Source organism: Colwellia sp. D2M02 (assembly GCF_018860755.1).
GTDB lineage: Bacteria > Pseudomonadota > Gammaproteobacteria > Enterobacterales > Alteromonadaceae > Colwellia > Colwellia asteriadis.
In genome coordinates this window covers 92204-149874 of the sequence record NZ_JAHKPW010000070.1, presented here as the reverse complement: position 1 = coordinate 149874, position 57671 = coordinate 92204, and the positions used below count along the sequence as shown (strand labels likewise).

44 protein-coding genes (1 of these 44 cut by a window edge) are annotated in these 57671 nt (G+C 37.3%); 17 read left to right on the top strand and 27 right to left on the bottom strand.

Going from position 1 to position 57671, the window contains the following annotated elements; genetic code table 11:
* Positions 1–61, bottom strand: partial view of a GGDEF domain-containing phosphodiesterase gene (locus KO495_RS13060; RefSeq protein WP_215980850.1) — the 5' end (the start) only. It extends 1730 nt beyond the left edge of the window; only the first 61 of its 1791 coding nucleotides appear in the window; its start codon is at positions 59–61; the stop codon falls past the left edge of the window.
* 254 nt (positions 62–315) lie between these two features.
* Between KO495_RS13060 and prfC the strand changes: the two genes are divergently transcribed.
* The 3 genes from prfC to KO495_RS13045 all read left to right on the top strand — a co-directional run bounded on the left by prfC (position 316) and on the right by KO495_RS13045 (position 4892).
* Positions 316–1896, top strand: a complete 1581-nt coding sequence (gene prfC / locus KO495_RS13055) for a peptide chain release factor 3 (protein WP_215980849.1) — start codon at positions 316–318, stop codon at positions 1894–1896.
* A 353-nt stretch (positions 1897–2249) separates the two neighbouring features.
* Positions 2250–3998, top strand: coding sequence for an arginine--tRNA ligase (gene argS, locus KO495_RS13050; protein ID WP_215980848.1), 1749 nt, complete (start codon positions 2250–2252; stop codon positions 3996–3998).
* Between the two features lie 60 nt (positions 3999–4058).
* Positions 4059–4892: a TatD family hydrolase gene (locus KO495_RS13045; RefSeq protein WP_215980847.1), complete on the top strand. Its 834-nt coding sequence runs from the start codon at positions 4059–4061 to the stop codon at positions 4890–4892.
* Between the two features lie 49 nt (positions 4893–4941).
* Here the strand turns inward: KO495_RS13045 and KO495_RS13040 are convergent, their stop codons facing one another.
* On the bottom strand, positions 4942–5787 hold the full coding sequence (locus tag KO495_RS13040) for a hypothetical protein (RefSeq protein ID WP_215980846.1): 846 nt from the start codon (positions 5785–5787) through the stop codon (positions 4942–4944).
* Between the two features lie 106 nt (positions 5788–5893).
* Between KO495_RS13040 and serB the strand changes: the two genes are divergently transcribed.
* Positions 5894–6892 carry a phosphoserine phosphatase SerB gene (serB, locus tag KO495_RS13035; protein WP_215980845.1) on the top strand — a complete coding sequence of 333 codons (999 nt, stop codon included), beginning with the start codon at positions 5894–5896 and terminating at the stop codon, positions 6890–6892.
* 96 nt (positions 6893–6988) lie between these two features.
* Here serB and KO495_RS13030 read toward each other — a convergent pair whose 3' ends face one another.
* On the bottom strand, positions 6989–9469 hold the full coding sequence (locus KO495_RS13030) for a PilZ domain-containing protein (RefSeq protein ID WP_215980844.1): 2481 nt from the start codon (positions 9467–9469) through the stop codon (positions 6989–6991).
* Between the two features lie 184 nt (positions 9470–9653).
* Here KO495_RS13030 and radA point away from each other — a divergent pair, with 184 nt between their 5' ends.
* Entirely contained in the window at positions 9654–11015 is a 1362-nt protein-coding gene (radA, locus tag KO495_RS13025; RefSeq protein ID WP_215980843.1) for a DNA repair protein RadA, read from the top strand.
* An 85-nt stretch (positions 11016–11100) separates the two neighbouring features.
* The gene (locus KO495_RS13020) at positions 11101–13383 is read left to right on the top strand and encodes a S9 family peptidase (protein ID WP_215980842.1); all 2283 of its coding nucleotides are present in this window, start codon (positions 11101–11103) and stop codon (positions 13381–13383) included.
* A 154-nt stretch (positions 13384–13537) separates the two neighbouring features.
* On the opposite strand, the gene KO495_RS13015 is transcribed toward KO495_RS13020, so the two are convergent.
* Positions 13538–16699 (bottom strand): Ig-like domain-containing protein, encoded by a 3162-nt coding sequence (locus tag KO495_RS13015; RefSeq protein ID WP_215980841.1) that lies wholly within the window; start codon positions 16697–16699, stop codon positions 13538–13540.
* 266 nt (positions 16700–16965) lie between these two features.
* Here KO495_RS13015 and raiA point away from each other — a divergent pair, with 266 nt between their 5' ends.
* Positions 16966–17301 carry a ribosome-associated translation inhibitor RaiA gene (raiA, locus tag KO495_RS13010; protein WP_215980840.1) on the top strand — a complete coding sequence of 112 codons (336 nt, stop codon included), beginning with the start codon at positions 16966–16968 and terminating at the stop codon, positions 17299–17301.
* Positions 17302–17461: 160 nt separating this feature from the next.
* On the opposite strand, the gene metH is transcribed toward raiA, so the two are convergent.
* From metH to KO495_RS12990, 4 genes are all read right to left on the bottom strand, one after another.
* Complete coding sequence (gene metH, locus KO495_RS13005) at positions 17462–21154, bottom strand: methionine synthase (RefSeq protein ID WP_215980839.1); 3693 nt, start codon at positions 21152–21154, stop codon at positions 17462–17464.
* Between the two features lie 93 nt (positions 21155–21247).
* Positions 21248–22198, bottom strand: a complete 951-nt coding sequence (gene metA, locus KO495_RS13000) for a homoserine O-succinyltransferase (protein ID WP_215980838.1) — start codon at positions 22196–22198, stop codon at positions 21248–21250.
* Between the two features lie 641 nt (positions 22199–22839).
* The gene (gene recA, locus KO495_RS12995) at positions 22840–23889 is read right to left on the bottom strand and encodes a recombinase RecA (protein WP_215980837.1); all 1050 of its coding nucleotides are present in this window, start codon (positions 23887–23889) and stop codon (positions 22840–22842) included.
* A 270-nt stretch (positions 23890–24159) separates the two neighbouring features.
* Positions 24160–25056 carry a LysR family transcriptional regulator ArgP gene (locus KO495_RS12990; protein ID WP_215980836.1) on the bottom strand — a complete coding sequence of 299 codons (897 nt, stop codon included), beginning with the start codon at positions 25054–25056 and terminating at the stop codon, positions 24160–24162.
* A gap of 162 nt (positions 25057–25218) precedes the next feature.
* On the opposite strand from KO495_RS12990, the gene KO495_RS12985 reads away from it, so the two are divergent.
* Positions 25219–25848: a LysE/ArgO family amino acid transporter gene (locus KO495_RS12985; RefSeq protein WP_215980835.1), complete on the top strand. Its 630-nt coding sequence runs from the start codon at positions 25219–25221 to the stop codon at positions 25846–25848.
* Between the two features lie 534 nt (positions 25849–26382).
* On the opposite strand, the gene KO495_RS17570 is transcribed toward KO495_RS12985, so the two are convergent.
* The 4 genes from KO495_RS17570 to KO495_RS12965 all read right to left on the bottom strand — a co-directional run bounded on the left by KO495_RS17570 (position 26383) and on the right by KO495_RS12965 (position 31186).
* Positions 26383–26529, bottom strand: a complete 147-nt coding sequence (locus tag KO495_RS17570; protein WP_252738947.1) for a DUF4062 domain-containing protein — start codon at positions 26527–26529, stop codon at positions 26383–26385.
* A 221-nt stretch (positions 26530–26750) separates the two neighbouring features.
* Positions 26751–27923: a hypothetical protein gene (locus KO495_RS12975; RefSeq protein WP_215980834.1), complete on the bottom strand. Its 1173-nt coding sequence runs from the start codon at positions 27921–27923 to the stop codon at positions 26751–26753.
* 4 nt (positions 27924–27927) lie between these two features.
* A complete protein-coding gene (locus KO495_RS12970) occupies positions 27928–29925 on the bottom strand; it encodes an ATP-binding protein (protein WP_215980833.1) in 1998 nt (665 codons plus the stop codon).
* A 4-nt stretch (positions 29926–29929) separates the two neighbouring features.
* Entirely contained in the window at positions 29930–31186 is a 1257-nt protein-coding gene (locus tag KO495_RS12965; RefSeq protein WP_215980832.1) for a DNA cytosine methyltransferase, read from the bottom strand.
* A gap of 358 nt (positions 31187–31544) precedes the next feature.
* On the opposite strand from KO495_RS12965, the gene KO495_RS12960 reads away from it, so the two are divergent.
* A complete protein-coding gene (locus KO495_RS12960) occupies positions 31545–32318 on the top strand; it encodes a hypothetical protein (protein ID WP_215980831.1) in 774 nt (257 codons plus the stop codon).
* 26 nt (positions 32319–32344) lie between these two features.
* Here KO495_RS12960 and KO495_RS12955 read toward each other — a convergent pair whose 3' ends face one another.
* From KO495_RS12955 to KO495_RS12925, 7 genes are all read right to left on the bottom strand, one after another.
* Positions 32345–33874 carry an AAA family ATPase gene (locus KO495_RS12955; protein WP_215980830.1) on the bottom strand — a complete coding sequence of 510 codons (1530 nt, stop codon included), beginning with the start codon at positions 33872–33874 and terminating at the stop codon, positions 32345–32347.
* Complete coding sequence (gene mobF / locus KO495_RS12950; protein ID WP_215980829.1) at positions 33799–34866, bottom strand: MobF family relaxase; 1068 nt, start codon at positions 34864–34866, stop codon at positions 33799–33801. Before mobF ends, KO495_RS12955 begins: the two co-directional genes overlap by 76 nt.
* Positions 34860–36575, bottom strand: a complete 1716-nt coding sequence (locus KO495_RS12945) for a type IV secretion system DNA-binding domain-containing protein (protein ID WP_215980828.1) — start codon at positions 36573–36575, stop codon at positions 34860–34862. Before KO495_RS12945 ends, mobF begins: the two co-directional genes overlap by 7 nt.
* Complete coding sequence (locus KO495_RS12940; RefSeq protein ID WP_215980827.1) at positions 36562–36864, bottom strand: hypothetical protein; 303 nt, start codon at positions 36862–36864, stop codon at positions 36562–36564. The genes KO495_RS12945 and KO495_RS12940 overlap by 14 nt, the downstream gene beginning before the upstream one ends.
* A gap of 173 nt (positions 36865–37037) precedes the next feature.
* Positions 37038–37220, bottom strand: coding sequence for a helix-turn-helix domain-containing protein (locus KO495_RS17755; RefSeq protein ID WP_215980826.1), 183 nt, complete (start codon positions 37218–37220; stop codon positions 37038–37040).
* 320 nt (positions 37221–37540) lie between these two features.
* Positions 37541–37693 carry a hypothetical protein gene (locus KO495_RS12930; RefSeq protein WP_215980825.1) on the bottom strand — a complete coding sequence of 51 codons (153 nt, stop codon included), beginning with the start codon at positions 37691–37693 and terminating at the stop codon, positions 37541–37543.
* 309 nt (positions 37694–38002) lie between these two features.
* A complete protein-coding gene (locus KO495_RS12925; RefSeq protein ID WP_215980824.1) occupies positions 38003–39277 on the bottom strand; it encodes a site-specific integrase in 1275 nt (424 codons plus the stop codon).
* Positions 39278–39514: 237 nt separating this feature from the next.
* Here KO495_RS12925 and mutS point away from each other — a divergent pair, with 237 nt between their 5' ends.
* On the top strand, positions 39515–42103 hold the full coding sequence (gene mutS, locus KO495_RS12920) for a DNA mismatch repair protein MutS (RefSeq protein WP_215980823.1): 2589 nt from the start codon (positions 39515–39517) through the stop codon (positions 42101–42103).
* 77 nt (positions 42104–42180) lie between these two features.
* Here mutS and KO495_RS12915 read toward each other — a convergent pair whose 3' ends face one another.
* The 3 genes from KO495_RS12915 to KO495_RS12905 all read right to left on the bottom strand — a co-directional run bounded on the left by KO495_RS12915 (position 42181) and on the right by KO495_RS12905 (position 44934).
* Positions 42181–42405 (bottom strand): hypothetical protein, encoded by a 225-nt coding sequence (locus tag KO495_RS12915; RefSeq protein WP_215980822.1) that lies wholly within the window; start codon positions 42403–42405, stop codon positions 42181–42183.
* A gap of 9 nt (positions 42406–42414) precedes the next feature.
* Positions 42415–43137: a DUF1775 domain-containing protein gene (locus KO495_RS12910; RefSeq protein ID WP_215980821.1), complete on the bottom strand. Its 723-nt coding sequence runs from the start codon at positions 43135–43137 to the stop codon at positions 42415–42417.
* A 159-nt stretch (positions 43138–43296) separates the two neighbouring features.
* Positions 43297–44934 carry a methyl-accepting chemotaxis protein gene (locus tag KO495_RS12905; RefSeq protein WP_215980820.1) on the bottom strand — a complete coding sequence of 546 codons (1638 nt, stop codon included), beginning with the start codon at positions 44932–44934 and terminating at the stop codon, positions 43297–43299.
* Between the two features lie 396 nt (positions 44935–45330).
* Between KO495_RS12905 and KO495_RS12900 the strand changes: the two genes are divergently transcribed.
* Positions 45331–45594, top strand: coding sequence for a hypothetical protein (locus KO495_RS12900; protein ID WP_215980819.1), 264 nt, complete (start codon positions 45331–45333; stop codon positions 45592–45594).
* A gap of 40 nt (positions 45595–45634) precedes the next feature.
* Here KO495_RS12900 and KO495_RS12895 read toward each other — a convergent pair whose 3' ends face one another.
* The 3 genes from KO495_RS12895 to KO495_RS12885 form a co-directional block, all read right to left on the bottom strand.
* A complete protein-coding gene (locus tag KO495_RS12895; RefSeq protein ID WP_215980818.1) occupies positions 45635–46120 on the bottom strand; it encodes a hypothetical protein in 486 nt (161 codons plus the stop codon).
* A gap of 156 nt (positions 46121–46276) precedes the next feature.
* Positions 46277–46516 carry a hypothetical protein gene (locus KO495_RS12890; protein WP_215980817.1) on the bottom strand — a complete coding sequence of 80 codons (240 nt, stop codon included), beginning with the start codon at positions 46514–46516 and terminating at the stop codon, positions 46277–46279.
* Positions 46517–46655: 139 nt separating this feature from the next.
* A complete protein-coding gene (locus tag KO495_RS12885; RefSeq protein ID WP_215980816.1) occupies positions 46656–47123 on the bottom strand; it encodes a hypothetical protein in 468 nt (155 codons plus the stop codon).
* Positions 47124–47349: 226 nt separating this feature from the next.
* On the opposite strand from KO495_RS12885, the gene KO495_RS12880 reads away from it, so the two are divergent.
* A complete protein-coding gene (locus KO495_RS12880) occupies positions 47350–47961 on the top strand; it encodes a DNA-J related domain-containing protein (RefSeq protein WP_215980815.1) in 612 nt (203 codons plus the stop codon).
* 70 nt (positions 47962–48031) lie between these two features.
* Here the strand turns inward: KO495_RS12880 and KO495_RS12875 are convergent, their stop codons facing one another.
* Positions 48032–48559: a DUF3750 domain-containing protein gene (locus tag KO495_RS12875; RefSeq protein WP_215980814.1), complete on the bottom strand. Its 528-nt coding sequence runs from the start codon at positions 48557–48559 to the stop codon at positions 48032–48034.
* 324 nt (positions 48560–48883) lie between these two features.
* Between KO495_RS12875 and KO495_RS12870 the strand changes: the two genes are divergently transcribed.
* The 3 genes from KO495_RS12870 (at position 48884) to KO495_RS12860 (ending at position 51908) form a co-directional block, all read left to right on the top strand.
* Entirely contained in the window at positions 48884–49798 is a 915-nt protein-coding gene (locus KO495_RS12870) for a LytTR family DNA-binding domain-containing protein (protein ID WP_215980813.1), read from the top strand.
* Positions 49799–50036: 238 nt separating this feature from the next.
* Positions 50037–50585: a cytochrome b gene (locus KO495_RS12865; RefSeq protein WP_215980812.1), complete on the top strand. Its 549-nt coding sequence runs from the start codon at positions 50037–50039 to the stop codon at positions 50583–50585.
* A gap of 9 nt (positions 50586–50594) precedes the next feature.
* The gene (locus tag KO495_RS12860) at positions 50595–51908 is read left to right on the top strand and encodes an erythromycin esterase family protein (protein ID WP_215980811.1); all 1314 of its coding nucleotides are present in this window, start codon (positions 50595–50597) and stop codon (positions 51906–51908) included.
* Between the two features lie 6 nt (positions 51909–51914).
* On the opposite strand, the gene KO495_RS12855 is transcribed toward KO495_RS12860, so the two are convergent.
* A complete protein-coding gene (locus KO495_RS12855) occupies positions 51915–53126 on the bottom strand; it encodes an acyl-CoA dehydrogenase (protein ID WP_215980810.1) in 1212 nt (403 codons plus the stop codon).
* A gap of 171 nt (positions 53127–53297) precedes the next feature.
* Between KO495_RS12855 and KO495_RS12850 the strand changes: the two genes are divergently transcribed.
* The gene (locus tag KO495_RS12850) at positions 53298–55178 is read left to right on the top strand and encodes a hypothetical protein (protein WP_215980809.1); all 1881 of its coding nucleotides are present in this window, start codon (positions 53298–53300) and stop codon (positions 55176–55178) included.
* A 211-nt stretch (positions 55179–55389) separates the two neighbouring features.
* Entirely contained in the window at positions 55390–57588 is a 2199-nt protein-coding gene (locus KO495_RS12845; RefSeq protein ID WP_215980808.1) for a TonB-dependent receptor, read from the top strand.
* The last annotated feature ends 83 nt before the right edge of the window (positions 57589–57671 follow it).

The window sequence follows — 57671 nt, the reverse complement described above, 5'->3', positions numbered from 1 at the left end:
CTAGCAATAATAAAAAAATACCGACTAGAAGAAAATTAAAGCCATCCTGATTTTTATTCATATAAATAGCTCTTTAGAAAACCCACATTAACCTTACGTCAATAACTTGTGAGTTTCTAGGTCTTTTCTGTCCAAAATAACATGTTGTAGCAAATAGTTAGCTATAAATAATTGAATTAGAGAAAGCGGCTTGGTATTAATTTCACTATAAAGCAGATATTTCTCACTCTTTGAATGACTTTAGTGAGCTAAATTCGTTATAATGTCGAGTTTATTATTGCTACTATTTTAACGTCTTCATTTAAGGGTTCCTGCATGTCAGTTCAACAGAAGCAAGTCGATCTTCGTCGCACCTTTGCTATTATTTCTCATCCTGATGCGGGTAAAACCACCATCACTGAAAAAGTTCTTTTGTTCGGTCAAGCGTTACAAAAAGCAGGTACGGTAAAAGGTAAAAAATCTGGTCAGCATGCTAAATCAGACTGGATGGAAATGGAAAAAGATCGTGGTATTTCAATTACCACCTCAGTAATGCAGTTTCCTTATAATGACTGTTTAGTAAACCTGTTAGATACCCCCGGTCATGAAGACTTCTCTGAAGATACCTACCGCACCTTAACAGCGGTTGACTCTTGCCTAATGGTGATTGACGTTGCCAAAGGTGTTGAAGCCCGAACCATTAAATTAATGGAAGTCACGCGTTTACGTGATACGCCAATTATTACCTTCATGAACAAGATGGATCGCGATGTGCGTGACCCAATGGAAGTGATGGATGAAGTTGAAGACGTACTTAAAATTAAATGTGCTCCTATTACTTGGCCAATTGGCATGGGTAAAGAATTTAAAGGCGTTTATAATTTAGTAACTGATGAAACTTTTTTATACCAGTCTGGCCAAGGTCATACTATTCAAGAAGTTCGTATCATCAAAGGCTTGGATAACCCAGAGCTAGATACCGCGGTTGGCAGTTATGCCGATGATTTACGTGAAGAGCTTGAGCTAGTGCAAGGTGCATCACACGAATTTGATTTAGACGAGTTTTTAGCTGGCGAATTAACGCCAGTATTTTTTGGTACGGCATTAGGTAACTTTGGCGTTGATCACATGCTAGATGGCTTAACTAAATGGGCACCTAAACCACTACCTCGCGAAACAGATTTACGTCAAGTTCACGCCGAAGAAGAAAAATTTTCAGGCTTTGTTTTTAAAATTCAAGCCAACATGGATCCAAAACATCGTGACCGTATTGCTTTCATGCGTATTTGTTCAGGCAAGTATGAAAAAGGCATGAAAATGAAGCAAGTACGTTTAGGCAAAGATGTAAAAATTGCCGATGCGGTAACCTTTATGGCTGGCGATCGTTCTAATGTTGAAGAAGCTTTTGCAGGCGACATTATCGGTTTACACAACCACGGTAGTATTCAAATTGGCGATACCTTTACTTCGGGTGAAATGATGAAGTTTAGTGGCATTCCAAACTTTGCTCCAGAAATGTTCCGCCGCATTCGCTTACGCGATCCTTTAAAAGCGAAACAACTACAAAAAGGCTTAATACAGCTATCTGAAGAAGGTGCGGTACAAGTATTCAGACCTTTTATTAACAACGATATGATTGTTGGCGCGGTTGGTGTATTACAGTTTGAAGTAGTCGTGCAGCGCCTTAAAACAGAATATAAAGTTGAAGCGATTTATGAGCCAATTAGTGTTGCAACTGCACGCTGGTGTACTTGTGATGATGAACGCACTTTAGAGCAATTTAAAAAGAAAGCGGGTGATAACTTAGCGTTAGATGGCGGTGATAACTTAACTTATATTGCGCCTACTATGGTTAACTTGTCGTTAGCGCAAGAGCGCCATCCAGATATTAAGTTTCACTCGACACGTGAACACTAATTTTTGCTGCCTAAATAGAATTTTTGCGGCATTGTCGTCTGAATTTTATCAAGTCACTTAGGACACTAAGCTCCCTGATAAAATTCATTGCCCGCTTTGCTAAAATCCAATTTAGTTTGCAAAACCGAGCTTGCCAATATGGAAGCGTTAAGAAATAAATTTGCTCTGTGCTAGCTCTGATAACAATATAGCACCGTAGAGTTTTTCAGCCGAGTTACTGATGGTAGTAACAGCGATTTTCATAAGCATGGATGCTTATGTTAAGCCCCATGGATGAGTTTACGCGTATCGCTTGTTTACCTCAGTTACTAGAGAAACCTACCGAGCTAAGTAGAAAATAAACGAGACATAATATGAATATTAAACAGATCCTCTCTGAAAAAGTTAGTGCAGCAATGACTGAAGCGGGTTTGCCTGCCGATACTAATCCTGCCATTAGTTTATCTAACCGTGTTGAATTTGGTGATTACCAAGCTAATGGCGTCATGGGTGCAGCTAAAAAATTAAAAACCAATCCTCGTGAATTAGCCACTAAAGTAGTTGAACAGTTAGACTTAAACGGTATTGCGAGTAAAGTTGAGCTAGCAGGCCCTGGTTTTATCAATATTCACCTATGCCAAAACTGGTTAGCTGCGCAACTTACTAACGTAGCGCAAGATAAGTTTATTGGGGTAACACAGCGTGCCACTCCACAAACGGTAGTAGTAGATTACTCTGCGCCTAACTTAGCCAAAGAAATGCACGTAGGTCACTTACGCTCAACCATTATTGGTGATGCGGTAGTACGCGCATTAGAGTTTCGCGGTGATAAGGTTATTCGTCAAAACCATATGGGCGATTGGGGCACACAATTTGGTATGCTTATCGCGCATTTAAGCGACAAACTTGCGGGTAATGAAGTGGCTGAAACCGCCCTTGCCGATTTAGAAAATTTTTACCGTGAAGCAAAAATTCGTTTTGATAACGAAGAAGGTTTTGCTGATAGAGCACGCGCTGATGTGGTTAAACTGCAAAGTGGTGACGAGCAATGTGCCAAGCTTTGGCAGCAATTTATTGATATCTCTATCACTCATAGCGAAGAGATTTACGCTAAGCTAAATGTGTCATTAAAACGTGCTGATATTATGGGTGAAAGCGCCTACAACGATGACTTATCAACTGTGATTGATGAATTAATGGCAAAAGAAATTGCCGTTGAAGACCAAGGTGCTAAAGTAGTTTTTATTGAAGAAATGGCTAACAAAGATGGCGAGCCATCAGTCTTTATTGTACAAAAATCAGGTGGCGGTTTCTTATATGCCACCACCGATTTATCTGCCTGTCGTTACCGTAGTGGTAAATTAGCCGCAGATCGCATTATTATTTTCACCGACGCACGCCAATCACTGCATTTTAAGCAGGTAGAAATAGTTGCCCGTAAAGCTGGCTTCTTACCTGAAAGTGTTGGTTACCAGCATTGTCCATTTGGCATGATGATGGGGGATGATGGTAAGCCATTTAAAACTCGTACTGGTGGAACCATTAAGTTAGCTGAATTGCTTGATGAAGCCATTGTTCGTGCCAGCGCCTTAATTAAAGAAAAGAACCCTGAAATTAATGACGATGACTTAAAGGTTATCTCAGAAAAAGTTGGTATTGGCGCAGTTAAGTTTGCCGATTTATCGAAAAACCGTACCAGTGATTATATTTTCAACTGGAAAACAATGTTAAGTTTTGAAGGCGCGACAGCACCTTATTTACAGTACGCTTACTCACGTATTCAAAGCATATTTTCAAAGGCAGAAAATTCAAAAGCTGACGCATTAAGCAGTGACGCAAAAATTAATATTGTTGAGCCACAAGAAAAAGCCCTAGCGTTAAAACTGTTACAACTTGAAGATGTTGTTGATGCGGTGATCAGTGAAGGCACGCCAAACTTGCTATGTAATTATTTATACGAATTAGCGAGTCTTTATATGAGCTTTTATGAAGCCTGTCCTATTCTTAAAGACGGCATTGCAACTGAGGTAAAAGAGTCTCGTTTAGCACTTTGTCAGTTAATCGCTAAAACACTTAAGCAAGGCCTAGATATTTTAGGCATTGAAGTCATGGATCGCATGTAAAAGCGACTAAAAGCTGTTGAGCTTTCAATAAAGCTTAACAGCCCTAAGGGTAGTGAATAGATGAAATTTACTGATAGCCATTGCCACTTAGACGATAAAGTACTTACCGAACAGTTGCCGATGCTGTTAACACAATGTCGGCAACTTGCTATTAACCGCATTATTATTCCCGCAATACTTCCTGCTAATTTTGATAGCGTTTTAGCGCTTCCTAAGCAGTATCCTAAAGAAAAAACACAGGTATCTCTTTACCCTTGTTTAGGCATTCATCCCTGGTTTTTAGATAAGTTAACCGATATCCACCTTGAACAGCTTGCTAATAAAGTAGCGCAAACGCGCAGCGATATTATCGCTATTGGTGAAACCGGCCTTGATGGCGCTATTGCTAAAAAAGCCCCAGAGCATGGTCAATCAATTGAAGATAACTGGGCTAAGCAATATCAGTTTTTTGATTTTCAACTGAATTTAGCCAAAGCAGAGCAATTGCCTGTGATTATTCACCATAGGCAATCACACGATAAAATAGTCCCGAGGCTGAAAAAATATCAGTTATCAAAAGCGGGGATTATTCACGGTTTTTCTGGTAGTTATCAGCAAGCTAAAAGCTATCTTGATTTAGGTTTTAAACTCGGTATTGGGGGCACTATTACTTACCCCAGAGCCAAAAAAACCATCAATGCAATAAAGCGATTACCCCTTGAAAGCTTAGTTTTAGAGACTGACGCACCTTCAATGCCAATCAGTATTGAAGCAGGTGGTGTTATCGGTCAGCCTAATAGTCCAACCTATATTGTTAATGTATTTCAGGTGTTGAGTGAGATCAGAGCTGAAAGTGCTGAAGTAATAGCTATGCAGCTAGAAAAAAACCTAGACGACATGTTTTTTAGCAAATAGCTTGTATTAACTGACATAGAGGCTGCTAATTAACTCTTTGTGCGTATGACTAACCTTCCCTCTTACTCGCGCTAATATTTTCGCTTGAACTGCTAGCAGCGCTTAAAGCAGGCTCATTAACATCAGCACTATTAACATCACTACTTTGTTGGCTCTGGGCAATTATCTTTTTCTCACGTTCAATAGCTTTTTTCAAACGGTAACTACGGCGACTAAAGCGATTAAAGCCGCGTGTTAATAAAAAGCCAACAAAACCAGCTAACAATAGCATTAATCGAAACAGCGCCTGTTGGTCTTCATCCGCCTTGGCAAGAATATCAGTCAAGTAAGACTGCTCAATGGTAAAGCGCAAATAGCCTAGTAATTTATCTGTTCGTATTTCTTGCACAAAAGGGGTATACCGATCACTCGTATTATTTTCCCCTAAGGTAATACCATATAAGTCATTAATACTTTTTGCTTGTTGTGCTGTATTTACCAGTCTTTCATTTTGGTTTTCTGTAGACTCGTTATCTTGCTCAATAAGGGGGTTATTATTGTTAGCGTTAATTACTTGGCTAGACGCTATAAGTAAACCAGTAGGGTCGTACAGGTGCACTTGTTTAATAAAATCTACTTCATTCAAGCCATTAATGTAAGTTTGTAAGGTCTCTTTATTACGTTGATTACCGTCATATTCTTGCGCCATTATGGTGGCGGTCCCTACCGAAGCTTGCTGTAACTGCTGTTTAGCAATGTAGTTAAAATGCTCCGCTAAATTATCTCGATTTTTAATACCAGTTGCCTGCCACATGTTCATCAGCACGACTATAAGCAAAATAGCACTAGCTAATTGCAGAATTTTATTATAAATCGACGATAATTTAGGGTATAAAGGCTGTTCGGCTTGCTTCATAAAAAATCAAAATAACTATATAACAAGTTGATAGTGTCACTATAGTGAGATTGTTAACTGATGTGAAGTTTATTATTTTTACTTATACCTATAAAAGAGAGTTAACGTGTCTTTTTCTGCCAATGTTTTACCCCTTTCACTTGAACAGTATTTATCACAGCGGCCAATTAACCTACCGGTTAGTTTTAGTCTTAATGAGCAAGCTATCGATCTTATTGAAGTAAATGCAACACCAACAACTCAATCTATTGAACTTGTTGTATTTTCGCAAACCAGCTTACAACAATTATTAGCGCTACAAAGCTACGCTGTTCTTTCGATAACAGCCCTTCATCAAGCGAATACCCGTAATAACTTAACCAGTTATCGTTTTTATGTAACCTGCTCAGACTTTGATCAAGCAAGAAAAGCTGTTGCACAATTTGCTTTAGAAAATAAGATTGAGGCCGCATTATTACAAAATGTGCCTTGTTTAGCAGAGCCCGGATTACTGGTAATGGATATGGACTCAACCACCATAGAAATAGAATGTATTGATGAAATAGCTAAATTAGCGGGTGTGGGCGAGCAAGTATCTGAAGTAACCGAGCGTGCCATGTTAGGTGAGCTTGATTTTGCACAAAGCTTACATCAACGGGTGGCAACCTTAGCTAACTCCCCTGAAAGTATTTTAGCCGCTGTTGCCCAAGATATTCCGCTAATGGCTGGCTTAGAAAAGCTTATTACTGAGCTTAAAAAACATCAATGGCGCATTGCGATAGCGTCAGGCGGCTTTACTTATTTTGCCGACCACCTAAAAGATACTTTACACTTAGATGCTGCTTTTGCTAATACTTTAGAGATTGTTGATGGTAAGTTAACGGGTAAAGTACTCGGCTCAGTGGTCGACGCACAAGTTAAAGCTGACTCACTTGCCATTTTAAGTGAGCAATATCAAATTCCGCACCAACAAACCGTTGCTATGGGTGATGGCGCTAATGATTTAGTGATGATGGCTGCAGCGTCGTTTGGTGTTGCATTTCATGCTAAACCCATTGTTTTAGCCCAAGCAGATGCTAGCATAAACCATCAAGGTTTAGATTGTTTGCTACACTGGTTGGCATAACGCTTAGCCATAGGCTGAAATAATCAAAAATATTAATAATGTGCGCTTAGCTTTTATTGTTAAGCACACATTATTCAACCACAATAGCTTTATGCATTAAGCTATCGCCAATAATTGATTTCTTAACAAAGTTTCTTGAGTCATATCACACAGCTGCACTAAGCCTGCCACACTAAATATCTCTTGCTCTAGCTGTTTTCCTCTATGTATAGCGTATGCGCTTATATAGCTAAGCTCAGCATGTAAATGCTCTATTTGTGGCTCCATACTACGAGACAGCCTGACTTCTAAGGCATAAAATTGACCACGCATTAACGCTTTCTTGATGAAAAATCGCTTTAATTCAGGTGTTTCAAACTCACTAGCTAACCTAACAGATACCGCTTTATCAACCTGCTCCACGTTAGGGTTAATAGTAATATAAGCCAACTCATTAACTGACTTATCTCCCGGCAGTATCTTCTTTAGCTTTTGATCTAACAAGTTCATTATTTGCAAGTTACTAAGCAAGGGATAAAGGTTATAACGATTAGCTTGGTCACTTAGCTCCAGCATGCTACTTAATAAGTTTTGTTCACTTTTCGGGGCATTTTGATGTGCATATTTACCTAAAACGAGTGCTTCTACTTTATAGCGGCTACCGCTGGTTTGTACCATAGCGCATGGTATCGATAAATTAACTGCATACAGGGTTCTTAACGCTGATGACAAACCGGGAGTAAGCATTGCATATTCATCTGGGGTGAGTTTATGCTTATTTTTCTCAATCAATAGTTTAAAGAAAGAGCGTCCAATATGTTGATGTTCTTTTACTAATACACGTAAGTTCACCGTGGTTTTTTCTTTATTAATACGCACCACTTTATAAGGGAGTGCATTAAGGTCAAATGCCGACGTAATCTTTTGTAAATCGGGGAAGCTTAGTGACACTATGTCGCCCGCCGATAGCATTGCGGGCGCATCAAGTTCAATCTTCAAACCCGACATTGAAAAGTCGGCAGAAACACCAGACCACTTAACAGACTGACATTCTATAATTGCTGGGGTTTTATATTTAAAACGCAACTCTTGACGTTGTTTACCATAGTTAATAGCTATTTCATCTACGGTTATCGCGCTAGTTAAACGTTTATGTCCAAACAACTTTAATTTAGCGAGGTCAATCCCCTCATAAGATAACTGTTTATATTCGTCAACACGCGCTTCACTCGTTAAATCTAACGCTGAAACAACTAAAGGCAGTTGGGCAATTTTTTCTTCCACCTCGGGTGTTAATGGTAAATTAAGGTAACTTTGCTGCTTAGTTTCAATATTTGCCGTGGTATAAGGAGAGTAGCCTTGGTTAGAGGTAACCTCACGATAGCTTAAAGCGGTAATAGCAAAAGAAGCTTTCGACGCAGCAAAAGCAACAAATTTCACAAAGAAGTCTTCATCACTCATTCTTTGCTGATCATCCATCGAATAAAAGAATTTTGCTCCTTGGTGTATATGAACAAAGCTAAAAACAAGTAAATTACGCCCTTGCTCTTGAGCTGTTTGCATGCGCGAAAAGCGCTCTTCAGTAATTAAAAAATTTAAGGTGGAATTTTTTTTCTCATCACGCCAATAATGGTAACAATCTTGATTATTAACGGTAGTTAATGCATAACGAGGTAAGAAAGATTTATTATCCTTGGTCATGAATACTGGTAATTCATTAATTTTTAATAACGTGAATTGCTCAAATATTCTCGCCTGTAATGCGTTAATAGTATTATCTAAATTCACTTTATATCGGCGTTTATGCCCTTGAATATAGCCCTGTAAAAAACGAGAGAAACTATTTTCATCTTCATCTATACGCTTTAGCCCAACAAGTTGCATAGCTTTATCGTGAAAAACATTCTGAACTTGATAACTAAAAACACTGTCTTTAGTAAATTGAAAATCTTGCTCAAAGCCGATAAAAAAAACATTTACTACATCACCGTTTGACATCGGGGCTTGGTTAATTAACTTAATTTTTAGGCCTGTGACACTAATATCTACACTAGTAGCTTCTATAACACGTTTATTGTTTAGCGTAATTTCAATCGCAATAGCGAAGTTCATCCGCTCTTCAGCCCTATTAGGGTAATTATCAAAGTAATATAAGCTGGCAGGATATTGTGTTTTATCAATAACATTGGTTGGCGAAGGCACTTGTGTTTGCGCAAGCGCATTATCAGCACTCCATTGTTCTGCTTGGTAAATATTGCGAAAATTATTCTCGGTGTTTTTTACCGCCTCATAAACGCCAAAGGTATAACCGCCATAAATTTCAGCATGTTCTTCAAATACTCGAATAGCAATATCATCTAGAAAATGGCTTTGCCCTTGATAGTCAAATAGCTGACATTCTCCATCAACCAAACCACGCAAATCTATACCTCGGGTACAGGGGCTGCCCAAGCGCTTTAATTCCATTTTTAGCAGAAACTTTTCGGTTTTGGGGATGTGTCCTGCGGCAGCTGCAAATTTAGTATCAAAATTAGCTTTATTAGCAAGGCCTCGAAAAGCATCGATAAGCGATTGGTGCTTGGAAAAATCTTTATTCATAGAAATTCTTATTAATTATTTTAACTACGGAGATAGACACAACTATTTAACTTAGACAATGACAGTAAAATCATTATAATTTACTGTCAATAAGTCATTAATAATCGTCAAAAATATAACGATTATTAACTAAGCAAATATTACACCAGCTACTTCGCATAATAAAAGAAAATAAAGGATTAACATGGCTAAAACAAAAACAGCTTATGTTTGTACTGATTGCGGCTCAGAATACGCTCGCTGGTTGGGGCAATGTACCGACTGCAAAGCTTGGAATACCATTTCAGAGTTTAGACAAGCTAAAGCGCCAGCTCGCGGCGGTAACTTTGCCGGTTTTGCGGGTGCTACAGAAGCCAAAGTACAAACCTTAGATTCAATAGATTTAACTGACTTACCTCGTTTTAGCTCTGCTTTTAGCGAGTTTGATCGCGTACTTGGCGGCGGTATTGTACCTGGCAGTGCCATTTTAATTGGTGGAGAGCCTGGCGCAGGTAAAAGTACCTTATTATTACAAACCATGTGTACTTTAGCTGAGCAAATGCCAGCACTGTATGTTACCGGTGAAGAATCATTGCAGCAGGTAGCTATGCGAGCAAAACGCTTAGGGCTACCTACCAATAAATTGCAAATGTTATCTGAAACTAGCGTCGAAAATATTTGTAATATCGCCGCAAAAGAAAAGCCGCGCATTATGGTTATTGACTCAATTCAAGTAATGCACATGAGTGATATTCAATCAGCGCCGGGGAGTGTCTCACAAGTTCGAGAAAGCGCCGCGTATTTAACCCGTTTTGCTAAGCAGCATCACGTAGCGATGTTACTGGTTGGCCATGTAACCAAAGATGGTTCACTGGCTGGCCCTAAAGTACTAGAACACTGTATTGATTGTTCTATTATGCTTGAAGGTACCGCCGACTCTCGTTACCGTACTTTACGTGGTAATAAAAACCGTTTTGGTGCTGTCAATGAGCTAGGTGTATTTGCCATGACTGGGGCCGGTTTAAAAGAAGTTAAAAACCCGTCAGCTATTTTTCTCAGCAGAAGTGATGAGCAAACACCCGGCAGTGTCGTTATGGTATTATGGGAAGGAACGCGGCCATTATTAATTGAGATTCAGGCGCTGGTTGATCATTCCGCATTAGGTAATCCAAGACGTGTTGCCGTAGGCGCTGATCAAAACAGGTTGTCAATGTTACTCGCAATATTACATCGACATGGTGGTTTGCAACTAAACGACCAAGATGTTTTTGTCAATGTTGTCGGTGGCGTTAAAGTGACCGAAACAAGTATTGATTTAGCCTTAATTTTGGCATTAGTATCAAGCTTTAAAAACACTGAACTGCCGCAAGACTTAGTTATTTTTGGCGAAGTGGGTCTTTCGGGTGAAATACGCCCAGTTCCAAGTGGACAAGAACGTATTAATGAGGCCGCTAAACATGGCTTCAAGCGTGCTATAGTGCCTTTTAATAATATGCCAAAGCAACCCATTCCTGATATGGAAGTTATTGGCGTAAGAAAGCTAAGTGATGCCCTTGAAGTGATTTAACTATAACGGCTCCCGAGCTAAAATACTAAGCAGCTATTTGCAAAATAACAATATTCATCAAACATTTAAAAACTGAAATCTATTTATGAAATTTACTGTAAAAAAAGCACTACTCACTCTAACTTGCTCTTTAATATTACCATTAAGTGCCTATGCTGCTGAATCTAATGAGTTAGCAACATCAGCCAGCATTACTGCTGAAAGCGAAAAAAAATTAACTATAGAAAGAATTTTCAGCGCGCCTTCATTAAACGGGCAAACACCCAAGTCATTAAAATTCTCACCTGATGGTAATCGCGTGACCTATTTACAAGGTAAAGCCGATGATTTACACCGTTACGACTTATGGGAGTACAATTTAGCGAGCAAAGAAAACAAGCTGTTGGTTGACTCACAAGCCCTTTTTAGTGGTACTGAAACCTTATCTGACGAAGAGAAAGCACGTCGTGAACGCCAACGAATGTATGGCTTTGGTATTATGGAATATCAGTTTTCGGCAGATGGCACTGCCTTGCTATTTCCACTAAATGGTGACATCTATTATTATCACATTGCCACTAAAACCTCGAAACGTTTAACGCAAACTGAAGGCTTTGAAACCGATGTAAAATTCTCTCCAAAAGGAAATTATGTTTCTTACATTCGAGAGCAAAACCTTTATGTCCGCCATATAAGTTCGAATAATGAACGTCAACTCACCAAAGATGGCGGTGGCGTTATCAAAAATGGCATGAGCGAGTTTGTTGCCCAAGAAGAAATGGGACGAATGACGGGCTATTGGTGGTCACCTGATGAAAAACACCTCGCTTTTTTACGTGTTGATGAATCACCGGTACAAACCGTTATTCGCAACGAAATCTACGCTGAGAACATTGAATTAATTGAACAACGTTACCCTGCCACTGGCACTAATAATGTGCATATTCAGCTTGCAGTTACTGATATTAAAGGTAAAAAAACACGCTTTATTGACACTGGTGACAACAAGGATATTTATATCCCTAGAGTAAAATGGTTAGCCGATAGCGAAAACTTATCTTATCAGTGGCAAAGTAGAGATCAAAAAGAACTGATTTTAAAGACCTACAACCTTAAAAAGCGTAAGCAAAAAACCTTATTAACCGAACAGTCAACGCATTGGTTAAACCTACATAAAGACTTATATTTTTTAAAAGATAACAAATCTTTTATTTGGGCATCAGAGCGCGATGGCTTCAAACACTTATACCATTTTGACCTTAACGGTAAGCTTATTGCACAACTTACTAAAGGTTCTTGGGTTGTTGATTCATTAAAATATGTTGACGAAAAGAATGGCTGGATTTATTTCACTGGTCGAGCAGACACCCCATTAGAGCGTCATTTATATAAAGTACCACTTGCTGGCAAATCACCAGAGCAAGTACAGCGTTTAACAAAACGTAATGGTTTTCACAGCATTAGCTTTGCTGCAAAAGGTGGCAACTTTATTGATAGCTTCTCGAACATAGAAACACCAACGCAAGTCAGTTTACACGAGAAAAATGGTAAGCACATTACTTGGCTAGCTGAAAACAAAGTGACTAACAACCACCCTGTAGCACCTTACTACAACGACATTGTTATGCCTGAATTCGGCTCATTGAAATCAGATGACGGGCAAGCAACTTTATTTTATAAACTTTACAAACCAAAGAACATGCAACCGGGTACCAAATACCCAGTAATTGTTAAAGTGTACGGCGGTCCACATGCTCAGCGCGTTACTAATAAATGGCAAGGCGCAGATATGATTCAATACATGGTGCAACAAGGCTACATTGTGTACCAACTTGATAACCGTGGTTCAAACTATCGTGGTACTGCCTTTGAGTTTCCTATTTATGAAAAGTTAGGTGATATTGAAGTTAACGACCAAATTACCGGTGTTAAATTTTTACATACTCTACCGTACGTAGATAAAGAACGTATTGGTATTTATGGTCACTCATACGGTGGTTATATGGCATTAATGACCATGTTTAAAGCTGGCGATTACTTTAAAGCAGGCGTTAGCGGCGCACCTGTTACCGATTGGCTGTTATATGACACTCATTACACTGAACGCTATTTAAACCACCCTCAAGTGAACGCTCAAGGCTATGAGCAAAGCAGCGTATTCCCTTACATTTCAGGTTTAAATGGCCCACTAATGGTTTATCATGGAATGGCTGATGATAATGTGCTATTTACCAACACCACAAAATTAATCAAAGCAATGCAAGATGAGAATAAAATATTTGAATTAATGACTTACCCTGGCAGTAAACACAGCATGCGCGGTAAAAAAGTGAAGCTACATTTAAATACGACTATCATGGATTTCTTTGGTAGGCATTTTAAACAATAAGATGTATTTATTGTAGCTCTATCGATATTAGCTCGAATTAAATCCGAGTAAATGATGATTAATCACGTTTAGTAAAAAGGGAAAATAACACTGTTATTTTCCCTTTTTATTAGCTATTTATGCATAATTCAATTAACTCAAGGCGCTATAGAATTTAAGCTTTATAACCTTTGACTCTTAAGTCATAAACCCAACGAATGAACAATAACCATATAAAGATCGACATAGTACCGCCACTTGATTTTTTATCTTCTGGAAGCTGTACTTTACCCTGTACTATTATTTGTATTATCACCTCTTCTGAGTAATCTAAGCCATCATAGACTCGAACGCCTATATTTTCTTGATAGTCTCCAGCATCAGAAGGAACATAAGTTAATACACCTGTAGCTGAATTAAGTTGAATATTGCCTATGTTTGCACCTTCGACTAATTGAAAAGTTAACACGTCGTTATCAACATCCGATGCTAGTAGCTGCTCTGTAACAATATCGTTATATAGTACAGTTTTCTTAAAAGCTTGAATCGAGGGTAGTGTATTAGTGTGCGCAATAGTGATCGTCGCAGGCTGTGAATCATCTATACCATCATTTACTTTTACTGTAAAAGTAACGGCGCCTAATTCAGTTAATTCAGGTTTATACTCAAACTGGCCACTCGCAGCATCAATAAAGCGAACAGTACCTGTACTCGGTTGTGAAATAATGCTGAATTCAAGAGTATCATTATCAATATCCTCAGCAGATAATTGACCTATTATTTCTTTATTCCAATGAGTTGAGAAGTTTTTGCTAGCTATTGTGGGTGGGTTATTTGTCACTGTAATAGATACGTTAGCCTGAACTGACTTACCCTGATGATTTATAGTCGCCACAGTAAACTCATCGACACCAGCAAAACCAGTCAGTGGTGTGTAAGTAAACATACCTTTAGATCTATTGGTAAAATTTACTTTACCAAATTGAGGAGCTGAATGAACGTAAACACCATGTAGCTCGACATTACCCGTGCTAATTAACTCGCCTTCAACAACTGTAGCGCTTTTCGTAGTTAACTTTAGGTCATCAAGACTCATTATTTCAGAGCCGTTTAAGTCAACTTTGTAAAGCGCTCGTTTGTTACCAGTAAAGGTAAGTAAATAAGAGAGTGTATCTGTATGTAGGATTTGAACACGGTTTGGGCTATCAACAAGTAACTGTTCATGCAAAAGGGTATTGGTTTCTAAGTCAAAAACACCAAGTTGATTGTCACAAATATAATAGAGTTGATTGTTATCATTTACAGAAAGGTGCGTCGCAAAACTATCACATATTTGTGTTATTTTTGACGGCTCTATATTCTGGTTAAACGATACTAATTCACCTTTAGCATTAGTACTTAATAGCTTAGTCTGTGCATTCAGAATTGTAGAGCTGTAATTACCAAAGCCTACAAAAGTAAACTTTTCTATTCGACTCTCCTCTAGCCAATAAATGAACAAGTTATCATGGTCACTCAGTACCACTTCCTTCATACCATCATTGTTAAAATCCAAAGCATGTAAAGTGTTCAATGTACCTACAACATCGCTCCCCTTTATTTCTGTTTGGTACTTTATTTGACTGCCAGCTTGTTTAATGCTGATACGATAATCTTGTGATGAATAAGCGTCTTGGCTAAGTACAACAATATCGTTTATAGCATCACCATCTATGTCTACAATGTGGATATCATCAATGTTAAAACCAACATCACTCCAAGAATGAACTCCGGTCCAAGAGTTCACTTCTTTAAAGCAAATAGACATACTTTTAGAAATTTGTTTTCCGTAGCTATATGAGCAGATTAGATTATTATCACCATTTCCAGTGGTGTCAGCTATCTCTAAGTAATCATATTTCGTGGAATTAGGTATCCACGTTGTTATTAAACTCTCAGTATTAAAACGAGATAAAATGGGATCGGCATAGTCTACCCAGTGAGAATATTGCAGAGATTGAATATAGTATTTTTGAAAACTACTTTCTAATAATTCAACATCACCAGTATCTTCAAGAATACCTAATGCATAACTTTTACTCGCTTTACTATCAGAACCATAAAAATTACGATGTAAAAGCCAAGTGGCACCTAACCAACTGGTTCCTGTAATCATCATGGTTTCATCTCGAGTTAAGTTATACTCATTTGATATTGCTATAACCTCAAACAAACCATCATTATCAATATCATCAACAGCATAATTAGATAAACTGTAACGAGTTGAGTGTGCAGAGCCTTGCTGTATATATTTAGGACCTGCATATGCTTTTTCTTGCCATGTGATGGTGTTTGTACCGATGACAGTTCCTGACCTTGGTTCTACTAAGTCTTGCTCTTTATGAAATTGAATTAAACTCCCCGTTGCAGGGTCAATCAAAGATGTAAGCTTATACCTCTTATCATCACAGATACTATCTATATCACTTTTACCTTCAGGTAATATATAAACTCTATTTAGAACATCTAAAGTGCATTTTCTGCCAACAAGTTCATCTAAGCCGTCATTATTAACATCGTGAGCGACGTTATAACTTGCTGATTTTTCAATTGTCCAAACTTGCTCAGCTTCCCCTTCTTTATCTCGATAAACATTACCGCTAGTAAAAGCAATATCAATATAGTTTTTATCTAAAAAATGGCCAAACTGGAATGCCATAAAGTTGTTATCTATGAGTTTTTCTGCTGGAAACTCGTAATTTTTTCTAACTTGCCAAGTACTAACGTCAACACTGATTAGTGCTTGTTCAGATATCAGTAATAAGTCAGTCTGTTTATCATTATTAATATCCGAAAAATCGATATATTCTGCCGTTACATTGTCAATTTTTGTTAAGTATAACTGTGCCGTTAAGTTAAAAACATGTACTTCACTTAACGCTGAAACAACCACTAAATAATGATTATCAGTGACTTCATCATAAAAGCCATTAATACTAAAAAACTCTTTATTTTCTGGCAATTGCAGCTGTTCAGTAATTTCATACTTATCCGGAGATCCACTTTCATTACGGCGGGCTTCCCTTAGTATTGAAATTTTTGTGTTAAGGGAGCCACTATTTGAAGAGCTACCATAAATGACTTCTTTTATGCCATCCCCGTCTAAATCAGCAGTATAAAAACCAGAGTCGCCAATATTGACGCCCTCTTCAGCCCACTGCTTAATTAGCTTTACTTTAGGTAAATCAGTTTGATTATGACTAAGCGTTAATGGATTACCTGCCGCAGCAGAAGTGCAATAAATGAATAACAAAAATTGCATAAATAAAGATATAGGTCCGTAGTTTCCAGTTTTCATTTTAATCCTTTAAAAATTAGTCGCGTATTAAACAATCAACGAATCAATTTATCATGTTTTCTGTATATTTAACATTAAATGATAGTGGCGAGTTGAATAATCACTTACTTTTACCCCTCCTTTATTTACCCATTTTTTTTAAAAAAGTGGTTACATTTAATTGCAATTAACTAACATTTTATTGTTGCATTTTTATGAATGAAGGAGGAATATGAAGATGTAAACAGAGTTAAAAACAAGTGAAAGATAATTAAAGAGGTACGACTATGAAAATTAAAATTTCTGGACACCACGTTGAAATCACTGAAGGTATCAAGCAGTCTATCGAGAATAAGTTTGCAAAAATCTCTAAGCATTATCCGTCAATAATGACGCTAAATTCAACCATTACCGTTGAGCCGCATCAGCAAAAACTTGAAGTAACAACCCTGTATGAAGGAGAACAAGTTACCGTTAACGCGTCCGATAAGCAGTTGTATGTAGCTATCGCTAAAGTTGCTAAAAAACTCCAAGTAGCCCTTGCTCGTCGTAAAGGTGTTTTATCAGCCAAATTCCATGATAAGTTTGTTGTACCGCAAACAGACTTATATCAGTCAAGTTAAGTATTAACTAATAGCGATTAAATTCAGGAGCATAAAATACCTGCTCAGCTTTCATAATCGCATTGTTTTATAAGCTTATAGCTCACAAAAAAGGCTTCATTATTTACTATAATGAAGCCTTTTAAGTTTATTTAATAGAATAACTCGAGCGAGCTTGTGGTTATTCTGGCTCGTAATCGAGGTTGGCAGATAACCAACGCTCGGCTTGCTCTATTGTCATCCCTTTACGCGCAGCGTAATCTAACACCTGATCTTTTGCTAGTTTCGCTACCGCAAAGTATTTTGACTCTGGGTGAGAGAAATACCAACCACTCACCGCAGCACCTGGCCACATTGCATAGCTTGAAGTAAGGTCCATATCAATGTTTTCTTTTACATTGAGTAACTCCCACAATAAACCTTTTTCGGTGTGCTCAGGACAAGCAGGATAACCAGGTGCAGGACGAATTCCTTGGTAGCTTTCGCGAATTAACGCATCGTTATCTAAGTCTTCATCGGGTGCAAAGCCCCAGTATTCCTTACGGATTTTTTCATGCAAATATTCAGCGCTCGCTTCAGCTAATCGGTCAGCAACCGCTTTCAATAAAATAGAGTTGTAAGCATCGTGATCTGCATCATAAACCTTCACTAACTCTTCAACACCAAAACCTGCTGAGACCGCAAACGCCCCAATATAGTCTTCAATATTCGAATCAACGGGTGCAATATAATCAGAAAGACAACGGTTAAACTGCCCTGCTGGTTTTTTACTTTGTTGACGTAACTGATGTAGACGCATTAACTTTTCACTACGGCTTTCATCGGTGTAAAGCTCAATATCATCTTGCACACTGTTTGCTGGGAATAACCCGAAAACAGCTCTTGCACAAATTTTCTTATTGTTAATAACATCGTCAAGCATCGCATTAGCGTCATTAAATAAGTTAGTTGCTTCAGTGCCAATTACTTCGTGCTTTAAAATAAGTGGATATTTACCTGATAGTTGCCATGTCATGAAAAATGGCGTCCAATCGATATATTTTCTTACCTCATTTAAATCAATATCATCAAGCACAGTAACACCGAGTTTATTCGGTTTTTTCGGGGTGTAATCGTCAAAATTAATTTTTGTCGCGTTAGCTCGAGCATCTTCAAGGCTAATTAAACTAGAGCGAGGACCTTTTTTATAATGGCGTTCACGAACACGCACGTACTCTTCTTTAGTACTTTCAAAAAATGCCGCTTTATGTTCTTTTGATAATAAGTTACTAACAACAGAAACCGCGCGCGAAGCGTTAGAAACATAAACAACAGGCTCGTCGTATTGTGGTTCAATTTTAACTGCAGTATGCGCTTTAGATGTTGTTGCACCGCCAATTAATAAAGGTAATTTAAGTCCAGTACGCTTCATCTCTTTAGCAACATGTACCATTTCATCCAATGACGGTGTAATTAAACCTGATAAACCGATAATGTCGACGTTTTCTTCTTTGGCAACTCGTAAAATTTCTTCACAAGAAACCATAACGCCAAGATCAATAATGTCATAGTTATTACACTGTAAAACAACCCCAACAATGTTTTTACCAATATCGTGTACGTCACCTTTTACCGTTGCTAATAATACTTTACCGTTACTGCTTGCTTCGGTTTTAGCCGCTTCAATAAAAGGATTTAAATGAGCAACCGCTTGTTTCATAACACGTGCTGATTTTACCACTTGTGGTAAAAACATTTCACCCGCACCAAATAAATCACCAACAACATTCATACCGTCCATTAACGGTCCTTCAATAACATCGAGAGGTTTTTCGGCGGCTAAGCGGGCTTCTTCAGTATCTTCAATAATAAATTCATTAATACCTTTAACTAAGGCATGAGCGAGGCGTTCACTAATTGGTAGCTCACGCCAAGCTAAATCAGCTTTAGCAACTTGGCCACCCGCTTGACCATGGTATTCTTGAGCAATATCTAGTAAACGTTCGGTGGCGCCGTCATCACTGTTTTGAATAACATCTTCTACGGCTTGTTTTAGTTTCTCAGGCAAGTCTGAATAAATGGCTAATTGGCCTGCGTTTACAATACCCATGTCCATACCATTTTTAATGGCGTAGTATAAAAACACTGCGTGAATAGCTTCACGCACAGGGTTGTTACCTCTAAACGAGAACGAAACGTTAGAAACGCCACCAGAAATCATCGCATGCGGTAAGTTTTTCTTAATGTCGTCAACGGCTTCAATAAAATCTACCGCGTAATTATTATGCTCTTCAATACCAGTGGCGACAGCAAAAATATTAGGATCAAAAATAATATCTTCTGCTGGGTAACCTATTTCGTCTACCAAAATGTGATAAGCACGATGACAAATTTCATATTTACGTTCGCGCGTATCGGCTTGGCCTTCTTCATCAAACGCCATCACAATAACCGCCGCACCGTAGCGACGCAATAACTCAGCTTGTTGACGGAAGTTTTCTTCCCCTTCTTTTAAGCTAATTGAGTTAACGATGCCCTTACCTTGAATGCACTTTAAACCCGCTTCAATAATGTCCCATTTAGAAGAGTCGATCATAATTGGCACTTTAGCGATATCTGGTTCGCCAGCAATTAAGTTCAAAAAGCGCACCATCGCGGTTTTTGAATCGAGCATGCCCTCATCCATATTAATATCAATAATTTGTGCGCCGTTTTCTACTTGCTGTAGTGCAACAGCAATTGCTTGCTCATAATTTTCTTCAACGATTAAACGCTTGAACATAGCAGAGCCTGTTACGTTGGTACGCTCGCCTACGTTAACAAACAAACTATCTTCTTGAATGGTTAATGCTTCTAACCCCGACAAACGACAAGCAATTTCTCGTGGCTTAATTGTACGCGGTTTAACATTAGCAACACTTTCAGCCATACCTCGAATATGAGCAGGCGTTGTACCACAACAGCCACCAATAATATTTAAAAAACCTGATTGAGACCACTCGACGACATGGGTGTTCATGTCTTCTACAGTAAAGTCGTACTCACCAAAAGCATTAGGCAAACCTGCATTAGGGTGAGCAGAAACAGCAACATCACAAATACGGCTTAATTCAGCAACGTATTGACGAAGTTCAACTGGGCCTAACGCACAGTTTAAGCCAAATGATACTGGCTTAGCATGGCGTAAAGAATTATAAAATGCTTCGGTTGTTTGTCCTGATAAGGTACGACCTGAGGCATCGGTAATAGTACCTGAAATCATTACAGGTAAACGCTGACCAAGTTGGTCAAACACTGTTTCTACGGCAAAAATTGCTGCTTTAGCATTCAGGGTATCGAAAATTGTTTCGATTAGAATAATGTCACTGCCGCCTTCAATTAACGCTAAGGTAGACTCGATATAAGCATCTTTTAATTCATCAAAGGTAACGTTACGAAACGCAGGATCATTTACATCAGGAGATATTGAACAAGTGCGGTTTGTTGGACCTAAAACGCCTGCCACAAAGCGCGGACGATCTGGCGTTTTCTTATTGTATTCGTCTGCTGCTTCACGCGCTATTTGTGCTGCAACACGGTTAATTTCAGCACTGTACTCTTCCATGTCATAATCAGCCATGGCAATAGTGGTTGCATTAAACGTATTGGTTTCAAGAATATCGGCACCGGCTTCTAAATACTCAAGATGGATTGCTTTAATCACCTCAGGTTGTGTTAGCACTAACATATCGTTATTGCCTTTTACATCGGTATGCCAATCAGCAAAACGCTCTGCGCGAAAATCCTGCTCTTCAAACTTGTACGCTTGGATCATAGTGCCCATAGCACCATCAAGAATAAGGATGTTATTAGCTAATTGCTCTTCAAATAATGCAAATGAGGGATGGTTTTTCATATCTAATCCAAAGTAATCGTGTTCTTAATTCTGAATAGCGTGTCAAGCATAGCTTATTGACCGCTTTATTTAGTTTATGCTACTGAGCTACTTTTACTCTGCTGTTTTATTTTTCCAAGTAGCACTCATATTATCAGCATCTAGCTGATATGGCGTTATCTGATAAACATAATAATTAAGCCAATTAGTAAATAATAAACAACCATGGCTTCGCCATGAACTCATCGGTTTGTTGTTAACATTATTGTCTTGATAGTAATTTACTGGTAATTCCGTTGAGTTACTTTTCTTACAATCTCGAAGGTATTCTTCATGTAAAGTTACTGTGTCGTATTCTGGGTGACCGGTTAAATACACTTGTCGTTTATCTTTACTTGCAACTAAGTAAACGCCAGCTTCATCAGACTGCGCCAAAATAGTTAAATCATCAATTTTTTGATAATCGGTTTCATCAATATAACCATAACGTGAGTGTGGCACATTAAAGCTCTCATCAAAACCTCGGGTTAACTCTTCGGTTGGTACCAAAGGGTAATGCTGATAAACCCCTGACAATTTTTGTTGTCGTAAATGACGGTTCAAACCGTAATGGTGATATAAAGCGGCATGTGCTGCCCAACAAGAAAACATGGTTGAAGTGACATTTTTTTCAGCCCAGTCAAAAACTTCGCATATTTTGTCCCAAAAGGTCACTTTACTATAATCCATTAATGCTAATGGCGCGCCGGTAATAATTAAGCCATCGTATTGTTTATGCTTAATATCATCGAACAAATAGTAAAAGTTCTCTAAATGCTCTTTTGGCGTATTTTTAGATTCGTTTGCGTGAATACGAACAAACTCAACGTTTATTTGCAGTGGCGTATTAGCCAGCATTCGTAGTATTTGTACTTCAGTTTCAATTTTATTAGGCATTAAATTTAAAATAGCCACCTGCATAGGTCTAATTTCTTGGCTCGCAGCACGGTTTTCTGACATCACGAAAATATTTTCATTCGCGAGTACAGATAATGCAGGTAATTGATCGGGTATTTTAATGGGCATAAGGACACCTATTTAAGATAAAACAGCACTAACTAAAGTACACAATGACGACATAATGCAATGTTACTTAGATTGCTAGCTATGTCAACATCTAAACGTATAGACGTCTATAACCGCTAACACTATCGTAATATAAAACTGTATAAAGCAAACAACCATCACTGTATTCACTAACTTAACCTGAATTTGGTTAAAAACCCCTTAACAGATTGAAATATAATCAACAAATTACTTCACTGAGTATCGGTTTGATAGTTTTTCTTCTTTTCATATGATAAACAAAGTAAATTTGCATCAATAGCTGGCCTATTGCCAATAAATTTAACGAAGAAGTTAGGAAAAATAACGGCTAGAGAAGCATTTATTAAGCATTAAGCCGTTCTCAGGTTAACTTATAATTAAATTAAAGATGGCGTCTGCGGCAGCTTAAACGTCTAAGTCAATATAACCTAGGTAAAACTGAGTAATGAGGAAGTGAGAACAGACGACTAAATGATTAATAGTATATGATTAGTAAAATGAGGTTGTGCAATTAATATAAGGCTAGCAATAAAAAACGCAGCTTTACGTCTAAAGCTGCGTTATTAAGATATGATGTGACTGGTTTAGTGCTATGAGGCTATTAAGCCTACAATTATTAACTACTCAGCTAAAAAGTCTTCTTCTTGCTCTGTCACTTCAGGGCTTTCTACTACAGGTAACGCTTTCGATAAAAACATATCGCGCAATTTAGTATCAACATCCTTAGCCATTTCAGGATGCTCTTCTAAATATTTAGCGGCATTAGCTTTACCTTGGCCAATACGTTCGCCATTACAGCTATACCAGGCACCCGCTTTTTCAACAAAGCCGTTTTTAACGCCTAATTCAATTAACTCACCAAGACTGTTAATACCTTGACCGTAAAGAATTTGAAATTCAGCTTGCTTAAATGGTGGAGCGATTTTGTTTTTAACCACTTTAACACGCGTTTCATTACCGACTATTTCGTCACCATTCTTAACCGCACCAATACGACGAATATCTAAACGTACTGAAGCATAGAATTTTAATGCGTTACCACCAGTAGTGGTTTCAGGGTTACCAAACATGACACCAATTTTCATACGAATTTGGTTAATGAAAATCAACATAGTGTTAGACTTTTTCAAGTTCGCCGTTAATTTACGCATTGCTTGCGATAACATACGTGCTTGTAAGCCCATATGTGAGTCACCCATATCGCCTTCAATTTCTGCTTTTGGCGTTAATGCAGCCACAGAGTCAACTACAATAATATCAACCGCGCCTGAACGACTTAACATGTCACAAATTTCTAACGCTTGCTCACCAGTATCAGGTTGCGATACGAGTAAATCACTAATATTTACACCTAATTTTTCAGCGTAAATAGGATCAAGTGCATGCTCGGCATCAATAAACGCACATACTTTGCCATTACGTTGTGCTTCGGCGATAACTTCAAGTGTTAAGGTAGTTTTACCACTTGATTCAGGACCATAAATTTCAACGACACGACCTAATGGTAAACCGCCAGCACCTAAAGCAATGTCTAACCCTAATGATCCTGTAGAAATAGTTTCTACGTCCATGGTATGGTTATCACCAAGCTTCATGATTGAACCTTTACCAAATTGACGTTCTATTTGGCTTAAGGCAGCAGATAGTGCTTTTTCTTTATCGTCTTTCATAAATTACTCCGTGAGCAGTTGTGTTATTTCGTTTTAATGCGCTCAGTATACTGTAAGTGCGTACAGTATCAAGTTTTTTATAATTTTTTTTTATTGCTTAGCTTTTTTAAAATAATCGACACTTTTAATTAGTTGAAATTTAAGGAGTTTAAGGGGGTCGATAACTTTTTTTATTTTTATTAAAAAAAGTTACTAATGCGGTTTTTTAAAAAACACACAGTACTAATCAGTAATAATCAGTACTGATTTTCAAGTGGGTTTTAAGGTGGGTTAACTAGCCAATTGTTGCTGACCAACTTTGACTATTTGCTGGGAAATACTTTTATTAATGCCTTTTACTAAAACCCAACTATGCCAATATAAGGTTTCTATCAACTCATTGTCAGGTAATAAATTAATCAGCTCACCGCTGGCAAGTTCGTTCGCAATTTGCAATTTAGGTAACAAACAATAAGCAACTCCTTGTTTGGCTAACTCAACAAATGCTTCAGATGATCTAACGCTATGACAATAATACTCACTTGCTGCTAGCTTAAAGTGTTTCGCAATAAAGCGTACATGCATGTCATCTTTGTGATCATAGCTAATTGCTGGAGCCATTTTTAATGACTCTGTATTTACGCCTTTTTTAAAATACTTATTCTTAAAGTGCTTATTAGCGACCAAGCAATATTCCATTTTTCCGAGCCGAAATGAGCGATAGCCTTTTAGTGGCTTTTCTATAACACTTACCGCACCAATCGCCTCACCCGTGCGTAATTTGTCTAATGTTCGCTCTTCATGCTCAATCATTAAGTTTAATTCAACTCGGTTATTTTTTAGTACCGGTGTAATCGCTTGAATAAACCAAGTGGCAATACTGTCGGCATTAACTGCTAACGATACTTTTAACGGCTTTAAAGGCTTGTCGGGCGATAATACTGGTGCTAGTTCATTTTCAAGTTGCTTAACTTTTTTAAAGTGATTAACTAACTGTTCTCCTGCTGCGGTCAGTTCAATAGGTTGGCTACGAATGAGTACCGGTTGACCAATATATTCTTCTAAACTTTTAATGCGCTGAGAAATGGCTGACTGTGAAACAAATAGTTTTTTAGCCGCCAATTCAAAGCTTTGCAGTTCAATAACATCGGTAAGTGCTGCTAATAATTTATAATCAAAACTGCTCATTACTCATTTACCTTTAACTCGAATTTAAGTCACAAATTACATAAGAAAAACTTATGTAGTATAAAAATCATTAATTATATTTATAACAAACTTTACTGCACACTAGCCAACATTATTTATCCCGTTACTAAAGTTAGCCATTAGGCTACTGAGATCACCGTTATGAGTTTATTAATATTAGCAAAAGGTTTTACCTTAACTTTAAGCATGATTGCACCTATTGGCACCCAAAATTCAATGCTGTTAACCCAAGGGATCAGTAAAAATCATCATAAAACTACGGCAGCATTATTTATGCTTTATGATGCAATACTTATTTCAATAGGTGTATTAGGTGGCAGTTTAATTCTATCGAGTAGCGACACGCTGTTTACTTTACTTACTTGGGGCGGCATTTTATTTTTAACTGGTTATGGCTTACTTTCAATGAAGTCAGCCATAAAACAAACAGGTGCCACTGACGATTATATTGTTAATAAAAAATCGGTAAAATTGGTTATTGTTACCAGTTTAGCGGTAACTTTTTTAAACCCTCACGCTTATATAGATACAGTAATGGTTATTGGCAGTGTTGGTGGACAATACACAGGTGATGCCAAAGTATATTTCTTAATTGGTGCTATTTTAGGGTCAGTGGTGTGGTTTTCATGTTTAGCGACTGGCGCTGCGAAACTTTCTTCATACTTAGGTAGACCGAAAGTGAAACGTGTTATCGATATCGCCATCGCGTTGGTTATGTGGGTAATTGCTTGGTCACTTTACAGTGCATGGTTAATTAGAGCGGCAAGTTAGTAACAAGTCTAAATTAGCGATTGTCTCTAACGCAACAGACGACAATTAAACGGCTCGATTTTTAAAACCTCTATTTTACCAATAGAGGTTTTTTGTTTGTTTTGTTATTCTACCCACAACGATATACCGCATAACCTATGCCGTCTTTTGTGATTATTTATCACTTACCATAAGAGCTCTTTTATCAACATGAATGCCAATGTAAAAACCCCTGTAGCGAACTTAGATCACCACACACCAATGATGCGCAGGTGTATAAATATTGAAAATCAATAAGATACAACAATATAAAGAAAAAACCACACTTAGACCTACACATTTAAAAATAGTAATTAACTTTGAAAGTAATAGGTGTTTACTAATTAGTAGATTAACTAAAGTAAAAAGGAAGATGGATACATTGACTCTATAAGTTATAGGAGCAATCAATATTCTGGTTCTGTTCACACAATAAAAATAAATAATATTAAATATCAATAAATTAATTATATATCAATTGATTTATCAAGAACCTGCCACCAAATCTGTCATCATCTATATGGAAAGCTCATCTTGTGCAATGCCTGTTCCATATTCAGGTGTAATGATGCCAAGAAATAAATCACATTTGTTAACGGCTTCTAAGCAGTTTTTAAATGCTGAGTTATTTGAAAAAACAGGAATAGTCCCCTTGTGAGACATCCAAACCTCATAGCCATAGAAGGTTAAGAGAGTGAAAATAGACGTCCAAGTCTTCTGCGTGCCCATAAACCGTATAAAACACCATCAATATTGGTTTTCTATCCATTCCTGCTAAATTCCTTATCATTCATACTATTCATTAGAGATAAAATAGATTATTTGATTACGATATTTTATGTAGTTAAAGCTTAAGGTTTTCAAAGTATTTTATTAAAAATAATCTAAAAAACATACCCATAATTATCACTCATAACTTGTTTATAATCAGTCACGTCATAACCACACTTACCTAAAAGATCCATCATATTGTCAGCAAATCGGTTTAACAAATTTTGATTACCTTCCAAATGCGTATCAACATCAAGGCTTAGCCCCAACTTTTCTAAAGCCTCTACTTTAAGTTTTCTTATTTTATCTTCCGTAAGCGCATCGTCATTATTTTTGGTGATTAGACCTAAAATATCTGGGGCAACGACATCTTCTTTTTCAATCGAGAATACAAATGAATGCATATCATGCTCTCTTTCGTGTAGATTCACAGAATATTTGAAGCTGCTTTTTAATTCAATAGTACAACCTTTACTAATTGCTTCATTAACCAACCATAAAATCAAACAAACTTGGAGCAACTCATTCAATAAAGTTTTATGAGTCTCATCTAAGTCACTCAATCTTTCTACAGCTAACAGTGAATCACTGAAAGCACTTTCAATTACCTTTACTATATCCTGATTTGATTTCATTTCTTGTAATATGGTGTCAAATTTTTCAAGTATTGAGGAAGTAATACCTGATTTATTTAATCGAGTTGTAATACAAAGTAGCCAAGGTACACCATGTATCCTCTTCGCTTGATAATCTAGTAACCTATAAATTGACGGCAGTGTTCTTTCATTTAATGCGCAATCACAGAAGTCTAGGTTGATGAAATGATAATGACCAACACTTCTTATTCTTTTCCATGCCTCGGAGTTTTCTGTACTCAGTTCTTCAAACTCAAATCGCTCTACTTTAGATTTTTCGGAAACATTATCATAATCAAGTAATTGAGATAATCCTGATTGTGCTTTCTTAAACTCAAGTTCACTATTGATGAAACCGTGAACTTGGAATAATTTATTCTTTAATTTCTTATGTTCCAATAATTTTTGGCTAATGTAAGTAACATCTAGTAGATCACCACCAGGCAGACCAAAATAATTTATGGTGCTAATTGTGTTGTATTTACTACTAGTTGCTATACGTTTTAAAGGATTAAGCCATTGCTCTTCACGAATAAATTGCTTTCTAGGTTTATGCCATGGTTTAAATTGGTTATCAGCAATCTTATCTACTTTGCCCGTAACTTCTGCTAAATCAAAAACATCATCTTCAGAGGAAAAAATATCAAGCATAATATTAATCCTCCAAACTTAAAATTCTAACAATATCAAGTAATAACTCTTCTTGTGAGTTAACAGTCAAACTCTCTAGTAATCCATAACCATCAAGTACTTGAAGAATTGCCTCCGACTTTTTTACTAATTTTTTATTTTTAGGAGAGCTTTGAGTTCTACTAGGAATTACTTCATCAAAGCTTTTCTTTGATACGACATAGCTTTCGACATGAGAACTACCATCAATAGCAGTACCTTCTCCATCATCATCCAGTACAACTAGTCTTGAGCGCTCTAAGGGATCTTTTGAATTCGACGTCATGGAGGATGACACTATTTCATTTATTTTTTTTGTAAAATTATCATTTTCAGCTTCGAGCGATTGAGATCTTAAGTCCTTCTTGATTAATTTATATTTATTTACAACTTGTCTAATTGCGCTATGTAACCAACGCATTACAATTTGATAATGAGGGTGGGCAATATTGAACGATTCCCGGTCAATATTTAGAGCTGAATCCAATCCTTTTAATACAAAAATTTCTACCGTTAACTGACTTTTAATAGTATGTTCTGCTACCTGATGCTTCATAAATGTTTCATCAAACAAAATGCCGGACGCGTTATGTATTCTAATTAAACTGCCATTGTGGTCCTTAGGGCTAACTTTTGGTGCCCATAAGCAATATGCCTCAAACTCTAATTCTCCCCCGCTTTCTTTAATATCAATTGCAGTTAAGTTGGGCTTGTATTTACCCAAAAATAATATGGGTTTTTTTACCTGTGCCTTAGATTCTGGGAGGTTAGTATATTTCAAGGGTCTGAATAGTTTGATACCATCAACACAGACATTAAAATCCAATTGTATATCTTGAGAGGTAAATCCTAGTGTTTCCCCAAAAGGTTTATCCGTTTTCGAAATGTCAGATAAACTTTTAACCTGTCCTTTTTTTTGATTACTCAAAACATAAACATCTGCCAAGTCATTATTATTTAGGCTAAAAGGATGTTTCTCAATATAATCTAACGGAATTGACAGTCCTAAGGTCCAAATCATATTGAGATAATTATCTAATATAAAATTCAATTTAGGACTTACTGCATTTTTTGTTTTATCCAAAATTGCATCGTAGAGCTTTAAGAACTTATCATCAGGTTTGTCTTCGGGCTCCCAAGGAAGAGAAGGTGAACTTGTATATTCATCATCATATTCTTGAATGCCTTCTTTATTAGTTAAATATCCAATATGAAATTGGGGTAACATAGCTTTCGATGAATCCATAAAGCTATTTTCGTCTGAAACATTTTCAGCTACAGTTTCATTTTCGGTTTGCCCCCAAACATCAACACTTTTTAATTGTTCTTTTGCGCTTTGCTTTATATTGAAAAGTAAAATGTCAGTGCCATGAGCAGAAATGTTATCTGTAGATTCTTTCCAAATCTTTACACTGCCAGTTTGAAAACTTTTACCACGTTCACTGTTTTCTTTAGCGTCAGAGTTTACAGCCTCGTCTGAGAAATTAAATAGCTGGACTTTAGCCCTTAAATAGAAATCGCTTCCAGCTTGTTTCGTAACTATTTCAAAGTCCCTAGTTAATTGAGCAACACTGAAGAGACCTATACCAATTTTCCCAATTAGTTTTCGTTTTTTATTTAAACTTAATGAATTATCCAAGTCATCAGTAACTTTCAGTTCTTTACCTTTATCAGTTCGCTTCGCGCTTCCACCGATATGTCTCAACATATTAACTAGAGTACTGATCGACATTCCATTGCCATCATCCCTTATTGACATGGTTTCAAATCTAGGTGCATCAGTTTCTACATACACATTATCCGCATCCGCATCGTATGCATTTGAAATTAATTCCCTTAGAGCAGACCCGGGCAAGCGATAAATACCATCTGTTACTCTAGCAAGTACCTTATCGTCAGTTTCAAGTTTAGTTTCTTCAACTTCACCATTGGATATATTTGTTATGAGTCGTTGCTCTAAGTCTATCTCTGCTTTTAAATCCATTTTATTACTCAGTTATGTTATTTATTTTATGGAGCATTTGGCCCAAAATCTCACCTAAAAATGGTGGTACTGCATTACCCACTTGAGTATACCTAGGGCATTCTTGCGTTCTTCTCATGCCCCCTGTTGTGTACTTGCCTTGGAAATTAAAGTCATCCGGGAATGACTGAATCCGAGCATTTTCACGTACAGTCAATATTCTGGGCTCTGAATAATGCAATAAATCATCAGGTAATGTCGTTAATGTTCTTGAAGGTTGGTCAGGATCTAATACACTTATCACTTGTTTTTTTGTGCCGATTAACTCTTTTTGTTCAGCCGTTAAACCTAATCCAGGTCGACATATTTCTTGAATATATTTGAATTTTTCAATAGTGGTTGCCTTGTGGCGAGCAATTCTCAAACCGTTTGGTTTTGTACCATTTAGCCCTTTTCGCATCGCTTTTTGATAAGCATTGAGTTTGGTAGGTGGTATATAGTCAATTTTTTTAAATCCACTTTTTTCAGAGCCTGAATGATGGACTAGTTGAGAATTAGTTATTTCTAAATCATTAATCGCCATTTTTACACCAATAGGAGTTAAAGGGAGTTTTTTATTCTTTAAAAAGTCAGGCCTAATGGATTCAAGTAATTCAAAAGGAGAGATTGTTTTTTGATATATATCTTTACGAATACCGATCATGATAAATCGAGTGCGTTTTTGTGGCACACCATACTCTTCACTGTGAACATAGTTAGTAAAAACCTTATATCCTAACCTTTCAAGTCTTCCCTTTAGTACCATTGCATAGGGTTTTATAGCTTTGTTACCTTCCGAATCTTTAAAAATGGCGTTAAAGCCTCTAACATTTTCTAAAACGAGATACTTAGGACTAATAATTTTAACCATTTTAGCGTATTCATTAGACAGCTTGTTGCGGGGATCTTTAGCGTTTCGTCTTCCGGCTAAAGAAAAGCCCTGGCAAGGTGGGCCACCAGCAATTAAGTCGACTTTACCTTTTAACCCAGTTAGCTGTTCTTTGTGGTCTTTTAGTAATGTTTGAATAGTTGTTTCTTTTTTAGGAAGCCATTCAGGCCAATTGAAATGGCCATATTTACCGTCTATCAAATTATGCTTGAATGTTTCAAATGCCATAGAGTCTTTTTCTACAGCAAAAATACCTTGCCAGCCTGCATTACCCAGACCAAGAGAAAAGCCACCGCACCCAGAAAAAAGGTCAATGTAAGTACCTGCTATTTTATTTGAATTCTCAGAAAGCATTTTGGAAAAAACGACCTAAACATATGTATTTATTGTTGTAATCATAATACCAAAATTGAGTCAATACACCAGGTATATTTGAGACCTATTTTAATGAAGTAAAACATATCAATATATCTCTTGCCAGAGTATCAACTTTCTTTAAAAGTATTTTGTTAATAAAGTACAAAATCCAAAAGTATACTAGATATCTAATTGCTTGTTATATAAAGGTTATGCTCTCATATACACATCAACCAAACTTAAAAGGTAAAAATATGAATGTAGCAAATCTTATAGATTTAAATAAAAACCATGATTTACATGAATCTGAATCGCCATTAATTTACTAGGTACATCTAACAGAAGGAATATACATTTGAAAAATATAAATAATACAGAAAAATATTGGGCCGCAAATTTTTTATTATTTGCGTTAAGCGCTGTTTTATTTTTTGTTACGTTCAGCTTCAGCTTTAATAACCTTTCAATACAATATCCTTTGCTCGCATTGTCGATATTACTAATAAGTTTTTCTGTATATGAAGCTATAAAGCTACAAGGACTAGATTCAAAAATAATGAATTTCATTGAACCTACAGATCGAAAATTTTTTTTATTTCTATTAATCTCACTATTTACATTTTATTCCACGACTAAAGCTTTTTCTACTTTAAATACTATATTCAACACGGATGCTAGCCACTTAGGCTTCGCTGTAGCCGCTTCTGTTTTTAGTGATTTATTAATGTGCTTTTTGGCTTTAATTGCTGTATTGGCTTTTTATTGTTGGATGTCTATAAAGTGGTATAACAATGCAGAAGTCAAATTAAAACGTGTATATAAATTTAAACTTTTCTTTACAGTAATTAAACGAACATTTAATAACGATAAATTTAAAATTTCTTATTTGATTTCTACATTTTTTTTCTCTTTTTTCGCCATAATTCACGCATACCTATATTTTATCAACACGTACACATACGAAGATAGAGCTAAAGACTTTGCTTTAACTTTTGACTTTAATTCAAATCACGGATGTAAAGATATTCGTAAAAATACTAAAGTACTTTTTTTAGATCCGGGAGAAACTAGGATTCTAGTACCCACAATAAATAAAGATATTCCTTACGAACGAAAAGCCTGTAAATAATATTTTACTAGGGATGGAAATAATTATCATACTTCTATCTCTAGTCCATACTTTTTTTCGATTTTATTAATATACTTAGATGCTAATTGACTATGCTTATCAATAGACATTGTTTCAATAACTTTGTTAAGTAAAACATCATTGGTTATTTGCTTCGATTCAGAGAACTCCAAAGCATTAACAAAAATATTGCAATTATCTTTATGTCTTGATGAGGCTACATAGGTATTAGCTCGATCCATGCCTGTTGTGTAATATATAAAAACATCGCCATCAATTGTTAAACCTTGGCTTGAATAAACAGTCATAGCATATGCTTGAGTCATATATAAGTGACCTTCATCATTACAATATTGACTCGTATTGATAATGACTTTGTTCCCATTATCCAGCTTAACGTTGAAATTATGGCTACCATCAATTTGAGATCTAATATCAATTATGTTCCCTAAATCACCGTTTGATAAGTTTTTTGAGTAATCATTTTTTGTAAGGCGTATTCGCTCACCAATTGCAAATTTATTAGTAAAGGCTTTACCGCTAACAGAACATTTTATTGATACATCTTTACTATCAATTTTACCTTCAGCTTGTAGTATTGAACGCACCCTATCATTTAATTGACTAACATCTTTCCAACGCTGCGCTAGTAATAGTGATTTTTTCTCTGGATTACTAACTCGGTAGTTATTCCATTTTTCAATTAGCAAATTTTTAGTTTGTTCTGCATCGTCTGCAAAACTCAATAAACCTTTTTCATCTAGCACTTTTAGGGATTTTTCTGCTTTACCATCACGAAAATTAGCAACAACTTCCCTCGCCCATGGTTCACGCTGCCGTTTTATCGTTTCAACTCTTGTGTTACCCAGTATTTCAGGCTGAGATAAGTACTTTAATGCACCTCCATGCTCAATAGCATCAAGTTGCTTGTCTTCCCCTACTAAAATTAATTTACTGTTTTTTTTATTTACAAGGTCAATAAGTTTGCGTAAATCTTTAGTACTTACTTGGCCTGCTTCATCAACAATGAGTATTGAATTTTCAGCTAGTGATGTACCTTTTAATAGTTTGGCTATAGTAAAGGTTTCAATATTGGCTTCGTCTGCTAAATTGTTTGCTGCTGATTTTGCAATAGCACAGCCTATTACTTTATACCCTGAAGATTTATAAGCATTGGCAACACAGTCCATCAAAGCGGACTTGCCTGCTCCCGCACTGCCTTGAATAATATCAAAGGCACTGTTTTGACACGCTGAATAAACCGCTTCTTTTTGCTCATCAGATAATGGAAATGATTTAGTTAAAATAGCGGTATTAATAGCATGATGATCGATCATGAATTGGCTTCGCTTACTAAGGGTTTTAGCCCCTGTAATCATGGCTTTTTCATTATCAATAACAGCTTGAGTAGTAAATAATGCGTTATGCTTTTCATCTAAACCTAGTGATATACAAAATTTCTGTTCAATAAACTCTTGAGCTACGGCTTGTGCTTTTTCAGCTCCACCACCTGAGATTTGAGCAATTTCAGCTGCAGTCTTATAAATATCTTGCATACGAAAAACTGACTTTTGTTTGATACATGTTCTTCTAGGGTATCTAGCGTTAGATCAAGTTTTGGTTTTTCAATTTCATTCAACCAATCCAGTTTGGTTGCTTTATCTTGGGACACCTCTTTTAATATGTAGCTTTCATTAAAACCAAGTTCACTAAGCTCTTTCTGCCACTGTTTATATAGTGCGGAACGATTTACGTTTTCTTTTTTGGTTCTTGTAGCTAAAGCGGCTATATCACCGCTTTTGCTACAGCTGTTAGCGTTGCCTCGTTTGGTTAACTCAGCCTTGATCATTTCCCTTCGCTTTGAGTAATGGGTACAAATTTCATCTGGCACTACTGACAACTTAAAAGCATCGCCATCTTTTTCAACTTCAAAACCTAAACCTTGAAGTTGTGAAGCCAATTCAGCTCGATAGAGTGTACCTGCAGCTTTATGCCACAGATATAAATCACGACTCTCTACAGTGCCCCAACTACCATCTTCTCGAGGTGCTGCATTAGCAACAAGGCAATGGGTATGCAACTGAGGATCTTGAGCTCTGCTTGTTGCATGTTCAAACGTAGCACAAACTAACCCCGTTACTTTTTCTCGTAAAAGGCCTAGCTTATTCCTCCTCGTTACTGCTGCATTATCTTCAATAAAAACTATTGCAGCTTTAACTCCATTAAAGTGAGCTTGTTGAATTTTCAGCTTCAAATCATTGTTAGCCCTTGCCCAAACAGTGGAAACTGATTTCGGTGCACTAAAGGTTAAGTCCCAACCGTAACGCCTGTTATTCCCTGCATTTTGACAAAGCTTATATTGCTTGTCTGGCGTAAAACCATGCATAAGATTGATATAACTTTCAGTTTCCACATCCCCTGCAAGGTCAAGTAATTTACTCGCCTTACCTGCCCAAACTCCGTTTGGTTCGCCACCATCAAGATAATAATCTTCCTTAGCCAAATCAGAATAATATTTGATGTTACGTATTGGGGAGATGGTTAACACTTTCTTTTTCTCCCTCGGCTACCACGCGCCAGAGTTTCAAAGCTATGATCACCCAATTCAACAGGAACACGCGCTTCAGCTATTACTTCTAGTTCATGGTAAGGCCAAATTAACTCATATACCGCATTCCAACCACTAACAGACAAATAACCTGTAATTCCATTTTTATTAGGTGATGGCAGCTGCATTAGCTGCTCTGGTCGCACAATATATTCTTCACTTTGTTGGTAGCTAGTTGAACGCTTACCTTCTTTGTCAAAGCTTATGTTTGCTCTTTTTACTAACCTTTTACCTAAATTATCAGCTACCTTTTTCGCTGTTTCTGCCGAGGAGCCTATTTTTAACGTGATAATATTTGAAAATAAACTAGTTAATGTTTCGGTTATTTTATCACCGTATATAGCTTGAATTTGGCTGATATTCTGGGTACCAGCAATTGTTCTAGCTCCTTTAGAACGCCCCAATGAAAGCCATTTATCAAGGGCTTGAGTTTTTGGTAAATCAGCTAGTTCATCTAAAACTAACCAAAATTTACGTTTATTATCGTCAGGTAGAGATAAGACTTCCCGAACAACAATAGACAATACAGCAGAGCATAACGGCGCTGATATAGATGAATATTTTGGATCATTTGCAATAATCAACGATTTAAAGTTGTAATGCCCTTCTATCCAGTGAGTAATGCTAAATTTATATTTACTATCTTTCGTCCAAACTTTAGCAACAGAATCAAGCCAACTTAATTGAGTTGTTAACTCCATTATAAAACTATCAGTTGTTTTAGAATTTTCAGCAATCAACTTTGAAGCTTTAGGGTAGTACCTATCAAATAAACTTTTTAATTCATCTGTTGGTTTATCGAGTATGTCCTTTAGGTCATCCCACGACCATTCGGGCTTAATATGATTAAGAGAAACCATACAGCCAGTTAATAATAACCGCGCACCATTAGCCCATATTGGTTCTTTACCTGATTGTGAAATAAAACATGATGCAATTTCATAGGCTACTTCTGGCGACGAAACATCAGCGGCAATATCCCAGCACAATGAACGTGTATCGGTTGGGCTAAGTAATAAGTTATTTTGCTTTAAAAATAGTTGGGTATACTCTTGTTTAGCATCGTAAATAAGCATCAAGTCTTCAGTATTCGAAATTGCGTTTACAAGTGGCTTTATAACTGTGCTTTTTCCTGAGCCTTGTGCTCCTGTAACTAATATATTTCCTAGCTCTTGTTTTTCACTTATTGTGATCTGAGGATGTAAATTCAAACCAATAGTTAGGCTGTTTTTATACTCCTTTTCAAGAATTCGTTTTGCATGTTTTATTGCAAACTTATCTTTAAGCAATCGTCCTCCACTTATATGAATTGCTTTATCAATTCCTCCTTTAATCCAAAATAATTTAAATGCGATAAATAATGAAAATAGCAGACAAATCGAAAATGGTATTAATATTTGTAGCAACCATTTAATAGCGTAATTATTTTCCAATAGATAATCTTTGTATTGGTAAAAACTTGTTAACTTAAAGTCTTTAGTATCTCGAATAATTAAGGGAATGACTTTGAGATGGCCTTCAAAAGGCCCCCAATCGTTATTAATTTCCCATGTATATTTAATTAAAAAATAACTTGCTACTAAGGTTAATAAAATGGTCACAAAAACAATTTCATACCATAATTGGTAGGTATTTTTAAGTTCTCTCATGGTCTAGGCCTCCCAAACGCTCTTTTAGCTCAGAAATAGCTTCAACCCTTTCATCTTCACTTAAACCGGCCACTGCTGAACAAACTTCAAAAGTCTGCTTTAGCAAATTTGCTTTTAAACTTTCTAGCTCTTTGGCTATGTCATTTTTCTTTTTATAACTTCTCCATGCTTCTCGAATTACTTCTGCAAGGTTGCTACCGTTTTGCTCTGCTAATTCTTCAATTCGCTGATACTCTGTAATTGAAAATCTAGCAGTTATAGCTTTCTGGGTTAAGCTTTTATATTTCATTTTAAATCACCTAGTTAGGAATCATTGAAACCCTTATCTTTAAAGGCTTTCAAAGTAATATTTTTTGTTTATTGCACCTGTATTGATTTCAGTGTGGGCGCAAGCTTTTGATCACTTTTACTCACTCAACACGTAGTGTTGAAACACAAGAGGTGCGTAGGGTTTGGTCGTCATCATGATTTTTCTTTTTCTAATAACCATCGTTCTATTACTGATTCTCGCCAGTAAACCAAACGACCAATTTTAATCGGTTGTGGGATCTGATTTTGTTGCCTCCATCTCCAGAGAGTGACAAGATTTACATTTAATTTTTTTGCTAGATGGGCAGGTCGAAGTAGAGTGTCATTTTTGTTCATTTGATTTTTACCTTTTGTTGCGCTCAAAAGCGAGCTACAGCAAAAGTAAAGGATGAAAAAAGAGAAAAAAAGAAAAAGGTGAGTATTCTTGAAATGACTTATTGCATTGAATTACATATCACAATTGCAACAACTTTTATCAAGAATAGTCAGTTTTTTGAGGTTGGTTCTATAGGGAAATACATCCAGTCTAAAACATTTTCACACAGCTACAATTTCGCTATTTTCATTAATATGCAAAATTATTGGAAGAGAAACTCAGTATAAAAAATGCTGTTATGGGATGCGGCAAAACCAACAACTGGCGCAATATTATCTTATTATTTTTCAATCTGATAGTAACTAACAAGAGCTAAGATGATGTCTTTTAATTGATAAAGTTTAGCTTCTGCTGTTTTTCGAGTAATCGAGATTGGATAATTGATTTCTTCTTTCAGTTTATCATTATCAAAATCACGTTCGATTTCATTCAAGATTAATTCATGATGAGTATATAATAAACGAAGATCATTGAATGAATTCAGCCTATTATTTGAGTAGCAAGTCAATAGATAATCAAAGTCTTTAACGAGCAGCCCGTTAATTGATAGCCCCATTCTACTATTGAAGTTAATATTGTAGTATTTAGCGACCTTTCTAAGTTTATACCTATTAAATAATCCAAGCATTTAATTAACCTCATAAATAAATAAGGTTTCTAATTATAGTGACGACTAAAAAATAATATCTATTTATTTCACTATTCATAAATTTAGTTCTCAAAATCGAATAATCGGGATAGATTAATCAACAATTAATAAATCCATATAATCAGCCCATTTCTGCAACCAGACTTTGCACTCACTTTCGTACTTATGAAGGTCATATGTTCCTTCAATACCTGTTCGAGCATGCCCTAATGCTGCTTCAGCAATTTCACTAGGACAACCTAAACGAGATAAACCTGTTCGTACTGTTCGACGAAGATCATGCGGTACCCAGTGGTCTATTTCAATCATTCGTTCATCACGTCTCATATGCCAAGCCTGTTCAGTTAAAGACTTTTGCTGAATTGGTAAGCCTGTTTTAATAGAAGGAAATAAATATTTTCCTGTAACCAACTTTAACTGTTTTAAAAAATCTATGGCTTGTTGAGGTAGTTGTACATAGCGTTCTACCTCTGTTTTTGTTGCTTTAAGGTGCCAAATAGCTTTTTCAAGATCAATATCATCCCACTCAGCACCACATATTTCACCTGTTCTGCAAGCTGTCCAAAGCGTAAAACGAAGGATGTTTTTCTGCGTTTGAGTAAATGCACAGCCTGGCAACCATTGTAGAAATTTTGTTAGTTCTTTGTCAGATAAAACTCGTTGACCTCTTTTAGACGTAAGGCGTACTTTTGCTTGCCTTAGGCTGTTTTTAGCTAATAATGCAGGGTTAGCAAATTCATCAGTAAACTTTTCAAGACCAATACAATATTCGTATGCAGCGGTTAATTCCCTTAAGACATTTCCAGCCTGTACATTTGAACCGCGTTCAACAATTGCCATGATCATATTTACAATATCTTTTCTCGTAACTTCATCAGCATTGCGTTCACCTAAAACTAATACTGCATCACCATAGAGCGTTCTTCTAGTCTCAGCTTGGCCTTTTTTTATTCGTGCCCCTGCTATTTTTTTACCGTCAACAATCCTGTCTTCAATGTATTGTCTTAAATAAAGTTCAACCACATCAGTCACGGTCATTTTTGCTGATAATTTTTTCTTTTGCTCTAGCTCTTCCTGTTTAGCTTGCTTTAACTCAAGAGCAGGACAACGCTCTGCCCTTCTAATGTCTTTGAACTTCTTCAATTTTACTCTAGCTTCAGCGAGTGAAATTGATGGAAACCGCCCTATCTGGATCTGGGTTAGTTTGTTAGTCACAGGGCTGGTATAGCGATAAAAGAATGATTTAGTGCCAGCATTAGCACAAGTGACCCTTAATCCTCTATTTTCACCTACATCTGCAAGATCTTTATCATTAGGCTTCATGCTACTGATCACAGCAGAAGTTAAAATTTTGGTTTGATGATTCATCACTAGCTCTCTGTTTCTATCCAACGTATTATTAACAACAAATAAGTGTCACTTAACGGAATAAGTGTAGGTTTTTGGTCTACAAAAACTATAGCAAAAAAAACCTACACTTACACCTACACTTAATTGTGTAATTTCATGACAATTCAATAATATTCATGACCTTTCATTAAATTACACAATTTACATAAAAGTGAACAAAATCAAAGAACAACAAAATAAAAGCGTAATTAAAACATGCAAGATTTATCACAACACACCCCTATGATGCGTCAGTACTTAACAATTAAGGCTGAATTCCCGCATATTTTGATCTTTTATCGTATGGGAGACTTTTACGAATTATTTTTTGATGATGCCAAAAAAGCTGCCGATTTATTAGATATATCACTCACCGCCCGTGGCAAAACAGGTGGTAATGCAATACCAATGGCGGGTGTGCCTTATCACGCCGTTGAAAATTACTTAGCCAAGCTAGTCGCCTTAGGTGAGTCAGTTGCGCTTTGTGAGCAAATTGGCGATCCTGCTACTAGCAAAGGCCCGGTTGAGCGTAAAGTGGTTAGGGTAATTACCCCAGGAACGGTCAGTGATGAAGCGCTACTTGCCGACCGACAAGATAACTTAATTGTTGCCATTGTTGATAAAAACACCACGCACCTTGCTAAAAAAAGTAACTCTACACCAGCGTTTGGTTTAGCCTACTTAGATATGACAAGTGGCCGCTTTGTACTCACTGAGCCACAAACCAATGAGCAATTACAGGCTGAACTGCAACGTTTATCGCCAGCTGAGTTACTTTACCCAGAGTCTATGGCTAACGTTGACTTAATTGCTCAGCAAAAAGGCTTACGTCGTCGCCCTGAGTGGGAGTTTGATTTAGAAACCAGTATTAATCTATTAAATCAGCAATTTAATACTAAAGAACTGGTTGGCTTTGGCGTTGAAGATAAGCACTTAGGGCTTTGTGCAGCAGGTTGCTTATTTCAATACGTTAAAGATACTCAACGTACTGCACTGCCGCATATTAGAGCCATTATTAGCGAATCAGCAAATACAGGCGTTGTACTTGATGCAGCCACCCGCCGTAATTTAGAGCTTACGCAGAATTTACAAGGGGGCATTGAAAACACCCTAGCCGCTATTTTAGACAAGTCGGCCACACCAATGGGTTCACGCTTATTAAAACGTTGGTTGCATTTTCCTTTACGCGACTTAACTGTTTTAAACAGCCGTCAAGACACTGTTGCCGATATTATTAATACTGACTTAGCCCAGCCTATTCATGGCCTACTTAAAGGCCTTGGTGATGTTGAGCGAATTATTGCTCGTATTGCACTACGCTCTGCTCGTCCGCGCGACTTTGCACGTTTACGCCATGCGTTACAACAACTACCGTCTTTACAAGAAGCACTAAACGAGAGCCAAGCTCCTTATTTAAAAACGTTGGCACAGCAAAGCCAACCTATGCCAACACTGCAAGAATTATTAGAGCATGCGATTGTTGAAAACCCACCAGTGCTGATTCGTGATGGTGGCGTTATTGCTGCTGGCTATCATGATGAGCTAGATGTATTGCGTGATTTAAGTGATGGCGCAACCCAATTTTTAGCCGAACTTGAACAGCGTGAAAAAGAACGCACCGGAATTCAATCACTAAAGGTAGGTTACAACAAAGTGCACGGTTTCTTTATTGAAATTAGCCGTAGCGCTGCCAGCGATGTACCTGAAGATTATATTCGCCGACAAACCCTTAAAAATAACGAACGCTTTATTACTGAAGAATTAAAACAGCATGAGCATAAAGTGCTTAACGCTCAAAGCCAGTTTTTAGCGCTAGAGAAACGCTTATACCAAGAGCTGTTTGACCAAGTGTTGCCTGAGTTAGCAACACTGCAACAATTAAGTCAAAGCATTGCCGAACTAGACGTATTAACCACGTTTGCCGAGCGTGCGGTGACACTTAATTATGTAAAGCCAACGCTAGTTAAGCAAACAGGTATTAATATTGAAGGGGGTCGTCATGTTGTGGTTGAGCAAATGACGGCAGATACATTTATTGCTAACCCAGTGTTGTTAACTGAGCAACGTAAAATGTTAGTGATTACGGGTCCTAACATGGGCGGTAAATCAACCTATATGCGCCAAACTGCCTTAATTGTGTTACTGGCACATGTTGGTTGTTTTGTCCCCGCTGATAGTGCAACTATTGGTTTAGTAGATCGTATTTTTACCCGTATCGGCGCTTCTGATGACTTAGCCAGTGGTCGCTCAACCTTTATGGTTGAAATGACCGAAACCGCTAATATTTTGCATAACGCCACCGACAAAAGCTTAGTACTACTTGATGAAATAGGTCGTGGTACCAGTACCTACGATGGTTTATCACTCGCGTGGGCGTGTGCTGAAATGCTAGCCTTAAAAACCAAAGCGTTAACCTTATTTGCGACCCATTATTTTGAATTAACCTTATTGGCCGAGCAAATAGATACTTTGGCCAATGTTCATTTAGATGCGGTAGAGCATAACGACAGCATTATTTTTATGCATGCGGTGCAAGAAGGCGCCGCAAGTAAGAGTTTTGGCTTACAAGTAGCGCAATTAGCGGGCGTACCTAAAGCGGTAATTAACCGAGCTAAACAACGATTAAACGAATTAGAAAGCCAACAACCACCGTCATTATTACCAGAAAAAAGTGAAGCGTTTGAACAGTTGTTATTAACACCCGTCGAGCATCCAGCAATCACATCATTACATGAGCTGAATGTTGATGATTTGAGCCCAAAACAGGCGCTAGATTTATTATATGAGTTAAAGAAACAGCTATAGTTCCAACAGTACAACCAGTACAACCCAAAAAGCTGCTTCAATACAAAAGCAGCTTTTTGGGTTTTTAATATAACCGTTTAATTGAGTTGCGGTACCAATAACTCTTTTGGTAATTCACTCATATTAGGAGTCAACAAAGTATGTGTTTTACTTTGCGGTATTAATCCTGCTACCTCTAATGCTGATGGTGTTTCTGTCGTGGTGTCTGATTGCTCTATTACCGTCGGTTCAGAGTTAGGACTATCGTTATCATTACAAGCTGTCAGTAAAAGCGTAGCGATAATAAGAAAAATATATTTCATTATTGCTCCTTAGTACTTCACCCAAAAACTCGCATTATCGTGAATTTCACTGAGTGCAGCTTTACCTTCTGCCTCAATCAATTCTTGAGTGACAACATTGCTACTGAATGCAGCATCATCCCACCACACAATTTCTGCATCGTTAAATATACTCATATCATGCAAATGCTGATCAGCACCTGTTGTATACTGATTCCAGCCTGGCGTACGTGCTGGCATTACCATTAATGATGGTGCAGGGTTACCTTCTCCGCCACCGTGATGATCATGACCACTGCTTTCAACATCCCAACTAACAGAAATTTCCTGCTCAATATCATTAATGCAGTATTGAGTCGTTGGAATAAATACTGTGCTAAATGTTGCATCTGGTAATTTACCTCGAAAGGCCACTTTATAATATTGAGTATCACTATCACGTTCAGTGCCTGGTGTTTTCACCCAAGTTATTTCGTTATAACTATGTTCACCGTCAACAAACACAGCGGTTGCTTGACCAAAAACAGCGTCAATGGCATGAACAGAGGTAATACTTGATGGCACTTTAGCAACAATACGTACTGTATCTTCAGAGCCAGAAACTTCATCAGTACACCCGTGAGGAATACTCAGTTCGATAATGCTCGTTTTATTGGCAAAGTGAGGGCCTGAAGCTACGCCAACATGCGCCTGAACAGCTACCGTAAATATGCAAGAGCTTGCCAATAGGCTTGTTTTCAATACCTTTTTCATTTTCTGTCCTTTTTATGAATGAAAGCTAAGCGCTATTATAAATAGCATTAATAAAAAGGAAATATGACAAATTGTCGCAGTTATCATTAAAGTTACAGTCGAAATAACTACATAAATAACTACATAAATAACTGCATAAATAACAATATAAATAACTAATTAATCTAGCTTAAACCGCGTTACTGAGTCGCTTAGTTTAGTGGCAAGTACCATAGTTGAACCAGCTAAGTTACCATTTTCTTCGGCAACCTGATGATTTTGTTTAGTTTGATCCGACATGGTGGTAATGTTTTTACTAACATCTGCCGCCACTTGATTCTGCTCTTCGGTCGCTGTTGCAGTTTGTGCTGCCACATCAACTACTCGAGTAGCCGCATCACTAATTTGTTGTAATGCTGTTAGTGTGCGCTGTGATAATTCAACACTAGCTTGTGTGCTTGAGCTTCCTTTATTAATTGATGTCACTGCTTCTTTCACACCCTTTTGCAGAGTTTCTATCATTTGCTGAATACTTTCAGTAGATTGCTGCGTTCTGCTTGCTAACGTACGCACTTCATCAGCAACAACAGCAAAACCTCGTCCTTGCTCACCGGCTCTTGCCGCTTCAATGGCAGCATTTAATGCCAATAAATTTGTTTGTTCTGCAATCCCTCTAATAACATCTAACACTGATGCTATATCTTTAGAGTTTTCTGATAGGTTTGAAATAACCTCAGCCGCCTGTTCAACGGTAACCGATAAGTGATTGATTTCTTCTACGGCTTCCGAGGTTATTTTACTTCCTTCAGCAGTTAAATTATTCACAACTTCCAATTCATCCGAGGTTAACTGAGCATTTTGAGCAACTTCTTTAATAGCATAAGACATTTCGTTAACCGCCGTGGCTATCATATCAACAGATGACAATTGCTCTTCACTGGTGTTTTTAACATTTTGCGCTCCAGCATCCAGCTGAGCTACGCCATCAATAACTTGGCTCGACTGCTCAACAATAGAACGAATCAGATTTGACAAACTATCAATCAGTAAATCAAATTCTCTAGCAACCTCACCTATTTCGTCTTTTCTTTTAGAATTAATACGTTTGGTAAAGTCGCCATCATCACTATTTAAATTCTTTATTTTTGCGGTTAAGTTATCTAATGCATCCGCCATTGCTTTAGGGGCAGCAATCCCGGCAAAGACCGTTAAAATGACCACAATAGCCCCTATAATACTAATAACCGTTAGGCTTTGAGTAACCGAGTCGATTGTTTGCTTACTAACATTAGCGCTGGTTATATCAGCCTCTTCACCAGCGATATTGTAAACTTCACGCAAGCGCTGAAAAGCTTCGTTAGCTGGACCTGCACTTTGATTTTGAGCCGCCTGAATATTGTTCTCATGAATTAAATTAAATACCTGCTCAGAAGCGCCCCGCCAGCCTTTGAAAGCAGAATCGAACTGTTGTAATTTCAGTAAAGAATCAGGGTAAGCCGCCATAAGCTGTTGATACTTTTTCATTCTATCGTAAGCTTGCTGAGCGTTTTCTTGGTAGTCTTTATAATCAACGTCAATGACACTTTTTTCAGCACCGAAAGCAGCCAAGGCATTTTGCTCAGCAACTTTTGCTTGATACAAGTCTCTATCGGCATTAAGTACTGCAGAAACTGCAGGGTTAAAGTTTTCACCAAAAATCATCAAACTCTGCTCAGTTTTAATAATCAAGCGATAATTCAGTAATAATAAAATGATAAAAAAGGCTGTAATAGTACAAAATGCGGCTGTATATCTAACACGTATTTTATTGAAATTCATTAACTTTTCCTTAGTTAAAGTGAATGTCTATAGTGGATAACTATAGTTGATAATTATAGTTATCCACTATAGAGGTCCTAGTTTTTTCTTACCATTAGTTTACTGGAGCAACAACCACCTTATTTCGCCACTTTCACTTATACCGGAGCGAACTTACTTTAAGGTTTCTACGCAACTAAACATGCTTTAACTCGAGTATTCACAAGAGGATTAACGTCAAAAAATACTATAAAAGCACAATACTAAATATCACAACTCGCGCTAAAAAATACCAATCACAGTATTAAATAGCAGCAAATATAATGTCATGCCGAGAGTTAAAACACTTTGCTACTCCCCCTTCGCAACGTAAAATAAAATTTTTAGCGAGTTACTAAACGATTCAGAGAGTTATAGATGAACTTTGAGGTATTATTACTAATTATTATCGCTATGGCATTTGCTGTGGTAATTAAAAAGCTTACCGAAATGAACGCAAAGATGAATATGTTAATGTCGTCAAATTCAATAGAGTGGTCTCAGCATTTTAATGAAGAGATTAATCACTTGATATTGACTGGGGACTTTACCAAAGCATCCACAGCTTTACGTAAAAAGACAGGGCTATCTTTAAATTTCTGTTTAAAGGTTATTCAAGATCATGCCCATAAAGTTGCTTAATATTAACTTTTGAACTCGCTTTAACAAAGAATCCGGTTATTTAACCTGTTTTAGCCTGCTCTAGTTTTTGTTCCATCAACGCTAACAGTTGCCCGTTTAGTTCAATTAATTCTTGGCTCAATTGCTTTGCTTGTTCCTGTGCTGTCGTGGTGTCATCATTTAACAGCTTTGTTAACTCACGCATTATTTCCTCAATCTTTTCTTTAAGTTCGGCAATTAGCTTTTCCAGTGGGTCATCAGGCTCTGCTGATTGCTCTAGCGAGTCACTGGCTTGTTGGTTAAGTTGCTTGGCAATAGCTTTACCCAACTCGACCTTGTCTGCTGATACTTGTTCTTGGGTTAACTGACGCTGTCCTTGCTCAGAAATCATTACTTGTACACCCGCTACTACTGAGGACGGAGTTAATTCGTTATCAACGCGTGTGCTTTGACGGTGAATACGTAGTTCCATCGCTTTATTATCATTTAAACGATTATTAAGCGTATTCGCTGCCTTGCTAATAGTGCTACCAATATTATTCGTCATAGTTTTACCGTTTAGATAAGAAACAAGCTGATGCGCTTTTTCATGTAAGTTAATAACATTATCGGCTGCACTTTATATAAATTGAGGCAGGTATGCAGAGTTATTAGTTAATAATTAAAGTTCATACTAAAAGCAGTAAAAAACATCGCTTATCTATTATTGCTTTTTAGCACTAACTTTATCGCTCGTTTCTTCTTTTACTATTCTGCGCTCGACCTGAATCACTTTAATGGTATTTTCAACCATAGGATCAGGTGTAAACATCTGCACAAAAATACCAAAAGCCACGGCAATACCACGACGCTTTTTAGCCCACTTAATTAACAAATTCGCTAAAATCCCAAAGACAACAAACACCAGCCACGGTGCAAGTGCTATATATAAAAAATGTTCCACAATAGTCACAACTTAATAAAAATAAAATAGCAGGCGCGGCTTTTAAAAAAGCACGCGACACATAAGCCTCTGCTGTAAACGAGAGGCCGCAATAGATTTAACGATTAACGTCAGACGTTAACCGTGATCACGGTAGGCTTTAGCTAAGTTGGAATGATTTTTCTGGTTGGTATAAAGCGTATATAACTAAATAGGTATCGCTTAATAGGCTTTTAACTTGATGAGCTACAATCTCTAATATTTGGTAATCACGCACTATTGCTTGCTGTAATAATTGCTGAGCTTGCCAGATAAGCTTGTGCGAAAAAGATTTAAGGTTTTGCTGCAAAATGTAATAACTAAGTGGCTTATTCGCATACTTAACGAGGTGGAACGACGGCTTAGCATTGACTTGAGTTACTTGCTTATATTGTTCACTACCTTCGCTAACATATCTTTTTTTATCAATACGTTTAAGGTTGATGTTTGCAGTATTATCAACATAACTTAAAGCAGAATAGATAGATTGCAGCGCGTTAGATAGCGGTATCGCTAAAGCAAAATTAACCGATAATGCACTGGTACTGACACACAGTAGTAACAATACCTTTATCAACAATTGCTGCACGTTTAATCCTTTAAAACTGTGTTAAGCCATTTAAGGCACTTTGAAGTAAGGTGTTAGTCTGCGAGTTTAACGTTGCGCTTTAGACAAAAATCACCCCTTGAACAATATAATTAGGTCAAACAATTATTTTTCAAGCTTACGTAGGTATTATTACGCTTAACTGCTCCTTCGCTAGAGCGGTATGTTAAGTTATTAAGGCAATAGCCAATTTAAGAGGATAGTAGTAATGGTCAACCCTTTAATTATGCCAATATTGGAGTATTTAAGAAAACAAAAAAAGCCGTGCTCTTTGATTGATTTGATCAACTTATGTCAACAAGACTTGTTAGCGCTTATTAATAAGAATGTAGATGACCAAATTGCTATTTTTCAAAAGAATTTTTTTATTATGAATGCGCTTTATCAAATTCAACAAGAGATTAACAACGAAGGCTTTTTATTAAAAATTTTTCCATTAGAAATTTATATTGTTCCTAATGTTATAAAAAACGGTGACACCAATACCGCTGTGATACAAAAAATCCATAGTGAAGATGAGGCTAGCCGCGATAAAAAATTGGCGCACTACTATTTAGATTGGCAAAATTTAACCAGCGTAACCCTTGAAGAAATCGACACGCTTTTTAGCGGTTTTTGGCAAAGATATAATGCGGCCGATAAAGTATCTAGCGCGTTAGCAACTCTAGGACTTTCAAAAAATAGCCCGTGGACAGATATTCGTCAAGCTTATCAAAAGAAAGTCAAACTAACTCACCCTGATAAAGGCGGCTGCGCGCAAGACTTTATTGAAATCCGACAAGCTTATGAAGTACTAAGTATTAGTTACCGTAACGCCTAAGCAAATTAAATTACGCTATAAACTCCAATTTTAATGACTACGCTAGCTTAGGTTTATGTCTAGGCTCTGCTTATTTGGCGTAACCGCTGCCAATAGCATTAAATGGTAGTGCTAACTCAAGCTCTGGTACTTGCAGCCCAACCCAAGCAACAAAAGTATTACTGTTAGGGCCAGGAAAAACACTGTATTCATTCATCCAAGGGTATAACGCAATAGCCGCTTTAATTTTAGGAATAAGCACTTTAGCCCTGTCGCCTTTAATGGAAAGTAATAACTCAGGTTTAGCGCCAAACCAGTACCGATCAGGAGTCGGCGTTTGATATTCTCGAATAGCAGGCAATCCTCGTTTAACTTGCCAGCCCGTTACCTCATAAACACTGTACTCGCTCGCTTGCTCTTCTTTAATGGCAATCCACGGGTGCACGGCAAACCAACCACGCCAACTAAACGCATCGGCAGCATAAAACTCAATAACTGCGCGGCTCTCTTCACTTGGCACTGGTGCTATGCCAGCAGGCTCTCTACTGGCAGTACGCCAGTCATTATTACTACAGGCATTAACAAAAAGTAAAAGCAAAATAATTGTATAATATTTCATAGTTTTTATCGGCAGGCATGAGTAAGAGATAAGTTACAGAGCTTATCATAAAGGCGAATAAAGCTCAGCAAGCAAACACTTATCTAAAGCCGATTATTAGGAGCTGTTGACCTTCACGGTTAAACTTCGTTCGAGCTAAAAGCATTTTAATCGCGGCGATTAGTGTGTAGCCTAGGGGCTTTTTTCGTTAATTTTAATCACTAACGACTTAAATCACTATTCACATTTATAAGCTCAATTGTTATGGTAACGCGCAATATTTACTAATGCTGACTCCATCAGTTCAACCTCTACTCAACTTAAACACAACCTAAAATAAATCCAATGAACTCTTTAATTAAAAATACCTATATTGGCTGGGCAGCGTATTTTATTATCTTTAATATTTATTGTATTTTTTGGCGTCAGTATTTATTTACTGAACAATATGACTTTGTAGATTCACTAACATGGTGGCTTAAAGAGTGGGGAATGTGGTTAGCTTATACACCGTTAACGATTTCAAGTTTAGCGTGGTTAAAGCAACGAAAATCACTAATAACTAGTTTTATTATCGTCGGTTTATTGAGTATATTTTTAGCGACATTTACCCGAGAGGTTATTTATTTTGTCACTGATAATGCGAATTGGCGTGTAGACTCCGTAATACCTCATGTTATTGCTTACTTCCCTAAATATAGTATTACTTTTGTTTTAATTGCACTTTGTTGGTACTTAAGTTTGTTCCAGCAAAAACTTAACTCAACATCAACGCCTTCGGTATCTGAAAGTAATACCAATAAAAGCAATGCTGATGAAAACAATACGAATAACACAACTAGTATCCATACCCAGCCCGTGAGTGAGTCACTAAAGCATTGTGATACGCAATTAGTTCACGCTGACAATACTATCGAAAAACATAAAGCGGCAATTACTGGCATCAACGTTGAACACTTAGGATTAACAATAACCTTACCTTTTGACGAGGTTTACTTAATCAGTGCAGCAGGAAATTACGTCGATATTATTTGCCAAAACACGCAATACATTTTGCGAACACCATTAAAAGACATGTTAGCTAACTTACCCGAGCAACAATTCATGCAAGTTCACCGAAGTCATATTGTTAACCTGAGCAAAATAATTCAGCTTAGCACTAACGGCTCAGGCACCAGTCAAATCACATTAGACAACCAACAAACTATCAATATCAGTAAAAAACTGAAACACACCATTAAAACACTAGTGCACGCATAATCGTTCAAAAAATAACAATTCGCTAAAGCCGATTTTACTTAACTCAGTAACTAAGCTGTTATTCCATTTTAAAACCACTGGTCACTGGTCACTGGTCACTGGTCACTGGTCACTGGTCACTGGTCACTGGTCACTGGTCACTGGTCACAAAATAAAGACTTTCACCCCAAGACACTAGTAGCAAAGTTCATTTATTCTTATCGTGCTTTTACTTTTCATTCAGACAGTAAGAATATTTATGGCTACTTCAAATATCGCAATAACACGTACTTTTCACTGGGTAATGGCGTTCGTTATTATTGCTATTACCCTTGTGGGTTTATATATGGCTAACACTGAAACCTACGCTTTATACCATTGGCACAAATCATTTGGCTTAATTGCTTTGTTATTAATTATCGCTCGACTTTTTTGGCGAAAAAAACATGTTTGGGAGTCGGCAAGTAAAGGTACTAGTCAAGCCAAGTTAGTTAATTTTGTTCACTTATTTTTATTAGCACTTCTTATGCTAATGCCTTTATCTGGTATGGTTTACTCTGGGTTTGCTGGCTATGGGTTTTCACTATTTGAATGGCATATCATTCCAAAGAACTTGAACAGCGAACAACAAGTGATCCCTTATAACGAGCTATTAGGCAGCTTAGGTAAAACACTGCATGGTTTATTAGGGTATTTGTTTGCAGGAGTTGTCGTCTTGCACGTGGGCGCAGCGTTAAAGCATCACTTTATTAATAAAGACCAAACCTTAAACCGAATGTTAAATAAAAAACCAAGTGAAAACACCTAAGGATTAATCATGAATAAACTTACCTTTGTGCTAGTCATAATGACATTTTTTATTACTGAAACATTCGCTGAAATCGTTGGTGAAAATAAACTTAACCCCATCATTAATCAGGTTAACAAGGTTGATATTAATCGTACTGACAATTTTGATGACTTAGCGTCCTTTGGTGAAGCCATTAGCGACAAACGTATTGTATTTATTGATGAGCTAACTCATGGTGAACAAGAAGGCTTTGCACTTAAAAGCCGAATAGTTCAATACTTGCACCAACATCAAGGCTTTGAAGTATTGTTGTTAGAAAGTGGACTATTTGATGTTCAACAAATATGGCAAAACAAAAACACAGCAATTAAAAAGAGTGCTCCTGGTAACATTTTTTATATGTATGCTAGCGATGAAAGTTTCATTGAGTTATTTGACTATATTGATAGTAAAAGAAAAGACAAAACACCCTTGGTATTAGCAGGCTTTGACGGTCGATTAAGTGGAGAGTTAAGCCGTCAACATGCGGTTAACTTTATTGAAACACAGAGTAAAAAATTTTTAAGCCATGCTGCAGTGCCCAGCACGATAAATTCAAGCATAGACCTGAAATTTGATTGGCGGTTTTATAAACGTTATAGCCAGGAAATTATTGAGCGACAATCATCATTAACCGATAAAAACTTGCAAGATAACTACATTAAACAAAGCTATTGGCTTTATGATCAACTCAATAACATAAACACGCTCGAAACGGGTTATGAGTCAGCTCAATATGTAGCCCGTTTAATTCACGGCATTATTAGAATAGCGGAAGTAATGTGGGGTAGTCGCCGCCACGACGAACATGATTTACCAATGGCTGATAACGTTCAGTGGTTAATCGACCACGCTTACCCAAATAAAAAAGTGATTGTTTGGGGTCATTATATTCACTTAAACCGACAAGGAGCCTTTCAAAGTCGATACGACAATTTAGGTAGCCTGCTTGATAAGCGTTATGCCGATGAAATTTATATCGCGCACTTTTCTGGCATTCAAGGTAGTTATAGAGAGTTTAGAGACTTATCGGTTATCCCACTTCCTGAATTAACTAACACGGAGCAACAGCAACGCCTAGAAACTGCATTATTGCCTTATTTCAATAGCGCTACTAACAATAAAGATGAGTTACGCGACCACAACTCGGCGCTGTTTATTGATTATAAAAATATTAACAGTGACAGAGCACAAGGTATGATGATGTTTGGGCATGAGTATAATGCACTCATTCCTGTGAATAACTGGAACAAGCACTGGGATGGTATGTTTATGATTAAGCATCTTAATCCATCCCAGTAAAGGCAGTTAAAAAAACGCCTGCAAGCCGGTTTGAGCTCTACCTAAAATAAGCGCGTGAATATCGTGGGTGCCTTCATAGGTATTCACCGCTTCTAAATTCATCACGTGGCGCATAACATGAAATTCATCACTAATGCCATTGCCACCATGCATATCACGCGCTTCACGTGCTATAGCTAACGCTTTACCACAAGAGTTACGCTTGATCAGTGAAATAGCTTCAGGGGCTAAGCTATTAGCATCCATTAACTTGCCTGCTTGAACACAGGCAAGTAAGCCGGTGGTGATTTCAGTTTGCATATCGGCGAGTTTTTTTTGAATTAATTGTGTTGCCGCGAGCGGTTTACCAAATTGTTCTCTATCTAAAGTATATTGCCGAGCACTGTGCCAGCAAAACTCTGCAGCGCCTAATGCGCCCCACGCAATACCGTAACGCGCTTTATTTAAACACGAAAAAGGTCCTGATAAGCCTTTGGCATCTGGCAATAGGTTTTCAGCAGCAACAAAAACATTGTCCATCACAATTTCACCGGTAATTGACGCGCGCAAGCTAAACTTACCGTCAATTTTAGGAGTCGATAGCCCTGCCATGCCTTTTTCTAAAATAAAGCCTCGGATCACGCCATCAAGCTTTGCCCAGACAATAAAAATATCAGCAATGGGTGAATTGGTTATCCACATTTTGCTGCCGTTAAGTTGATAACCGCCATCAACGGCTACCGCTTTAGATGCCATACTGGCAGGGTCTGATCCTGAATTAGGCTCAGTTAAACCAAAGCAGCCAATTAATTCACCGGTGGCGAGCTTAGGTAAATACTTCATTTTTTGTGCTTCACTGCCAAAAGCATAAATTGGATGCATAACCAAAGACGACTGCACGCTCATGGCACTGCGATAACCACTATCTACACGCTCTACTTCACGAGCAATCAACCCATAACTGACATGACTTACGCCAGCGCCACCATACTTTTCATCAAGGGTTGCCCCTAATAATCCTAGCGCACCAAATTCACGCATAATATTGATATCAAAATGCTCTTGGCGGTTGGCCTGTAAAATACGTGGTTGCAACTTTTCTTGGCAAAACTGCTGAGCGCTATCACGCACCAAGCGCTCTTCTTCTGACAAGAGTGATTCAAGCAACAATGGATCTTGCCAGCTAAATTTTGGCTTTGTGTTTTTGGTGTTTATCTGGTTTACACTAAAATTTGGCATGTATCATTCAACGTTATAACAAAGAGGTGAAATACTAATTAATATCTTTTGCAAGTCAATTTAATAACTCATAAAATATGCGCCTAAACAATAAAAACCTGCGGTACTAATAAGATAAATATTCAAAAATATTTACGTCAGTTATAATACTCAGGAGTTAAAAGGGATTTTATGAGCTTCAAAATTACATTACTTATGTGTTTATTATGCGTAACTGGCTGCAACGATTCAGATGATAAACCAAACCAAGCACCGACAGCAAAAATCATACACCCTCAGAGCGCTTTATCATTAGAGTCGTTTCTCATCACCTCACAAATCTCCGATACTGAAAATGACACTATGAGTGCTAACTGGGAGTTAACATCAGACGCGGGAATTAATTTACGCTTTAGCGATGTTACAGAGATAACTTATGATATTCCTCTCGTCACAACAGATACGCAATACAGCATTTCATTAACCGTTACTGACAGTGAAGGTAATACAACATCAACCACAAGTAGCTTTATCGTACCTGCAATAGAAATAGACTTTGTGCTACCATTTGGTGCTATTTCACAGAGATATGTTGATGTACAAGCCACTCTCAATAATATCGCTAACTCCGAAATTGGGTTTTCATGGCAGTTATCTGGCAATAATAACTACTCATTAACAAGTATTTCACCGTCAAGGGTTCGATTTTTTGCTAGCAAACCATTAACTTCAGAATATGATCCAAGTGATGTACGCGGCACTGAGTATGTTCGCGGTGAAGGAATAACTGAAGAGGTTCCTATAAAATTATCAATCGTTCATGACGATACCACTATAGATTTTGACACCGTAGTTAACATCAAACCAATACAAGATACCCAAGCATGGCCAGAGCATATAATTAATCAAGAGGTGAGCTATAGTTCGTCGATAACGACAGCTTTCCCATCAGATGTGTTGTTAAAAACTCAGCACTGTGTCGTGACTGACGATGAAGAAAAGCGAGAGTTTGATTATAACCAAGATGGTATTAATGACTATTTTTGCTCTACTGAAAATGCGTTATATTTTTATTTATCTGAAAAGCAAGATAATGACACTCATTTTATTGAATCACTCATTAGTAACACCCCCCATAGCCAGTATGCTGACCTTGTCAATTTTAATCACGGAATACCAAAGTTAGTTTTAATCGAAAACCTAAAAGAAATCATTACGCTGGATTTCAACTTATCCATTAATCACTTTAATCGAAAACAAGTATTCCAACTTGAAGATAATGTCCTGCAATACAGCTTTGCAGAAGTCGATAACAAATTGTTTTTAGCTTACTCAATACCTAACGCAAGAACTTCAACTCCCATTATTAAAGTTTTTGACTTTACTGAAATATCTTTATCGCCTTTAGCTACACTACAACTTGATGGATATAGTGTAGGGATGTCAGATTTAATAGTCACAAATATTGATGAGCAAGGTAAAGACGAAATATTATTACAAACTGAAAGTCTGCTGGGATTAACCTCATCAGTTAAAAAATTATTTGTTCTAAAAGCACCTTATATAGACTTTATTGAGTCCCCTTTTTGGTTTACTAACATTTACAGAGAAAATATTGACGAAGATCCATTCTTAGAATGGCTTGGCATCAAAGGAGCCGATATTGCCCACAACGATCTTAAAGGAGGTTTTTTAGTTCATTTATCACTAGACTCCAACGATGCAGTTAGTCATGAGATTCTTAAAAATTATTATACTGATTTGTTCTTTAAGTTCAGAGCAATAAGCACTGATTTACATTTGAATCAAGATGAACTTATTGATAATACAACAAGCTATGTAACTTATGATACCTATCAGTATCCAAGTGATGCTTATATAACTTATACGCTGGCAAATCAAAAAAGAGTATTAATTACTTCGCAAAAAATGGATGCATATTACGCAGGCCAAGCCAATATTTTAGGCTTTGAAGATGTAGATAATGATGGTGACTTAGATATCAAACTTGGTGATCAAAACGGTGTAGCCTTTACTTGGCTAGAAAACATCAACGGCTACCCTATCAATTAGCAAATCCCCCCTCCAATAAAAGCTTATGGGGACTCACGCTATCTAGTGCCTATAAGCTTTATCTTACAATTTCTGACATTTCTCGCACATGTTATCAACACTTGCGTTACTGATTCACACAAGCAGGTAAACCAAAATACCCCTTAATAATTAGATCTGAACAATCAATAGCTCTAAGCAATAAACAGATAAAATATCATAGGGAATAAACATGAAAGCAAATACGTTAACTTCCGTGCTTTGCACATCGATAGGGACATCACTAAAAATATTACCAAGCTCGTCATATAAGTTACTACCTAGCACTTGGACTAAGCTATCAGTAGCAATCACTTGTGCATTACTCTCAAGCTCAGTGTTTGCTGTTGATGAAGGCACGCAAAAAAGTGCTGAGCAGAAAAAGAATTCTGAGCAGCAAAAAGTTGCCAAGTTAGAAAAAGAGGTTGAAGTCATTAACGTGGTCGGCAGACGCAACCAAGCTAACAGTGAAATGACTGAGCAAACAGAGCAATTGTTAAGCGTTGCAGGTATTGGTAACGATCCTCTTAGCGCAGTTTACAGCTTACCGGGCATTGTTTATGCCGGTGGAGATACTGGCTCGCCTGCGGTGCGTGGCTCATCCCCCGATGATAATGCTTTTTATATAGATGATATTCCCACAGGTTATATTTTTCACTTGTTTGGCGATAGTATTTTTAATGAAAATTTAATTAGAAACTTTGACTTACATGCCGCCGCTTTTGGTAGCCAATATGGCAATGCAACGGGGGGGATTTTTGATGTGCAATTACGCGATCCTCGTCACCAAGACTTCACCACCACGGTTGACCTAAGTATGCTCAAAAGTGGTTTTATGACCGAAGGTAGCGTGACTGAAAATAGCGCCTTTTATTTATCGTATCGTCGTAGCCAAATTCATTTGTTTTTGCCTGAAGGTGAAGAAGATGAAGGTTATACCGTTTTCAAAGCGCCAATTAGTGATGATTACCAAGCTAAATACCAATGGTTACTAGGCGATTCGTACAAGCTCACGTTTACCGCCTCAGGTGCCAGTGATACCGGCGGCGTTAATATTTCTGAGCAATCAGAGCAAGGTAGAATAGATCCCGACACGATTGGGGATTTCAAAATGACCACCAGTTTTGATACGCAAAGCTTAGCCTGGCAGTTTTACGGCGATGAGCAAAAAATTATGCAACTGGTTGCTGGCCACACGGCAAAAAGTACTGAAGAAAAGTTTGGTCAAGGGCAGTTTGTTAATGTCGATGAAAATAGCTTTGATGTACGATTTTTCTATCAAGTCGCTTGGTTTGATAACCATAAGCTAGGCTTTGGTATTGATTATAGCAAAACCGATGTTGATTATGATTTTGATTTGATCCCCTATTACTGTACTGAAAACGATGCAGACTGTAATCAATACAAAGGTGACAGAATACAAGATACGGCTTCATTGTCTGATCAAAACATCGCCGTATATCTTGATGAAATTTGGGCAATAAATCCAAACTGGTTATTAACCGTTGGCGTACGCGCTGAGCGTAATGACTATACCGAGCAAAGCTTTGTTCATCCGCGTATTGCCCTAGACTGGTTTGTTAATAATCAAGTCACTATCAAGGCTAAAGCAGGCTCCTATAGCCGGTTTCCTGATGTTGATACCGCCTTAAAAAAACTTGGTAACCCTAATATAAAGTCGCCCACGGCTATACATTACTCACTGGGTATTGATTATGATTTCAATGATTTATGGTTCACCTCTTTAGATATTTACCATAAATCACTCACCGATTTACCCCGCTCAACCGATGAGCATACGCAAACAAATACAGACATTGCTGTAACCGATAATGACTTACACTACACTAGCGATACCTCAGGTAATGCGCAAGGTATTGAATGGTTAGTAAGGCGAGAACGTCATAATGGCTGGTTTGGCTGGGCATCTCTGAGCTGGTCTCAAAGTGAACGTACCGATGACTTAACCAATATAACCAGCGATTATTACCTTGATACACCACTGGTTGCTAATGTGGTTGCTAATTATCAGCTCAACGAACATTGGGACTTTGGTTTGCGTTTTACCTTACGTAGTGGCGCAAAATATACGCCCATCACTGGGCTAAGAGATAACCCCGACCATGAGGGACATTTTCTGCCAAACTATGGCGAACTAAATTCAAAAACATTACCGGTTTATCACCGCCTTGATTTAGAAGCGAATTATCAAACGACCTATTGGGGCTATGATGCAAAATGGACCATGGCAGTCATTAACGCGATGGCACAAGAAAATGTTTCAGGTTATTACTACGACCCTGAAGATAATGATACTTTAACCGAATACAATATTTCGGGCGAAGAAGATATTGGTGTATTCCCTTATATAGGTTTAACCATGACTTTTTAGAGAATCACTAACGCTATTTAACCTGAACTCGGTTTAAGAGGTGCTTAACAAATTGAAATATCAGCAAAAATCACTTTTATGAA

What these genes read in the sequence shown, in the direction of transcription:
- metH (WP_215980839.1), bottom strand. Translation starts at nt 21,154, where the DNA reads ATGAAAAACCATCCCTCATTTGCATTATTTGAAGAGCAATTAGCTAAT.
- radA (WP_215980843.1), top strand. Translation starts at nt 9,654, where the DNA reads ATGGCTAAAACAAAAACAGCTTATGTTTGTACTGATTGCGGCTCAGAA.
- KO495_RS12940 (WP_215980827.1), bottom strand. Translation starts at nt 36,864, where the DNA reads ATGAAATATAAAAGCTTAACCCAGAAAGCTATAACTGCTAGATTTTCA.
- metA (WP_215980838.1), bottom strand. Translation starts at nt 22,198, where the DNA reads ATGCCCATTAAAATACCCGATCAATTACCTGCATTATCTGTACTCGCG.
- KO495_RS12985 (WP_215980835.1), top strand. Translation starts at nt 25,219, where the DNA reads ATGAGTTTATTAATATTAGCAAAAGGTTTTACCTTAACTTTAAGCATG.
- argS (WP_215980848.1), top strand. Translation starts at nt 2,250, where the DNA reads ATGAATATTAAACAGATCCTCTCTGAAAAAGTTAGTGCAGCAATGACT.
- KO495_RS12860 (WP_215980811.1), top strand. Translation starts at nt 50,595, where the DNA reads ATGAATAAACTTACCTTTGTGCTAGTCATAATGACATTTTTTATTACT.
- KO495_RS12880 (WP_215980815.1), top strand. Translation starts at nt 47,350, where the DNA reads ATGGTCAACCCTTTAATTATGCCAATATTGGAGTATTTAAGAAAACAA.
- recA (WP_215980837.1), bottom strand. Translation starts at nt 23,889, where the DNA reads ATGAAAGACGATAAAGAAAAAGCACTATCTGCTGCCTTAAGCCAAATA.
- KO495_RS12875 (WP_215980814.1), bottom strand. Translation starts at nt 48,559, where the DNA reads ATGAAATATTATACAATTATTTTGCTTTTACTTTTTGTTAATGCCTGT.
- KO495_RS13015 (WP_215980841.1), bottom strand. Translation starts at nt 16,699, where the DNA reads ATGAAAACTGGAAACTACGGACCTATATCTTTATTTATGCAATTTTTG.
- KO495_RS12855 (WP_215980810.1), bottom strand. Translation starts at nt 53,126, where the DNA reads ATGCCAAATTTTAGTGTAAACCAGATAAACACCAAAAACACAAAGCCA.
- KO495_RS12870 (WP_215980813.1), top strand. Translation starts at nt 48,884, where the DNA reads ATGAACTCTTTAATTAAAAATACCTATATTGGCTGGGCAGCGTATTTT.
- KO495_RS12895 (WP_215980818.1), bottom strand. Translation starts at nt 46,120, where the DNA reads ATGACGAATAATATTGGTAGCACTATTAGCAAGGCAGCGAATACGCTT.
- KO495_RS12945 (WP_215980828.1), bottom strand. Translation starts at nt 36,575, where the DNA reads ATGAGAGAACTTAAAAATACCTACCAATTATGGTATGAAATTGTTTTT.
- prfC (WP_215980849.1), top strand. Translation starts at nt 316, where the DNA reads ATGTCAGTTCAACAGAAGCAAGTCGATCTTCGTCGCACCTTTGCTATT.
- KO495_RS12900 (WP_215980819.1), top strand. Translation starts at nt 45,331, where the DNA reads ATGAACTTTGAGGTATTATTACTAATTATTATCGCTATGGCATTTGCT.
- KO495_RS12845 (WP_215980808.1), top strand. Translation starts at nt 55,390, where the DNA reads ATGAAAGCAAATACGTTAACTTCCGTGCTTTGCACATCGATAGGGACA.
- KO495_RS13020 (WP_215980842.1), top strand. Translation starts at nt 11,101, where the DNA reads ATGAAATTTACTGTAAAAAAAGCACTACTCACTCTAACTTGCTCTTTA.
- KO495_RS12975 (WP_215980834.1), bottom strand. Translation starts at nt 27,923, where the DNA reads ATGCTTGATATTTTTTCCTCTGAAGATGATGTTTTTGATTTAGCAGAA.
- KO495_RS12925 (WP_215980824.1), bottom strand. Translation starts at nt 39,277, where the DNA reads ATGAATCATCAAACCAAAATTTTAACTTCTGCTGTGATCAGTAGCATG.
- KO495_RS17570 (WP_252738947.1), bottom strand. Translation starts at nt 26,529, where the DNA reads ATGTCTCACAAGGGGACTATTCCTGTTTTTTCAAATAACTCAGCATTT.
- KO495_RS12850 (WP_215980809.1), top strand. Translation starts at nt 53,298, where the DNA reads ATGAGCTTCAAAATTACATTACTTATGTGTTTATTATGCGTAACTGGC.
- KO495_RS12865 (WP_215980812.1), top strand. Translation starts at nt 50,037, where the DNA reads ATGGCTACTTCAAATATCGCAATAACACGTACTTTTCACTGGGTAATG.
- KO495_RS17755 (WP_215980826.1), bottom strand. Translation starts at nt 37,220, where the DNA reads ATGAACAAAAATGACACTCTACTTCGACCTGCCCATCTAGCAAAAAAA.
- KO495_RS12905 (WP_215980820.1), bottom strand. Translation starts at nt 44,934, where the DNA reads ATGAATTTCAATAAAATACGTGTTAGATATACAGCCGCATTTTGTACT.
- KO495_RS13030 (WP_215980844.1), bottom strand. Translation starts at nt 9,469, where the DNA reads ATGAATAAAGATTTTTCCAAGCACCAATCGCTTATCGATGCTTTTCGA.
- KO495_RS12915 (WP_215980822.1), bottom strand. Translation starts at nt 42,405, where the DNA reads ATGAAATATATTTTTCTTATTATCGCTACGCTTTTACTGACAGCTTGT.
- KO495_RS12955 (WP_215980830.1), bottom strand. Translation starts at nt 33,874, where the DNA reads ATGCAAGATATTTATAAGACTGCAGCTGAAATTGCTCAAATCTCAGGT.
- KO495_RS12910 (WP_215980821.1), bottom strand. Translation starts at nt 43,137, where the DNA reads ATGAAAAAGGTATTGAAAACAAGCCTATTGGCAAGCTCTTGCATATTT.
- KO495_RS12965 (WP_215980832.1), bottom strand. Translation starts at nt 31,186, where the DNA reads ATGCTTTCTGAGAATTCAAATAAAATAGCAGGTACTTACATTGACCTT.
- mutS (WP_215980823.1), top strand. Translation starts at nt 39,515, where the DNA reads ATGCAAGATTTATCACAACACACCCCTATGATGCGTCAGTACTTAACA.
- KO495_RS12970 (WP_215980833.1), bottom strand. Translation starts at nt 29,925, where the DNA reads ATGGATTTAAAAGCAGAGATAGACTTAGAGCAACGACTCATAACAAAT.
- KO495_RS13040 (WP_215980846.1), bottom strand. Translation starts at nt 5,787, where the DNA reads ATGAAGCAAGCCGAACAGCCTTTATACCCTAAATTATCGTCGATTTAT.
- raiA (WP_215980840.1), top strand. Translation starts at nt 16,966, where the DNA reads ATGAAAATTAAAATTTCTGGACACCACGTTGAAATCACTGAAGGTATC.
- KO495_RS12990 (WP_215980836.1), bottom strand. Translation starts at nt 25,056, where the DNA reads ATGAGCAGTTTTGATTATAAATTATTAGCAGCACTTACCGATGTTATT.
- KO495_RS13045 (WP_215980847.1), top strand. Translation starts at nt 4,059, where the DNA reads ATGAAATTTACTGATAGCCATTGCCACTTAGACGATAAAGTACTTACC.